Source organism: Chitinophaga sp. W2I13, assembly GCF_050434005.1.
Taxonomy (GTDB): Bacteria; Bacteroidota; Bacteroidia; order Chitinophagales; family Chitinophagaceae; genus Chitinophaga.
The window spans coordinates 1,267,551-1,325,221 of record NZ_JBNPWD010000001.1; the positions used below are offsets into that span (position 1 = coordinate 1,267,551).

Sequence of the window (57,671 nt, forward strand, 5' to 3'; positions counted from 1 at the left end):
GGGTGTAAGCAAATTCAACTGCCCGATCTTTTCTTCCAGCGTCATTTTTCCCATCAGCGCACTCACGAAAGTATTCATTTTCGCGCTGGTTGTTTGCGCCTGTACCTGGCCGGCAACCAACAGTATCAGCGCCACCAGCGTACTTTTAAAAAGGGTATGTATATCTTTCATACTGTTTGTTTTAATCTTCTTTTATCACCTTTGTTCTGGCAGATACGCCGTTTTCATTAATGGCTTCTATACAAAAATAATAGGGGAGATCTTTGTCCATGCCTTTGAAGTAGTAATCATTGTTGTTATGCACCATGATGCAGCTGTATAATTTATCCGGTGAGGTGCCGGTATAAATATTGTATGCGTATGCATTATCTACCGGCGACCACTTAATCCATGCACTTCGTTTATCCTTCTCCGTGCGAAGCACCAGCAGGTCTTTCACCGTATCGGGCACTGCGCCGTTGCCGTTGCCAAATACCCTTAGCCCACTGAGTGCAAATTTTCCGCCGGGCATATGGATGTTCTCCATTTTGATATAACGCGCCTGCACCGGCTTTGCTAACTCAATATAATCGTGCGGCACATCCTTGCGTTGTTTGCTTTTATCGGCCAGCATCTTCCAGTGTTTTCCATCTTCCGAAAACCAAAGTATATACTGGTGATATATAGCTGTTTGCTTACCCAGAAACGGAGCATCCTGATCGGCATAGTTTACCTGTACTGCATTTACGCGGCTTACTTTCCCAAGGTCTGTTTGTATCCATTCGCCCTTGTTGCCGGTGGCGGCGCTCCAATACGTTTTTATGCTTTCATCTACGGCGTTGTTGGGCACATAGCCACCATATGTGGAAGATACGGCAACTGGTTTGTTATAGTTCAGCAGCATCCAACCGGTAAACCCGGCGTTATCAAAAGCGGTGGTATCAGCGCCCCTTGAAATATAATGCGGGTAGTCGCCGAAAGAGGTATTACAAAACATCACGTCTTCTTTATCGAATCCGGCGGGCCAGTAGCCGATACGGCGCTCGAAGCTGTTTTTTACCGCAATTACCATGGTAGATACATGCCACCAAAATCCTTTATTATCCTGGAACGTAGCGCCATGACCTGCACCACGGGCATAACCTCCGGGCTTATACGAAACGGGGTCTGACTGCGGCGTAAAAGGCCCCAGCGGATGATCACCTACCACTACTCCATCGGCATAGCCGCTGAACTCTGTTCCCGGAGCGCCGTATTGCAGGTAATATTTCCCGTGGTGCTTTGTCATCCACGCGCCTTCAATGAAGGGGTCCAGGAAAGTATTATCCAGGTTTTCGCCAAACCGTTGCCAGCCATAGCGGTCGGGCTCCAGCAGGTACATTTCTTTCCTCGTGCCTTTCGGTTGCAGGGTGCTGCGATTCATTTCCACGCCATACAACGGGTACCGGTTGCTGCTGCCGTTGTACATATACAAACGGCCATCGTCATCTGCAAAAAACGCAGGATCCCAACCGCCTATCTGCAGCGAGTCGATCGCTTCTTTCCATTCATTTCCTTTGGGATTAGTGCTCATCCAGATGGGGAAGTCGCTGGTATAGGTAGATCCGAATACGAGCAACGTATCGCCCATTACCCATGCTGCGGGCGCACACAGTTCATCGTACACATGATGATACGGCTTCAGGAATTTCCTTTCCACAAAATGCCAGTTGAGCAGGTCCGGGCTCCACCAATATCCCCACTGATTGGTGGAAAACAGGTAGTAGTCGCCTTTGTAATTTACAATTACCGGATCGGCGGTAGCACGGTGTTTCCCCCAGGTGGTGAAGTTGGGAATAGGACAATAGCCGTAGTCGATATTCACCGGGTTACAATAGGTAGTTTGCGCAGTTGTATCCATGCATATGAACAGGATCACCAGTGCATATATCCATCTTTTCATCATCACTATTTTTCCGTTGTTTCAAAATCAAGTTTCTTTAGTCCCTGCTTAATCTCCGGGCAACTCATGAACAACTTCCACAACAACCCGGTGCGGTAGTTTTCTATCATTACAACAATGGGTCCCTGGTCAATGGCCAGGTGCGAGGATGCATACCATTGCTTTGTTTCGTTGAAAGCGTCAGTAAAGCCATACTCCGTCCAGATTTTATCGCCCAGGTCGTAGTAAAAATGTTTCAACGCCTGCATAGAATATTCAGGCGTGTATGGGAACGCCGATAATGCCGCCGTGGGTGTGATCGTACCCAGGTCGTTTTCCGGCGAATGTGCATTATATCCGTCGTAGGTGTCGCTGGCGGTGAGTCCCCAGCAATTGGCGCCATAGCCTTTAAATCCTTTTGGATTACGAACACAGTGTTCGCGGTTGATAAGCGTATGATGCAGGTTTTGTTCCCAGTAATCGGCGTAACGGTCTTTTAAGCCGTGTGGGTTTAAGCCCAGGAAAGAATAGTGCGAGAAAAATAACGGTCCGCCGTAATCAAATCCCAGCGGGAGTTTGATCCCATAAAAGGTACGGTCGTTCCTGAAATAAATATTATTCACCCAGCCCTGGTGATATACTTCCGGGTTGATGGCATAGCTGGGAGATGAAGCGGCCAGTACATATGTGATAAGACATTCGTTCCATCCTTTGATTTCGTGGTTCATGCTCCAGCCGTTGTTGGGGCTCCAGTGCCAGTACAGTACATTGCGTCCGCCCTGCGTATACCAGTTCCATTCTGTTTCATTCCAGGTCCAGCTGATCTTATTTCGTAGCTCCGTTTCCGTTGGATTGTCGTTGCTGAAATACTGGCGGGCGCAAAGGAGTCCCTGGAACAGGAAGGATGTTTCCACCAGGTCGCCGCCATCATCTTTACGGCTGAAGGGAATCGTTTTGCCTGTGTTACCATTCAGCCAGTGTGGAAAAACACCATGGTAGCTGTCTGCCTTCCGGAGGAAGTTCACTATTTTCAGCAGCCGTTGTGCGGCAGCTTCGCGGGTGATCCATTTACGTTCAGCAGCTACAATGATCGCCATTACGCCGAAGCCGGTGCCACCGGTGGTAACCACTTCATCGCCATAGTCAAAGGATTTGTTGCTGCGTTCGCGCGCCATACCTGACACCGGGTGACCAAAATCCCAGAAGTAGCGGAACGTTTGTTTTTGTACCAGTTCCAATAATTGTTCGTCCGACATTTTTTGCCGGTTAACTTTGATCTTCTTTTGTGCCATTGCCGGCTGCAGCAGGAAAAACAAACAGCCAATAAACAGTATATACTTCATTCTTTTTCTTTTTTAGAGATGTGGGCTGGTAAAGCCGAGGTTATGCATACCCGTTTTTATTTCCGGGCAGCTCATGAACAGGTTCCACAACAATCCGCTGCGGTAATTTTCTATCATCACTATTACCGGCCCCTGATCGATGGCCAGGAATGAGTTGGCAAACCAAATGTGCTGAAGGGAGAAAGCGTCTGTAAAGCCGTATTCTTTCCAGATCTTATCGCCCAGTTTGTAATAAAAGAATTTCAGCGCCTGCATGGATTCCTGCGGCGTATACGGGAAAGACGACAACGCAGCAGTGGGTGCAATTACACCCACATCATTGGTGGGTGAACTGGCCGTATAGCCGTTGGGGATATCACTGGCGGTAAGCCCCCAGCAACTAGCGCCGTAGCCATAATTCTTTTCCGGGTTGGCAACGCAATAGGCGTAGTTAATGCGGGTATGATTCACCACCTGTTCTTCATAATCCGCATAAGTATCTTTCAATCCTTTGGGATTGATGCCCAGGAACGAGTAATGCGAGAAAAACAGTGGGCCGCCCATAGCAGGACCCAGCGGCAGTTTGATATTATAGTAAAGATTGTTGTTGCGCATGGCGCCGTTATTTGCCCAGCCGCTGTCGTAAGTAGCTTTTGGTACCGGCGTTTGTGCGGAGGCCGCGAGAATATAGGTAATAAGACATTCATTCCATCCTTTTACCGGCAGGTTCATCTCCCATTTATACTCGTTGCTCCAGTGCCAGTACAGCACGTTTGCATTATCTTTCCGGAACCAGTTCCATTCCACTGCATTACAAATGGCATTGATATCGCTTCGTAGCTGCGTTTCCGTTACATCCACATTTTTAAAGTATTGGCGTGCGGTTAGGAGTCCCTGGATGAGATAAGCTGTTTCCACCAGGTCGGCGCCATTATCCTTTGTGCTGAAAGGAATAGCTGCGCCGGTGCTGCCATTGAGCCAATGCGGGAAAGCGCCGTGAAAGCGTGCTGCCTTTGTGCCCAGGAAAGTGGTTATTTTCTGCATGCGTGCCAGTCCTTCGCTGCGGGTAATAAAGCCGCGTTCTATCCCGGTGATGATGGCCATGATACCGAAGCCGGAGCCGCCGGAGGTAACGGTTTCACCGCTGGTGTTTCTTTCGCGTGCGAGGCCGCTAACCGGGTGACCAAAGTCCCAGAAGTATTTAAACGTTTGCTGTTGTACCAGTGTGAGCAGTGCATCATCGGAGATACGCGGGAATTTATCGGTGGTATCTATAGCGGTTACCAGCGACAATGAAACGGCCGATTGAAGTTTGGCGTTCTTCGCTGACAGCAGGCCGGCGCCTGCGGTAATCGTATAGGCGGTAAGGTTAGACAATGGCGCAACGGGTTTCAACACAAGGGTACTGTCGCCGTGCTCCCACGTTACGTTGTATGGCACGTTACCACCAATTTTACCGGTAAAAGAACAGGCAGCAGCAACAGAGCTGCGCGATACGGCGTCGGAGAAGGAAATCCTGATGGCAGGTTGTGTGCCGGTACCATAATAGGAAAATCCCGCAGACACGCTATCCACGCTCAGGGCCTGAAAGCTGAAGGAGGGCGGCGTAACGGGCGGAGGCGACGTATTGTCGCCTCCGCCCTTACTGCAACCTGCTGTTATTATCAATAATAAACAAGCTATCCATTTCATAAAAAACTATTTACCCCGCCCTTCCAGTTTAACGAGGGCGCTGACATCCGCTTCTTCCAATGCTTTATTATAGATCCTTACTTCATCGAGGCCGCCGGTGAGGTAGCTGGCCCAGTCCTGTGCGGTGGCTTCAGAAGTGAGACTGGGAACGGTCTGGAACTGTGAGGTACCAAATACCATTTTGCCCGGGTTCACGAACTGGATCGGACCTGCTCCGTCCATCACGTGTGTGGCGATCCTTAATCCGTTTACATATACCTTAAAAGAATCCACGCCGTTATAAGATAAGGCGAAGTTGGTCCACCTGCCCCATACATTCTGTACATCATAATTACCCAGCCATGCTTCTCCCTGTGCGCTGGCCACATGCATTTTCAGTACGGCTTTCGCATCGGTGCTACCATTTTCAAAGAAGATATCGATGTTACCCCAAAAGCTTTTGGTATTGCTGAGGCTCAGCAGTCCTACTATACCGGTGGTATTCTGCGGGCTATTTACCCACAGCGTGATCGTAAATGCTTTGAGGCCGGTGATAGCAGCTCCTGGTGTGAACAGCGCGTATGCTTTATCCGCGCCTTTGAGCGCGCTTCCTTTGATACCTGTAGCGAAAGAGGTACCATTGTTTTCGCAGTTGGTTTTAGAGATGCTGTCGGCGAGATTCCCATTAAATCCCCAGTAGGCTACCAGGTTGCCGGGAGCAATTTCGGAGGCGCTGGTATAACCACCGATAGACAATGCCGGTTTATAGCTGTCGGCATCAAACTTTTTATAGCAAGACGACCCAAACAGCGTGATAGCTGCCAGCAGTACGTATGATTGATATCTGAAGTTCATAATAATTTTATTAGAGATTAGTAACCCGGATTTTGTGTCAATGTTCCTGCACTGATATCAATTTCATTCTGCGGAACCGGCCATATCTCGTTCTTACCGGCCACGAAGCCTTTAGTGCCAAACAGGGTAGCGGCTCTTCCCTGGCGGATCACATCAAAGTAGCGGTCGTTTTCCATGGCCAGTTCTACTCTTCTTTCATGCCAGATCGCATTACGTAATGCTACTTTATCGGTAGTAGTTACATCCGGGAGAATGGCTGCATTGTTGCCACGTGCGCGGGCCCTTACAGCGTTCAGCGAGGTAAGTGCCAGGGCTGTATTACCTTGTTCGTTGGCGGCTTCTGCGTTCATGAGCAGCACTTCCGAGTAACGGATCACGCGCACATTCTGATCGGCGCCTTCTGTGTAGCCGGTTACGAACAAACGGAAAGGCACATACGATTTCTGGTTGAACATCGGGTTATCGCCGGTGGGCGGTATAAGATCACCTTCCGGCGTGGTTTCTCCCCTGAAAATGATGGTAGCATCTCTCCGCGGATCTCCGGGTTCATACTCACTTACGAGGCTTTGCGTGGGAACATTGAAGCCCCATCCACCGCCTACAACGCCTTTTACTCCTTGTATTTGAGAGTACTGGGAATTGGATGCATCTTTACTGTTCAGGATCAGCTGGCACTGGATTTCAAAAATGGATTCTTTGGAATTTTCATTCGCAATGCGGAACAGTTGCTCATAGTTAGGATACAGGGTATAACCCAGTCCCATTACCTGGTTGGTATAATTGAGCACATCCGGCCATTTTTTGAGGTACATGGCTACCTTTGCATGCAGGGCCAGTGCAGCGCCTTTGGTGGCACGTCCTGCCTCGGAGGCAGGATATGCCGGTGGCAATACCGATGCGGCTTCCGTCAGGTCTTTTTCAATAGCCGCCCATACTTCTGCCTTGGGTGTTCTTGGTAAATTATATTCACTGGCATCAACCGGTATTTTCAGGCGCAGGGGCACATCGCCAAAGGCGCGTACCAGCCGGAAGTACGCATACGCACGTACGAATTTTGCTTCTGCGAGGTAGCGGTTTTTCAGTGCGTCGTCCATGCTGATGGCAGGAATATTATCCAGTACCTGGTTACAGAAATTAATTTCCTGGTATTGTGATTTCCAGAAATCAAGGATTTGTCCTTCTGTAGCGGTCACTGAAAAATCGTCGTATTTATTGAGGAAGCTGGCATCAGAAGCGTTACTTCCTTTTTCGGCGTCATCGGAGCCCAGGCTTTCTATAGCTACGGCGGCAAATCCCACCTGTTTCCATTCGCGGAGGTTTGCATAAATAGCATTTACTGCTTTGGTAGCATCTGCTTCATTTTTCCAGAACTGCTCGCTGGGTTGTTGTCCCTGCGGCGGTACATCGAGAAATGATTTCCCGCAGCCTGCGATGGCCAGTAATGCCGGCAATATAACGCCACCGGCTAAACGTTGTATATTAAGTTGAGTATTTCGTTTCATAACAAGTCTGCTTTATTATCAGAAAGTAACATTTACACCAAAATTGTAGGTTGCGTAGAGTGGGTATACGTTGTTATCGATACCAGCTTCCCTGGGCTTACCACCAATTTCCGGTGTAAATCCCCGGTATTGGAAGAAGTTGAAAGCATTCTGTGCGTTTGCAAATACGCGCAGGTTTTTCATGCCCCATTTTTCTGTCATAGCAGCGGGGAAATTATATCCCAGCTGAATGTTCCTGATCCTGAAGTAGCTGCCGTTTTCCACGAAGAAAGAGTTAGGCAGGTAGTTATCGCGACCGCCGATGAAAGCAGAGGGATAGGTATTGGAAGTACCTTGTCCATGCCAGCGTTTATCATAAAAATCTTTCGTGAAATTTTCATTACCAAAACGCGCACCGAGGTTTACATTGTAAACATCTACACCTGCAACACCCTGGAAATCGAGGGCAAGATCAAATTGTTTCCAGGTGAAAGATGTATTAATGCCATAGCTGAAGCGGGGATTAGGGTTCCCCAGTGGCACGCGGTCGTTCGCATCAATAACGCCGTCGGGCACGCCTTTAGGTCCGCTTACGTCCCTGTACTTAAAGTCGCCTGCTCTTGCTTTTTTTTGTGCAGAGGTTAACACCTCCGCATCTGTCTGGAAAATCCCATCTACTATATAACCAATAAACTCACCTATGGGCCTGCCGAGCATAGTACGGGTACTCAGTGCGCCGCTGGTGAGGCCACCACCGCCGCCATAAATAGGGTTCTTCCCGGATACCACGCTTAATACTTTATTTTCGTTATAACCGAGGTTACCGCCAACGGAGTAGGTAAAGTCTTTCTTTATCTGGCTTTTCCAGCTTATTGCGATTTCAATTCCGCGGTTCTGAAGATCGGCCTGGTTGGCGATGATAGTACCAGAGTTGGTACCCACAGAACCCGGAATATTTACATCAAAAATGGCCTGCATTGTTTTCCGGTTATAGAAACCGGCTTCCAGGTACAAGCGGTTATTAAGCATGCTGGCTTCCAGTCCTACATCCGTACCTACGCCTTTTTCCCAATAGGTAGTAGGCGGTACCACGGAGTTGATGCTTGCGCCGGTGTATACATTACCACCAAAGACGGCAGTGAGATAAGGGTCCTGGGCTACTCTCAATATAGAAATATTGGAAGAAACGGAGGCATTGCCTATCTGGCCCCAGCTACCACGCAGTTTCAGGTTATCGAAGAAATGTTGTTGCTTCATAAAGCTTTCCTCGCTGATGATCCAGCCCACCCCTACAGAAGGGAAATAGCCCCAGCGTTGATTACCGTAGAACCGGGAGGCGCCGTCGGCACGCAGCGAGGCATTGAGGAGGTACCTGTTTTTAAAGGAATAGTTGATCCGTCCGAAGTAGGAGGATACAGTGTAGATATCTCCTTCATCTGTTATTTCCCTGCCGGCGGTGCTGCCCAATTTCAGGTACATATCTCCTTCACTGTTATTCGGCACATTAGGTGCGGTAGCAGTGAGCTTATAAGTTTGATAACGCTGTGCACCCTGGCCCAGCAATACTCTCAGATCGTGGTCTTTGAATTTATTCTGATAGGTCAGTGTATTTTCCACAATCCAGTTACGGGTATCAGTATTTTCGCGGGTGAGTTTACTGTTGGTGGCGCGTTGTGCAATGGTAGCTGTAAATACAGGTACATAGTTGCGCATCAGGTTTTCGCCATATTCGCCGCCGATGCTGGTATGAAAAGAAAAGTGTTTGGCAAACCGCAGGTCGGCGTATACGCTACCTGTAACGGTTTGTTTTTTGGTGAACTGGTTGAAAAAGTCGAGGGTTGCCTGTGGGTTGAAGTTCGCGCCTTCACCGAGGTTATAATCGTTCGGATCGCCATAAGTACCGTCGGCGTAATGCACGGGTACTACAGGGCCTGCACTGTACAACTGGCGCCAGATAAGATCGGGAACGTCATTTGATTTATTGGCAGATGCAGTAACGGTATAACCAACCTTCAGTGGTTCAAATACCTGGAAATCGTTTTGTAACCGGGCGGTGTAGCGGGTAAAGTCGTTTGTATTTACCAAACCTTGCTGGTGCAGATAACCTATAGAGAAATTATAGGTAGATTTTTCTGAGCCACCGCTTAGAGACAGCTGGTGATTGGTTACCAGTGCATTCCGGAGGGTTTGATGGTACCAATCGGTGCCTCTTCCAAACTGGGAAGGATCATCGAACAGCGGAGCTTTATCATTACGTTCCAGCAGTTCATTTACCAGGGTGGCATACTGATTGGCATCGGCCATTTTTACCTCGTTGGTTACTTTCTGATAGCCTACGTAGCCGTTATAGTTTACGACTGGTTTTCCGGATTTTCCTTTTTTTGTGGTGATGAGCACCACGCCATTTGCCGCACGTATCCCATAAATTGCTTCGCTGGAAGCATCTTTCAGGATACTCATGTTTTCGATATCAGCAGGGTTGAGGAAGTTGATATCGTCATACCACACACCGTCTACCACGTACAATGGGTTGGCGCTGCCATATATGGTACCCATACCACGGATCTTGATTTCAGGCGCCGCGCCGGGTTTTCCCATATTGGTAATAGTAACACCGGGCACTTTTCCCTGGAGGGCACTTACCGCGTTATTAATAGGTTGTTTGTTGATCTCTTCTCCTTTAACCTGGCTGATAGCGCCGGTAACATCTACCTTACGTTGCACGCCATAACCCACTACCACCACCTGTTCCACCATACTCACCGATTCTGCCAGGGAAATATTGATCACAGAGCGGCTGTTGACCGGTATTTCCTGGCTGGTGAAGCCGATAAAGGACACCAGCAGGGTAGCGTTTTCCGGCACGGTAAGGGTATAGGTGCCATCTGGCCCGGTAACCGTTCCGCGGGAGGTTCCCTTGATGCTGATAGTAGCGCCGGGCACCGGTGTATTGCCATCTTTACTGGTTACTTTACCGGTAATTTTGATATCCTGCAACTCCCCTGTGTTAGCCATGATGACCACCAGGTTGTTCTCTATCACTTTATATTTCAGGCCGGTATCGTTGAGTATTTCGCTCATGAGATCAGCCAGACGTGTGTTGGTCACATCCACATCCACTTTCTTCCTGATATCCTTCAATGCGTTGTTATAGAGGAACCGGTATTCGCCTTGTTTCTCAATACTACTGAGTACCTTGGCGATCTCCGTTTCTTTGAGCCGGAGGGTTATCGTTCCCTGCCCCTTCGCATTGGCAGATACCTGGAGCACACCTGCCAGCAGCAGTACGGCGGTCCAATTCATAATTAATAAGACTTTTTTGAAGGCATGGGAAGGTCGCTTCGCAGTTGTTAGCGATTTTTTCATACTTTTAGATCTAGAGGTAATAAAATGGAAGCCAGCTGTTTTTCACGATTGGCGAAGCTTCCTGTTATGCTTCAGGGGGAAATGTTGGCGCATTTCCCTTTTTAGTTACCAGCAGCTCAAGACGAATTAAATCTGTTTCCTTTTTTCATAACGGAAATATTACTGGTTAATAATAATTTCAGTACCGTGGATGGTATAATTAAATGCGGCAGTCATTTGTAATGCCTGCAACGCCTGTTGAATATTTTCCTGTGCAAACACGCCCGTGAACCGCAGCTCTTCTTTCTTTTTATCTGCAAACTGAATAGTTACCCCATACCAGCGTTCCATGCGGGCGGCCAGCGATGCAAATGACTCATCACGGAATACGAGTTTATTTTCCATCCAGGAAGTTTCTACAATGGCATCTTCTTTTTCAGCATAGTAAGTAAGATGTTTTACCGCCATCACCGGATCATTGGTTTTTACCGTGTGTAAAGAGTCATCTGATACCAGGATTTTCTCTGTGGGTTTCAGGATGATCCGTTCACCGGGGCGGCTGGCGAGGGAAGCTTCAATGCTGCCCTGCAGCAGTGTGGCTTCTGTCATTTTATCTCCCGGGTAAGCCTTCAGGTTAAACCGGGTACCCAATACTCTCACATCCATGCGGGCAGTATGGATAATAAAAGGATAATCTGCGTTTTTAGCGATATCAAAAAAGGCTTCGCCGCTAAGGTTTACTTCGCGGTTGCTGTTGCCAAAATCTTTGCTGTAGGTAAGTTTACTGCCGGCGTTGAGCCATACATGTGAGCCATCGGGCAATTGTATAGAAGTGCGGGAACCGTTGCGGGTGGATACTTCGCTGATGGCCGGTGCATGTACCGCTTTTCCCGCAGGCCACCACCAGGTGGCTGCTGCAATGAGGATGCCGGCAACTGCAGCGGCAGCCAGGTAACGCAGCCATGGACTTCTTGTCCGGGTTTCCAGCTGGAAAATGGCAGACTGCTGTTCTTCTGCAGATAAACCAATAGCTATCCCCTTCTCCTGCATACGCCCAATAAGACGGGTATGCGCGTCCTCTCCCTCTGCCCTGTCGGCCGGATCAGGCGTGGTTTTCCAGATATCTGTAATGGCTTCCACGGGAAAGTGAAGATCAGGGTTGGCACGCAATAAACCTTCCAGCTCCTGCAGTTCTTCTGCAGATGCTTCTCCGGCCAGTTTCCTGCCAATCAATTCCCATACGCGCTTATTATTCATAACGTTTCGATAGCTACTCTGTATATAGGTACCATTTGAAATCAATATCTACTAAAGGAAACAAAAATATTTTCCGGGCGGGGTATCAGCGGGAGGATTTCTTCAGCTGCACATTCAATACCCTGGCTATTTTAGCGAGGGCAACGGCCAGCTGGTTATCAATGGTTTTAACGGATACATTCAGGATTTCCGCTATTTCTTTATATTTCAGGCCATCTTCACGGATCAGCTTAAAAATGATCTTGCAACGGGGCGGCAGTCCTTCAATGGCGGCCTCAATGCGTGAGAGCATCTCTGCCGTCAGCAGCATTTGCTCCGGGTTCTGGTGCGGGCTTGCCAGCTCTACAGATAATTCATCAATGGTGATAGCAGACTGCTTCTTTTGTTTGAGCAGGTATTTCAGCGAGGTGTTCTTTACGCTTACATAGAGATATACCTGCAGGTTATTCACGTTTTCCAGCTGCTGGCGGCGCTCCCACAGGCTGATAAACACATCGGATACTACTTCTTCGGCTGTTTCGGCAGACTTTACAAAAGAGGTGGCAAACTTCAGCAGCGGCTTATAGAAGCGCAGGAACAGTTCCCTGTACGCCACTTCGTCGTCGTATGAGCTGATACGACGCTGCCATTCCTTTATTTCGTTTGCGTGGAACATAAAGTGAAAAGTGATTAGCTGCTTCTATGGACAAAGTAAAGAAAAAAAACAATGCGGGCGTGGGATGAGGGTGGTTTAATCGTTTTTAGAAGATCCTTTGTCCCAAAAAAATACAAGAGGAAGAAATTATAATATTATATTGGTGAAGGAATTATACCCTACCTTTTATTTGTTAACTGATTTTTTATATGTATCCCTATAAGTTACGTTCTTTCCTGACCTTTTTTGTTTTATTCCTTTGTGTTGGAACTATTGTGAATGCCCAGGATTCCCTGTACCGGGGTGCAAAGGTAATTCCTCCATCGCCTACGTCGGCATCACTGGGGAAATATGGTAATACACCAGTAAGTTTGTACAAAGGCACTCCTAACATTTCCATTCCAATGTACAACATCAGTACTGCCGACCAATCGCTGGACATTGGACTACAGTATGATGCCAGCGGAACAAAGGTAGCCCAGGATGCTTCTCTGGTAGGATTGGGATGGTCTTTAAATGCCGGAGGCGCCATTACCCGGGTGGTACGACAGGGAGATGATTTTTCCGGGCATGGATATTATAATTATGCCGCTTTACCACCAAATACTACCGGCAACGATTATGCGTATGATCCCGCCCGCGAAAACCTCGACAGAGTATATTTTGATGATGTTTATCTGAATCAGGCAGATGCTGAACCTGACGTTTTCAGTTATAATTTTGCCGGTTATTCGGGAAAATTTGTTTTAGGAAAAAGAAATGCCGGTTCCATTGTTTTTTATGATGATAAGAACAATATGGATCTTGTATATATTAGCGGGCATTGGGAGGCAACCGATGCGAAGGGGTATAAATTTTATCTGGGCACTCCTGAGCATACACAAGATTATAGCAGATCTTCTCCGGTTGAGCTGACTTCTTTCAACGGAATAAATGGCCTCAACATGAGCATTAGCTCATTTCCCGTAACAGCGTGGTATATCGATTCCATTGTAGCGCCTACTGGTGGAAAAATTACGTTTGAATATATACTCGGCAAAAGCCTGAGCCTTGTGCAGCAGAGTGAAACTCTACAGAAGCTGGGAGGAATAACCCCTGGTTCAAGCGGTTGTTCTCCTGAAATTTACACACAGTTTCAGAGTGAGCAACATTCTTATGACGCAAGCCGCCAGGAATTGCGAGATGTGTATTTAAAACGGATTAATTATATCAATGGCTCAGTAGAAATGAAATACTCGCAGCGGATGGACATTGAATATCTGGCTGACCGTTATCCTGAACAAATAGTACCATCGAAACTGGATAGCATTATCGTAAAGAATGCTATAGGTACAAAGTTAAAAGCGTGGTCGTTTTACTACAACTATTTTAACGGATCATCGATACAAGGGCGGCTAAAGCTTGATTCTATCGTTGAATCAGGTGGCGCCGGAGAAAAAAAGCCTCCTTATGTATTTAGTTATTATGACCTTGGATTGCTACCAGACAAATACAGTAAAGCCGTAGACCACTGGGGATATTATAACGGAATTAATAATTCCACATTTCTTCCGACCAGTGTGTTTATCAACGCTCCATCTTCTTTTTATGGCGCGGACAGAAGTGCCGACACCTTGCATATGTATCCAATGAACGGGGTATTGTCCAATATAAAATACCCCACAGGAGGCACCACCAAATTTGAATATGAGCTAAACGATTATTCTAATCTCCATGGTGAGCAGGCGTATAGAACTATTTCCAATTCTGCCACTGTCCGTGCCAATCCTGACATAAATCCTCAAGGAGACATTACAGACGTAACTTTTCATATCCCTCCGCCATTAGGCGAACCATATCATCAAATACCTATTACTATTCAATGCAGCTATCAGAAAGTAAATCCTAATGTAAGTGACATTGTCAGCCTTGGATACTCCAACTTCTGGAGAATCAGACCTGATAATAGTTTGGAAATTATAAGCGGATGTACATCCGCCAATTATAACCAACCCAATCCGAGCCCTGTTTTTACGAACAGGAACGTAGACAGCGGCAATTATAAAATACACCTGCTCTCTACTTCCGGGTGGTCATTTTTTATGTCTGTTTCCTGGGAAGAAAAGGAACCCATCCCACTTGATAACCGTAAAGGTGCCGGCATCAGGATCATGAGAATAACAGATGATGATGGCATGGGCACCAAGCGGGTAAAGCGCTACACCTATAAAGGTGACGACGGGAAATCGTCCGGTGTTTTGATGACACCTCCGTTATATGCCTGTCATTACCAAGTGGGCGGCACCGAGTATTATATTGGTATTGGAAATGTATCCAGTTGTAATTTAGTGGCTGATTTTAACGCAGTTCTTGCACAACCCGGGCTTGTTCCCGGACTGTCATCAAAATCCGGCGTATTGGGATATACGAAAGTCACCGAGCTAGATGGCGAAAACGGAGAAAATGGGAAAACTACTTATTACTACCACAACAATGAAGATGCGGTAACCTTGTTCCCAAGCACTCCTACTGTTGGCGATCCATTAAATGGCAAACCCGATTCCGTAATTGTATACAACGCTAACGGGCAACCGGTGAAAAGAAATGATTACACCTATCAGGTAAAGGAAAATGACATTCTAAAGGGCATTAAAATATGGAATGTTATTGCTGCTGAGTCACCAGTTTATTATTATAAGATGAAATATTACGACAATATTTCCAGCTGGACCGTACCAGTTACTGAAAAGGAAACATTGTTTGATGGAACACGCCAGTTGATCACTACTAAAAAATATTATTATGACAATAATACACATAGGTCTCCAACCAGGATAGATATTGATCAAAGTGATGGCCGGCAAATGGTACAAAAGTTCAAACGCCCTGGTGATTATCCGGCAACTACTACTCCATCTTTTGCAAATCAAATGAAAAGTGTACATCTGATCAGTCCCGTACTGGAATCACAAACCTTTATTCAGAATGGAGCAGATACTAAATTACTTGGCGGCACCTATACCAGTTATAAGAAATATAACAGCAGGTTTTTCAAACCTGAAATTGTATATAATATTGAGACCGCAGAACCAGCGACCAATTTGCAGGAATCATCTTTTGCATCCAATGGTACGCCTGTCATGCACCCCGCCTATAAAGCTCAGGCTTACTTCGATGTTTACGACTCGCTCGGCAATGTTCAGGGACTTCATAAAAGCAATGATGCAGCTGAAACGTACTTATGGGGTTACAAGTCAACCTATCCTGTGGCAAAGATCACCGGAGTAGATTATAATACAATTAAACCGTATATCAATCAAAGCCTGTTGAATAATCCTGCGAGTGACCAGCAGCTGCGGGATCATCTGGCAGCTCTGAGGCTTCAGTTCCCTGCAGCGCTCATTACTTATTATACCTATCTTCCACAGATAGGCATAACAAGTGAAACTGATCCTACAGGAAAGGCCACTTTCTATGAGTATGACGGGCTGGGCAGATTAATAAGAATTAAAGACAGCGATGGCAAAATACTCAAAGTGTTCAACTATCAATATCAGCAACCTATATCTCAATAACACCCGGTATATGTGTAATACTTTCTTAGGATTCGCATCCCCAATTTTTGTTGTTTGTTTACTGGGAACCGGATTATTATATGGTCAGGTCCCTACATCCAGCCAGCCTCCGGCAGCGACACCAATAGCTTTACCAGCGGTCTACACAAATACCGCTATTAATTATATACGAACCTGGGAACCTTCCATGCCATCCTCTGATCCGGCCGTAGTAACGGCAACGGCAAGAACAACCGCAGAAGTAAAACAGTCGACCCAATACTTTGATGGACTAGGAAGATTAGTTCAAAGCGTGGCAAAAGGGGCCAGTGGCACAGGAAAGGATCTTGTATCGCCCGTGGTGCATGATGCATTTGACCGTGAGGTCTTAAAATATCTGCCCTACGCCCCTCAATCCGGAAATACGAGTGACGGGAAATTCAAGACCACACCATTTGCAGCGCAACAGACCTTTTATCAGAACAGCACGCTGCTTCCAGGTGTAGCTGGAGAAAAAGTGTTTTATGCCAGAACAGATTATGAAGCATCTCCACTAAACAGGGAGCTTAAACAGTATGCACCTGGTAACAGTTGGGCAAAGATCGATGCCGCCACAGGTGAAGTTGGTGGTAATCTCCCTGTAATAATCTCGCAGCAGATAAATACGCTTGCTGATTCTGTCAGATTATGGAGAATGATTCCTGGATCAGCTATCCCTACCACTACTGCCATATACGATGCAGGACAATTATACAAGAATATAATTACAGACGAAGCAAAAAACCAGGTAGTTGAGTACAAGGACAAAGCCGGCCGGGTCATACTAAAAAGGTTCAACAACTGGCTGCTATCGGTACTGCTCACATGGGATGGTTATGTACCTATTATATATACGATGACCTGAATAATCTGCGTGTCGTGGTCTCCCCCCGGGCAACGGCAGCTATCACAGGCAACTGGAGCCTGACTGCCGCCTTGATGGCAGAACTATGTTTTGTTTATCGATATGATGAAAGACAGCGGATGATCGTAAAGAAAATACCTGGTTCAGACTCCACCGAACTGGTATACGACGTGCGGGACAGAGTTGTATTCTCGCGTAATGGTAATATGAAAGGCGAAAATTGGTTAGTTACTTTTTACGACAATATAAATCGACCTGTTATGACAGCCTTATATAATTCGGCTGCTGAAAGATCTGCATTACAAAGTACCATGAACAACGCCACTTCCAATACGCAAACATTGCCTTATACTTTCCCTGCAGCAACAGACCTTGTTCTGAATAACCACGACGGTACCCCACTTTACCAGGCAACACAGAGCATTACCATGACGGATGGCTTTGATACAGGCACCGGCATGGAAATGACAGCAGAGATCAGTGCCACTGCCAACAATGGAATTATATCCCTTACTATTACCAATCCATTACCGAATATTCCAGCTGCTTCGTTAACACCACTTACCTATCTTTTCTATGGAAATTATACTTTCCCCGGAAAACAAAACTATGTTGCCGGCGATAAGGACAAAGTAGAAGCAGGCGGTAATCCCTACCCGGAAGCATTACCGGCCACACCAGCAACAACAGTAAATGGTATGCTCACCGGTACAAAAACCAGGATACTTGGCACAGATCAATGGCTTACTACTACGAATTACTATAATACTAAAGAAAGATTGATACAGTCAGTATCCAATAATATTACCGGTGGAACCGAGGTTAACACCAACCTCTATGATTTTAACGGAAAGCTACTGAGTAATTATTACCGGCATCGCAACCAAAGAAGCAGCGCCACCCCGCAAACTACTTTACTAACAATCCTCGTCTATGATGCTACCGGCAGGGTTGCCAGTATCAAAAAACGTTTAAACGATGTGGTGTCCCAGGAGAAAACCATTGAAATGAATGCTTATAATGAATTAGGGCAACTGGCAAGTAAACGATTAGGTATTAATGGGTCAGGACAACTCGAAACATTAAATTACGAGTACAATATCCGTGGATGGCTCAAAAGTATTAACAAAGGCTTTGTAAACAGCGACCAAAGCACTGCCAACTGGTTTGGACAGGAATTAAGCTACGATTACGGGTTTGATGGGCCACAATATACGGGCAACATTGCCGGAGCGAAATGGAAAAGCAAATCGGATGGCAAAGCACGCGCTTATGGATATAGTTACGACAAAGTAAACCGATTGACAGGGGCAAATTTTACAGAAAACAACAGCGGAGTCTGGAATCGTACTACCAATGATTTTTCTGTTAGTAACCTCTCCTATGATGCAAATGGAAATATCAATACCATGAACCAATCCGGGAAACGGGGTAGTTCTTCAGGAGTAATCGATCAGCTGACTTATACCTATCAAAGTAACAGCAATAAGCTAATGAAAGTAAAGGATGTAATTCCTGTTTCCACTGATAAACTAGGTGATTTTGAAGATGGCATCAATACCAACGATGATTACGCATATGATGCAAACGGAAATCTGATAAAAGATGAAAACAAGAAAATAAATACCATTAGCTATAATCATCTCAATTTAGCAGAAACAATAGCTATCACAGAGAAAGGGGAAATTTCTTACTTATATGATGCTAATGGTACAAAGCTCAGAAAGATAGTTGCAGACAACACTGGCACGATTAACCGAATGATTACCACCGACTATATAGATAATTTTGTATATCAGAATGACACACTTCAATTTATCGGTCATGAAGACGGCCGTATACGGCCGGTGTACGTTGTCAATCAACCTGTCAGCTATTGGTATGATTACTTTCTGAAAGATCATCTTGGCAATGTAAGAATGGTTCTCACCGAACAATCCGATCTTTCAGTGTATGCCGCCTCTATGGAAACGGCAAATGCTGCTACTGAAACCCAGCTATTCAGCAATATTGACAATACCCGTATTGCCAAACCAGCAGGTTATCCAGCCACAGACAGCAGTAATAAAAGCGTAGCTAAGTTAACACCCACCGGTAATGGAAAAAAAACAGGGCCATCACTCGTACTCCGGGTAATGGCTGGTGACACTATTGCCGTTTCTACCAATGCATTCTATAAATCCACTGGTCCCCAAAAGGATAAAGCGCCTTCTTCTGCCACCAATATGCTGGCAGATCTTATACAGACTTTCGGTGGTAACGCAGCCACTACAGGCACACACGGAAACTCTAATGCAGGATTGTCGGCACCATTTACCAGCAGCTTCTATAACAACGACTATCAGCAATTGAAAGAAAAAGAGCCTGATCAGCAAAACCCCGATAGACCCAAAGCTTATCTTAATTTTGTTTTGTTTGATGATCAGTTTAAATTAGTGGAAGAAAATAGCGGTGTAAAGCGGGTAACTGCATCTCCCGATGAGTTGCAGAAATTGATAAAGGACAAGATGCCCATAAAGAAAAGTGGATTCCTGTATGTATATACCAGCAATGAAAGTAACCAGGATGTATATTTTGACGATGTGGTGGTAACCCAGGCATCGGGTCCATTACTAGAGGAGACGCATTATTATCCGTTTGGGTTAACGATGGCAGGGATTAGCAGCTCCGCTATTAAAGGGCCTAACTATCCGGAGAATAAATATAAATACAACAAGGGGGCTGAACTACAAAATAAGGAGTTTAGTGATGGTAGTGGTTGGGAGATGTATGCTACGCCAATAAGAAGCCTTGACCCACAGTTAGGCAGATGGTGGCAGGTAGACCCCAAGCCAGACTATGCACAGAGTTTATACTCTGCAATGTATAATAATCCAATTAGCTTTAATGATCCATTAGGTGATACCGCGAGAATACAATTTAGGACGGGATTTTTGGGATTAGGTGGTAGAAAGAAAGTAGATTATAATGGAGGGAAATTAACAAATACAGACGGTTCTGCTTATACTGGTAAAGTAAAGGGGTTCTTAAAGAAAGCTGTTGCTGGTTTAAAATAAAATTTCTTCAGGGGGACCTACCGGAAAGGGTTTGATAAATGATATTGTGAACAGTAAAGAAACAGTAAACATTATGAAAGGCAGTAATAGTTTTAACGCAAATGATAACGCAACAGGAATGACAAATGTGGTGCGTTGGACCCCAAGTAGTACCAATGGTGGGCCTGATGCCTCTTTAAATCAAAACAGACCTGCTTTTATTGGATTAGGGCATGAATTAGCTCATGCTGACGACCAGATATCGGATGGTAAAGTTGATTATAGTACTTGGTACACCACTTCTGGAGGGATTAATATACCTAAGGCTGAAATTTATTCTACACACATTGAAAGCCTTTTGCGAGCTGAGAACGGAATAAATTTAAGAGCTTTTTATAGTATAGGGCAGAATGCGGCAGGTGCGCCTATTGGAGAGGGTAGCGTATTAATACCTGGAACTAGAACAAATGCAAACTATCCAATTATCAGTAATATGTCTTTTTCACCGTTCGGATTAATCCCGATACCTTATACTTATTGATTATGAGAATCTGTATATTACTATTATTATTTAGTTTGGGCATAAGCCTAATGAGCAAAGCGCAGAATGATATTGATACATCACATAAATTTAGCGTAATCTATCTCCCTTCTTATTATAAAGAGAAAGGAGTGATTTTTAATAAAGATTACGTTGTCGGAGTTGAAATGCAAAATTTTAAATTAAGATATACGCCGACAAAAGACGACATAATAAAAGCAGAACAAATTTTCAATCAAAAGCATAATGAGGCACAAAAAGCAACTGTTGATACCAAAGTATTTTTTTGCCATTGGGTAAGACAATACGTGGGGTTTATAGATACTAATGGTGATAAGAATATTCTTTTACAACTTATTGACAATACAAAAGCAAGAAAAATAAATCGGTTATTGGGAAAAAATTGGGAAACTGTTTTTACCATTATGCTATCAGATAGTTTTTATAGTGTAAGCAAAAGGGTCAGGATTAATATAGATAGAAGCGAAATATCAGATAAACTATAACTATACCGTTAAAGAAAAATTTTTTCTCGCTGATCAATTCAGGGCTCCCCCCATCTATCTACTCACTTCTCAAACTCTTTACAGGATTCACAATAGCTGCTTTTACAGACTCATAACTCACTGTTATCCACGCTATGGTTAATGCCGCTAATGAAGCCATCAGGAAAATAGCCCAGCCAACATTTACACGATAAGCGAAACCGCCGAGCCACTTATTGGTGGCAAACCAGGCAATGGGTATTGCAATTACAATGGCAATCAGGATAAGCTTTGTAAATCCTGTTGATAACAGATATACTACATTGAATACAGATGCTCCCAGCACTTTTCTAACGCCTATTTCCTTAGTGCGTTGCTCCGCCATAAATGCCGATAGGCCATACAAACCCATACAGGAAATAAAAATGGCTATCATCGCAAATACATTAAACAGGCTACCCATTTGTTGCTCGCCTTTGTATAAATTATTAATGTCCTGGTCAACAAAACCGTAAGAGAAGGGGAAAGCGGGATTAAGCTGTTTGCTTATTTTCTCCAATGCCTGGATGGTGGCTGCCGCTTTTCCGGGTTGGGTACGCACCAGCACTATTCCTCCATTCCATTTATTGAACGCAAGGATCATTGGCTCAATGGCCGTTTGCGCCGGTTTATAATTAAAATCCTTTACTACGCCTACAATAGTTCCTTTATCGCCCGAAAACGTAAGTGATTTACCAATGGCCGCCGCCGGGGTCATCCCCATAATTTTTGCCGCTTTTTCATTAATCACATAATTACCTGAGTCAGCAAATTCGGTAGCAGACAAAGCCCGTCCGCTTACCATTTTCATTTGAAGAACGTCGAAGAAACCCTCCGTTACCCATGTTTTTGAAAACCAGATGTTCTTATCCTACAAGGCCATTCCCTCCCACTCTATCCCGGTGGTGCTGCTCGTCAGATTGGATATTGGATCGGTGATAGCAGTAAAATTTGCAGTAAGCGGGTTCGCTTTGAGCTCCGCGTTCAATGCCAGTTGCTTGTCTCCCATTTCGCCGGTCATCGGCATATAAAGCAGGTTCGATTTATTAAAACCGATATCCCTGTTTTTGATATAATTCAATTGTTTGTATACTACAGCCGTGCCGGCGAGTAATGCGATCGAAACAACAAATTGCATTATCACTAACCCATTACGAAAATATAGATTCCCTCCACTCATTTTCATGCTTCCCTTCAGCACCTCCACGGGCTTAAATCCGGATAGAAATAAAGCAGGATAACTGCCGGAAACAAGCCCTGTAAATAATGCGATGCCGAGCAGCAATGCGATTAATTTTCCATCCAATAGTTGTATAGAAAGTTCTTTGCCAGCCAGGTTATTAAAAACAGGTAGCAACAGGCATACAATGCCAACAGCCATTAACATGGCCATAAAAGAAATGAATAATGACTCGCCGAGGAACTGACCGATAAGTTGCCCGCGACCCGCACCTACCGCCTTTCGCAAGCCCACTTCTTTTGCCCTGCGTTCCGACCTTGCGGTAGCCAGGTTCATAAAGTTGATACAGGCTACCGCCAAAATAAACAACGCAACAATAAAAAATATGTTTACATATTGGATATTGCCCTGGCCGGGCAAATTAGTTTGGTAATCAGAACGCAGATGAATATCAGTTAAAGCCTGCAGTTTCATATCAGGTTGATTTTCCTTTACGTGCTCTCCAAAAATTTTATTTACTTGCCTGCTAAGGCCGGCCAGGGCGGCCGGCGTAGCCTTGAAATTTTCATCAAGTTGTACATAGTCATAGAAATCATAACTAGCCCAGATGTTCCGGCGTAAACGCCAATCGGTCTGTGCAATGGCAGACAGCGGCATAATAAAATCAAATTGCAGATGCGAGTTTGCCGGAATATTTTTGAGCACGCCTGTAACTTCCACATTATCTTTGTTATCCCTTTTTAAAATTTTCCCAATTGGATCTTCATTGCCAAAATATTTCTTAGCCATATCTTCCGTAATTAAAACAGCATCAGGCCGTATTAATGCGGTTTCGGCATTTCCGTTTAACAGGGGAAATGAGAATACCTGCAACAGGGAAGAATCGGCATAGAAGACGGCTTTTTCTTCAAACTTTTTTGTACCCGTTTCAAAAACGGTAGGAGTAGGCTGACTAAAGCGTACAAAGTTTTTTATAGCAGGAATTCTTGCTTTAAGTTCGGGAACCATGGGCCCGGAATTTGTTGCACCACCAGCCGTAAGGCGGTAGATAGTACCCGCGTTTTTATGGAATTTGTCGTAGCTCAACTCATGCTGCACCCAAAGCAAAATGAAAATGCTGCAAGCCATGCCAATGGCCAATCCTGCAATATTAATTGTAGCGAAGGCCTTATGCCGGACGATGTTTCTGAAAGCAATCTTGAAATAGTTCTTTAACATGGCTGTTTTATTAGGTTTCCAGACTCCCTGGCAGGAATGCCCAAAGAAATGCCAAATAACAATTCATTATTACTTGATTTTTTATAGATATGGTATTTATTTAAACTGTCCGTTTATGAACTGGGGATGTTCACTTTCAGGAGATGATAATGCAGCTAATACTTCTCCCATACTTCTTGGATACTTCTCGGATACTTAGGAGTCGTGTATGTGTCGTATTCCCCATATATTCCCCATATAGTCCCCTTACATTCATGATACACTCCCCATACATTCATGATACATTCCCCATACACTCATGATACACTCATGATACACTTCCCATACACTCCCTATACACTATGACTCGTCCTGAAATAGGGTCACGTCCTGAAATAGGTTTACACTTTTGTTAGATAATCCTGTTTAAAGTTTACAATATAAGTGTTAAATCTGGAAAAGGTTTATGTTGCGGCGGCATAATCCGGTAAAAATCGGCAAAAACGGCGGATTTGTTTTTACCTGGTTTCACACGTCCATACCTTTATGTTGTATTCCGGGATATAACATTGTACGATCAGATGGGAAACGCTTACTGGCGCGGGTTTTAACAACTGTATTTATACCTCCGTACGGAATACAAGCAGGAAAACAACACTGAAATATCCCCACACCAGTGAAAACAGGATATGCACAGTAGTTTCAAACCGTTTACCCTTCCACAACAACGGCGAGTAAACAAAGAACTGGAAAAGCAGCCGGCATAACCAGAATACAAATAACCCAAACGCCAGCAGATGCCCCAGGCGGGTATGCAGGATGTCGTGGGTTGCATAAATACATCCTATCCCCATCAGCAACACCATCAGCACAATAAAAAAAGTATGCACATACATGATCTGCCTGCTCAAAAGACTGATCGCCGTGAACTCCTTCTTCCAGTTAAAATACCGCGGAAAGAAAATATGTATCAGCGATAATAGCACCAGTATATAACCGGCAATTTTAAGATGCAATTCCATTCTTTTTCAATATAAAGGCCGACAAAAAAGGGGTGATCTTCTTTTCTTTTACGACGATCAGGCCTGCGTTGTTGAATGCCCGATTCCAGGCAGTACGCGAAAAGAAATGCAGGAACCCGATCGTATATGCGATGAAGTTAGGTACATCCCGCAAATGCTCCAGTACCACTATTCTTCCGTCAGCAGACAGGGAGCGACGCAACTCTTTAAAAAAAGTGATCCTTTCCCCTGGATCCCTGATTTCATGCGCCGCCAGCAAAAGAAACACCACATCCGCTGATGCAGGTGCCAGCGGAACAGCGGCCGTGCTGATGATTTTCGTACCAGCATAAGGCACATACCTTTTCCGGGCACGTTCAATAGATACCTCGGTATGCATCTCCGGGTTATAAAAATCAAATACCTGCAAGTCAGCTCCCGGGTATTTATGCGCCAGCAGCTGGCTGGTTTCATCAAACCCTGCGTGGATGTTTACTACACGGCGGCATGGCCGAAGCGCCATATCGTCCAGCCACCGGAAGGTATATAAATCTGAATGGTCGTAAATATACCAGGAGACGACTAACGACGATAAGGTGGCGATGGCAGCTCCACACAACATCAGCCTGGTTAACGTGTATTGCGTGAATAGCAACCCTGCTACCAGTAACAGTAAAAACAACACATAAAAATGCCAGTTAAACCGGATGATATTCACGATGCCCTGAAACGGCGTTCTGTTTACCTTTTCCATAGATCCATTTTTCCTTTTTTCCAGTAGTAGGGAATTTGCCGGATGATAAATGCGTTCGCCAACAGGGCGCCCTGTAACGCAGGCGTGTTCAAAAAACCGGCTTCGCTATGCAACACCGATACCGGTACTGGCATCCAGTTTTCCCGCACACCTTCGATAATCAGCACTTCGCCGGAATGTTCGTTACAGGTAAATGTAAAAGGCAATGGACCTGCAAACCGCCTCGCCTCTTTCCAGTCAGCAAAAGGAGATCCTGCTGGTAATGCTGCTTCAGCACCGGTATCAACCGTGATATTCAACCCAGATGCCACCGATCTAACGGTAACCATATCGTCTTCTCCCGTAATACTGATATCGGTAGTGGTATAACTGTAATGGGTAAACAGGTTACCGAAAAATTCCATCTTCTTACTGTCGGTTTCTGATTTCAAAATATATAAACCGCGTAACCGCTTTCCCACACTATTGGTATAACGCACAAACACCCGGTAACCGGTTAGTACAAAATCATTTCCCATAAATGCCGGGAAGCCTTTAGGCCGCAGGTTCCTCGTTTTCACAATGGCAATGGCTATGAAGGCCCACTGATCCTGGAATATATCCAGCTCCAGTTGCGGAGGTATTAAGGGTTCCAACACCGATACCGGCAACGCATAGGTAAGCACAAGGGAGCTTTCAAAGAACGCTTCCACGGCAAAGGGATGATTTTTAAGAAAGGCTAACATGGGTACTATATTCATTCCGGTAAATGATAAATATAAAAGCGGCAGCGATGATAATATTCATTCTCCCAAACAATAACAGGTCGGGTGCTGCTATAAACTCTATGATGTTCATAGCGGCTACCAGCAGCATTTGCAAAATAACACACCAGCGGGATTTTATCCGGGAAAGTATCCATATCGCCATTCCGGCTTCCAGGACACCGATGATACGGGTCAGTACAGGCGCATGGGATTCGCCAAGTATTCTTGCTACAATTAACTGGTGCCGGGGAACGTAGTTCAGCACTTTACAGTACACGCCATTTATCATCCACACAAGGGCTATTCCGGTGTTAACCACATTTTTTTGCTTACTAAAGGCCATGGGACCAACTTTATCAATACAAGTTAACACAAAAAGCGCCGGTCTCAAAAAAGAGCCGGCGCCTGTCTATAAATAATTCCCCCTTACTTACCCAGGTCCCACGCTTTCAATCCATTCAACTGCACATCGCCGTTTTCTGCAAACACAGCCAGCCCCGTAGCCGCTTTATCCGGGAATATTAAAGTGGTAAGCACTTTCTCCCCGTCGTTTACAAATACCTCTACCGACGATTTATCCAGCAGCACCTGCAACCTGATTTTATTGTTGGCAGATGGAATGCTCATTTGTTGCACGTCTTTTCCATCGCGGATGTAGAGCTCATTCCGTTGTACATTATAGCCTACCACTACATCCTGTGCTATCTTAAAACCAAAATCAGCCGCGCTACCAATGGTAAATTCGGCATCCACCCAATTACTATTGGTATTAAAACCTTTGTCGCTTAATTGCAATTCCTTGCTGTTAAGGGTTTGTGCTTTTAGCTGCAGTTTTTTAGCCGCAGGTAATTTCCGGAGATAGGTACTGATCTCAGCAGATGGCTGTTGAAATAAACGTATACCCGCTGCCGTAGTTTTCAATTGCAGATCACGTGGAATTGACATCTGCCCGCGCCACGGTGAAGTGGGCGTTTCAAATGGCATAAGCCAGCCGATCATCATCTGCCGGTTGTCCGGCAGATGATTGTAAGGAATGGCGGCATAAAAAGTTTTGCCGTAATCTACAAACAACTGGCTTTCCGGCTTGTTGTCATTGGTGAATGTTTTGCCGTCGAAGTCGCCGGTAAAATACTGCATGCCGGTAGCGGCATCAGGGTTACCGGAAGACACCATCAGCAACCATTTCTTTTTCGCCGGGTTGCCGTCTACATACAACGGCGTTAAAGACGGGCACTCCCATATTTTACGGGTATCGCCCTGGTTGCCAAACTCACTCAGCAGCTCCCAGTTCTTCAGGTTTTCAGATGCGTAGAACTGTACTTTATGCTCGGCAGGTACCGCCACCGTCATGAGCCATTTATGCTGATCTTCCAGCCAGATCACGCTGGGATCGCGGAAATCCTTTTTCTGTATGTCTATAACGGGATTGCCGCTGTAGTTGGTGTAGGTTAAACCACCATCATTACTATAGGCAATAAACTGTGATTCCTTTTGCTGCTTCGGCTGATCTGCCGTGTAAATAGCTACAATAGGAGCCTTCCCGTTTTTACCAAAACCGCTGCTGTTATGTTCGTCCAGCACTGCGGAGCCGGAGAAAGCCCAGGTGGTGGTATCTTTCTTTTCTATTTCCGGAATGGCAACAGGCAGGTGTTTCCAGTTAAGCAAATCCCTGCTGGTAGCATGCCCCCAACTCATATGCCCCCACTTGTTTTCAAAGGGATTATGCTGGTAGTACAAATGATACACGCCGTCTATGTAGATCAGTCCATTGGGATCGTTCAGCCAGTTTTTAGGCGCTGTAAAGTGATATACCGGTCTCCATTGCGGAGTAGGCGTGGCATTATCCTGTGCGTGCAGCCATCCGGGTAATAATCCTGCCAGTAATATGGAAAAGAGTTTTTTCTTCATAACAATGATATTTAATTTTTACCAGCCGGTGTTTTGTTTGTATAACCCTTTGCTGTAGTTAATCTGGTTTAATGGTATGGGCAGGTATTCATCCCTGCCTCTTTTGAAGGAAGCATCATTCAGGTGTGACCGGCGTGTTTTTTCCACGGCAAAATAAGCATTGAGATATTCTGCTGCAATACCCCAGCGTACCAGGTCGAAGAAACGGGAACCTTCCATGGCAAATTCCAGCCGCCGTTCCCAGCGTAATGCCTGCCGCGCAAAGTCGGTGGACCAGGTGCAGTTAACGCCCGGCTGATAAGTATTCATCTTATAACTGGAAGTAAAGGTACCATTTGCCTGTTTTAATAAGCCGGTACTGGCAGCCGCTCTTTGCCGCACCTGGTTGATGAGTGGCAGCGCTTCGGCAGCGCGTCCAAGTTCTATCAATGCTTCTGCTTTAAATAACAGCACATCAGCATAACGGATAATCTCCCAGTTTTTGGAGCTCGACATAAAAGGCGGTACCTTCTGAAAAGTAGCATCGCCGGGCAATACCGCTTCTTTGAGGCTCAGGTAGCTACCATATACCTCCGGCGCACGGGCCCAGGCGCGCTGGTACAGAAAAGCAGGATCATATTTGTAAGGATGTCCCGGAATAGCCACGGTATGATCTAAGCGCGGATCAAAGGTGTGCGTATGAAAATCCGCTTCCGTAACGATGTTCACATTATTGAAAGTTTCAAACATCGGCAGCCCGCTGGCGCTTGTTTGAAAAGCATTCACCAGGTTACTGCTGGGCGAATGAAAACCGCAACAACCATAGGCCTGGTTCATCGGGTAATCCAGTGCATGTCCGTAATCGAGGCGGCCTTTAGGCGTGCCGTCATCCTTTGAATACTGGATAGCGAAAAGGGATTCCGGGCCGTTTTCACTTTTCGACAAAAAGTTGTTCGCATAATCAACGGCCAGCTGGTATTTACCGGAAGCGATTACTTCATCGCATAAGGTATTTACCTGTTGCAGCAAAGCCGCATCAATACCGGTTACATGGTTATTCTCATCCTGCTTATAGGCTTCATACAATAATGTTTTGGCCAGGTAAGCTTTTGCGGCGAATTTATTGGCCCTTCCTATTTGCGGTTGTATATCGGGGAGATGGGAAGCGGCAAAAGTAAAATCATCTGCGATCTTCGTCCATAGCTCCACGTTGGAATAAGTGCGGTTGGAAATGGTATCATAGGTTTCCTTTGGCGCATTTTCATCGATGTAGGGCACATACTTGAATAATGTTTTCAGCAGGAAATAATAATGTCCTCTCAGGAACTTCATCTCTGCCTGCCGCACTGTTTTTTCCGGAAATTCGCTTTCATTCACTTTATTTAACCGTGCCAGTGCATCGTTTGCGCGGCCAATGCATACATACAGACGAAACCATACCAGGTCGGAGGAACCGTTATCCACCCTGTTCAGGGAAAAGGTTTCATAGAAGTGATAATCGCTGATATCGCCGGCGCCATCACCGCCTTTATATGCATCGCCACTGCGGATATTGCCATAGGGCCACATGCTGGAATAAGGAGCGGTATAGTGATCGTTGCCCAGTGATGCATAGGCGGCGGTCACCATTTTTTCCAGGTTGGCCGGCGAGTTCAGGTCGTCGCCTGAAATAACACCCTGCGGCGTTTGATCCAGGAATTTGCTGCATGCGCCGAGCAACAGGCAGCTGAGTAAAAGGATATATTTTGTGTACTTCATGGTGGCTGTGTTGTGTGTTTAAAAAGACAGGTTTAAACCGATCGTGCCAATCACCGGAATGGGATAGGCATTGTTAGGATTCTCAGGATCGGTGGCAGTAAAACCTTTGTTTTTTAACGTGAGCAAATTGCTGCCCTGCAGATATACCCGTGCTGTTTGTAAACGCTTGCTGAACATATGCTGGAAACTATACCCCAGTTGCAGGTTCCTGAGTTTGAGATAAGAACCTGATTCCAGAAAATAGGTAGATGTCCGGTTTTCATTGTTACGGTCTACCAGCGTGAGCGCAGGTATGGAAGCATTTGGATGTTGCGGCGTCCATGCATCCAGCGTACGTGCGCCCCAGTTAGTTCCCGGCCAGATGGAGGAGAAGTCGGTGTATGTTTTGTAAGTATTATATACCTGGATGCCCTGTATTCCCTGCAGGAAGAAGGTCAGATCAAAGTGTTTATACTCCAGTGTTACATTCAGTCCGTAAGTAAAATCAGGATCTCCTTTGCCGATATAGTCGCGGTCCTTGTCATCGATCACCCCGTCGCTGTTCAGGTCTTTATAACGGATGCGGCCCACGCCCTTCCCGATTTGCGTTGCATAGTCATCTACTTCCTTTTGTGAGCGGAACAATCCATCGGCTACGTACCCGAAGGTGGAATTAATAGAGTGGCCGAGAATGGTTTTATCCTGTCCGTTGCCGGGATAGGAAGTCAATACTTCCGGTGGCAGCCTGGTGATCTTATTGCGATAGGTGGCTACGTTACCTGTAACGGTGAGCGCCAGTTCGGGTGCAATGTTACCGTTATACGACAGCAATACTTCCAGTCCTTTATTTTGCATGGAGGCGCCATTAACGAACTTGGTACCACCTTCGCCGATCACTGCGAGGTAAGCCGGGCTGATAAGGATATCGGATGTCTTCTTAATAAAATAATCCACCGAACCGCTAAGGTGATTATCAAACAAACCAAAATCTATCCCGGCATTAGACTCCATGGTGCTTTCCCATTTCAATGCGGGATTCCCCTGCTGGATCAGTGTATACCCCGATGGTAACTGGCCGGAGCCTGCACCGCCCAGATCATACGCGCTGCCGCTGTCGAAATCCCAGGTGGGATCTATACCATAAATCGCAGAGTACAAAGTGTAGGTAGCGTTGTTGGCAATTTCCTGGTTGCCCGATCTGCCCCAGCCATAGCGGAGTTTCAGGTCCGACAGGAAAGGCAGGTTTTGTTTGATGAAATTTTCTTCACTCACGCGCCATCCGAGAGATACCGCAGGAAACATCCCGAAACGGTTTTCTTTACCAAAGCGGGAAGAGCCATCGCGGCGCAATGTCACCGAAGCGAGGTATTTATTATCGTAAGAATAGTTTGCTTTACCAAAATAAGACAACAACGTATAGCCGCTGCCGGTACCGCCGTTATCTTTATTGGAAGATCCTGCATTCAGGTAAGCATAGTCAATATTTTCGAGCGCGTATCCCTGCCTGCTGGCGTAGAAATTCTGCGCAATATATTTAATCTGTTCCCCTCCCAGCAGGAAATCGAACCGGTGCTTCTGCAGGGCCACATTGTAAGTGAGCGTGTTTTGCCATACCCAGTTACCATTATAATCCTGTGAGGTTTGGGAGAAGTTGGACGGATCAGAAAGGAACCCGGAAGTATACGACTTACGCAGGGTACGCTGATAGGTACCGTTATAATCTATACCATAGCTGCTTTTGAAATGGAGGTTTGGAATAATTTCCAGGTCGGCATATACATTACCAAATAAGCGGAGGAAATTACTTTTGTTCTGCCGGTTATCTTCAATGAGGCGCACAGGATTCTGCCGGTCGGTCATGCCGGGTGCGGGGCCACCCCAGCCACCGTCGACGGTGTGTACCGGCACTACCGGTTGTTGCACCAGCGCGGCGAAGAGAATATCCGTGGCAGGCACCAGCGCATCCCTGATATAGGTAGCCGACAGGTTTTCACCGATCTTCAGCCTGCCTTTAAAAAAGGAATAATCCGTATTAAAGCGGGCGGTTATTTTCCGTTGCTGTGTTTCTTTTACAATGCCTTTGTTGTTATACATGCCTACTGAAAAATAAGAGTTACCTCTTTCGTTACCATTGGCAATAGACACGTTATAGGTTTGCAACAGGGACGTTTGTGCGATCTGGTCGTACCAGTAAGTATCCGCCGGCTTCATGGTTTTGGCGGCATCAATAAATTCTGGCAGATTAATTTTGTTGAGCACCGGGTTGTTGAAATCGCCATTCCAGTCGTATTGGTAAATCTGGTTGTTGTTGGGATCGGTGCGGTCATTTACCGCAGCCTGCCAATAGGCGCGGCCGCGGCCTTCCGTGTTCAGCGTTTTTAACTTGGTACTGTAATCCTGCAAAGAAGCAGATACATCTGCCGTGATGCGGCTGTAGCCTTTCTTCGCTCTTTTGGTGGTAACAATGATCACGCCGTTTGCAGCGCGGGAGCCATAAATGGTGGCAGCAGAAGCATCTTTTAATACCTGGATGGATTCAATATCATTCTGGTTCAGTTCCTGCAATCCTCTTTTGGTAGGAATACCATCTACTACATACAGCGGATCGTTGTTGCCCAGCGTGCCGATACCGCGGATACGTACCGTGGCATTGCTGTTAGGATCGCCGTTGGAAGTAATGAATACGCCGGGAACGCGACCCTGCAGGGCTTTCACCGGGTTACCGAGCGGAATGTCTTTTATTTCGCTCACATTCACTACTGATACGGCGCCGGTAAGATCGGCTTTTTTCTGTGTCTGGTAACCGGTTACGATCACCTGGTTTAAATCGGTGGCATTATCTTCCATTTCTACGGACATACTGCCTTCCGAAGCTTTCAGCGACATTGGCTTCATGCCGATATAGGAGAAGTTGAGCACTTCCCCCACGGCAGCCGGTAATGTAAATTGCCCGCTGCCGTTGGTAATGGTGTTCCTGTTGCCCGACTGTACGGTTACGCCGGGCAAAGGCGTTCTGTTTTGTTTACTGATAACGGTACCGGTGATGTTTCGTTGCTGTGCAATGGCGAAGAGGCCGAACAGCAACATCGGTAATAAGTAAAACAACTTTTTCATAATGGAATTTGTGAAATGGTGGTGTGGAAATGTAATAACTGGCTAAGTGTGCTGTGGTATTTTCATCAGGCTGTATATCTCGGATGGATCGTATGGTGGACAGCCACCGGGGCGGGATGCCACCAGTGCGCCCAATGCATTGGCATAGGCCAGGCTCCAGGCAGGGGAACGTTGTTGCAGCCGGCATGCGAGAAAGCCGGCAAGGAAAGCGTCGCCACTGCCAATAGTATCTGCTACTTTCACGGTTTGTCCTTCCTGGTAGTAAAAAGCTTCATCTATATATCCCATGCAACCTTTGCTGCCCAGGGTGACAACTATTACCGGGATGTTAAACCGGGAAGACAATGCCTTTACCTGTTCTTCGTGCGTAGACCATGCACCATACCAGGCGCTGATCAGCTCCAGTTCAGCAATATTCAGCTTTAGCAGCTGGCAGCTGTCCATGAGCCATTCCAGCGTTTCACGGGAGTACCAGGGAGTGCGCAGGTTAATGTCCAATACTTTTGTGGCGGTTGATTCCAATGCTTTACGGAGCGTATTCCTGGATACCTCATGCCGGGCCATCAAACTGCCAAAAACAATATACTGCAGGTCATCACCCGTTAATAAAGCCTCCAGGGAAGCATTCCAGCCAATATGATCCCAGGCCACAGGGTACAGGATATCATATTGCATATCGTTATGCGCATCCATCCAGGCATTTACTTTACCCGTGGCGTAAATAGTATTCGTTTGTACGTAAGCGGCAGAGAGCTGCATGTTGTTCATCAGTTGCAGCAGTCTTTTGCCATGATCATCTGTGCCTGTAGCCGATACCATGGCAACGGACTGCGACAGTTTCTGTAAATGATACGCTACGTTCATGGGAGCGCCGCCGGGCAGTTCCTGGTCTGGTAATATGTCCCACAATATTTCCCCGAGGCAGGCGATGTTATACTTTGTTGTCATAAAATGTTTGTTTAATGCACGACCATTGTCATTTCAATTTCTTCCAGGGTTTGTCCTTTTGTTTCCGGCATCCAGCGCCATACAAAGAGTAGTTGCAATGCCATCATCACACAGAAGAAGGCGAAAATGTGACCACCGCCAATATGGCTGGCGAGCCAGGGGAAAGTAAAAGCAATGACGGCGGCCATGATCCAGTGGGTAAAGCTGCCCAGCGTTTGACCTTTGGCGCGTACCGCGTTTGGAAATATTTCAGAGATAAATACCCAGATCACGGCGCCCTGCGAGAAGGCAAAGAATGCCATATACACCAGCAGGTAGGAAATCACGGCAATACCGCCGGTATGCATATAAAAGGAAATAGCGGTGAGGCCCAGGGTGGCAATAAGCCCAACGGTACCTATCAGCATCAGTTGCCGGCGGCCTATGCGGTCGATAAACCGTATAGCCGTTAACGTAAAAATGAAGTTCACGATGCCCAGTCCGACCGTAGAAAGCAAAGAAGACGCCGTGCCTAAACCGGACATTTCAAAAATGCGGGGAGCATAATAAATGATAGCATTAATACCCGACACCTGGTTGAAGATGGCAAACAATACTGCCAGCATTACCGGCGTGCGGTACTTGCCGGAGAACAGCCGTTCCTTTGGCGCGCCAATGCTCTGGTGCCTCGACTGCCGGATGGTGGTGATATCGTCCTCGTAACCGGCGGGGTTGATGATTTGCAGGGTTTTGATGGCGGCAGCTTCTTTTTTACCGTGCAACAGCAGCCAGCGGGGACTTTCCGGTACCCAGCGGAGCAGTAGCAGGAACATAGCCGCGGGGAATGCCTGGATGCCCAGCATCAGGCGCCAGGAGTTTTCACCTCCATATCCGCCAATGAAATAGTTTGATAAATAAGACACGAGGATACCGAAAACCACGTTAAACTGGAATAAAGCGACCATTCGTCCGCGGTAGGAAGCAGGTGATACCTCTGAAATATATACCGGGGCCGTTACAGAAGAAGCGCCTACACCGAGACCGCCGATAAAACGGCATACCAGGAAAAAGTACCAGTTGGTAGCCATTGCTGTACCCACTGCCGACACCAGGTATACCAACGCTACCAGCAGCAGGGTGGCACGGCGTCCTAGTTTATCCGAAGGCGTGCTGCCTCCCAATGCGCCAAACACCGTTCCTATTAATGCAATGGATACCGTAAATCCATGTTGTACTTCCGTTAAATGCCAGTATTGCTGAATATGTTGCTCCGCACCGGAGATGACAGCGGTATCAAAACCAAAAAGAAAACCGCCAAGTGCTACCACAAAAGCCCAGAAGAAAACAATCTTGTTGTTCATAACGTAGAAATAAGTTTTGATCGATAAGTCAAACCTACTTCTTTGCTAAAGGCTGCCGTTATTGTATAGCACCGCTTTCTTTCGAAATTATAACAGCGGGCATAAAATCAGTTAATATATTGACATATATATTTTTATACATTAAGATAGATATATTTCAGGCTAACGTCTTTCAATTTTGTATCATTGTTTTTCGAAATAAAACCAAAATTATTCCACTTGCCAGCAGTATTAAAACGATATCTCTGTTTAATAAGTCTTTTCCTGTTGATGTATGTCGCAGGATGCCGCCCGGAAACCGGACCGAAATACCGGATCGGTTTTTCCCAGTGTACCGGCAACGACGACTGGCGCCGGAACATGCTCACGGAAATGAAGCGGGAGCTTTTCTATCATCCGGAGATGCAGTTATTGTACAGAGATGCGGAAAGTGACAGCAAGCGGCAGGTACAGCAGATCGAGGAACTGCTGGCGGGGAAAATAGACATCCTGGTGGTATCCCCTAATGAGGCCGCGCCCCTGGCGCCAGTAATAGCCGCTGCCTATGGAAAGGGCATCCCGGTGATCATCCTGGATCGTAAGGCCGCCACGGACTCTTTCACCGCTTACATCGGGGGCGATAACTACAATATCGGTAAGCTGGCAGCAGAATATATTGCCGCCCGGCTGAATGGCCACGGGCGTATTATAGAGGTGACCGGGCTTCGTGGATCTTCTCCCACCGTGGAAAGGCACCAGGGGTTCCGTGATGCCCTCGCACACTACCCCGGCCTGAAAGTGATAGCCACCCTGGAAGGCAGCTGGGTGGCAGATAAAACGCGGGAAGCCGCCGCACGCAACGATTCCGCCGTGCAGCAGGCGGATGTAATCTTCGCACAAAATGATGTGATGGCGTATAGCATGTACCGTTATTGCCGGGAAAAGGGCCTCAAACAAACCCGGTTTATTGGTGTAGATGCTTCACCTTACCCCGATGCCGGGATAGACCTGGTATCGCGCGACATCCTCAGCGCGTCGCTGCTGTACCCCAGTGGCGGCAAAGAAGCCATCAGCATGGCTGCGGATATACTCGCCGGGAAAAAGGTACCCCGCAATACGCTGCTTCAAACCGTACTGATCGACAGCAGCAATGTAAAGCTGATGCGCCTGCAGATAGATAAGATACAGGCCCAGCACCAGGAAATAGAAAAGCAGCAATCATTGCTGCAGGAGCAGCTTTCGCTGTACCAGGACCAGCAGCACCTGCTGCGGATAGTAGTCACCACGCTGGGCATCGCTTTCCTGCTCGGTATTGTGCTGATCTTCATTTTACGCACCAACCGCCGGATCAATCAGCAACTGAAACAACAGCGCGATGAAATTCTCCAGCAACGGGACCAGCTGGTGGAAATGACCGCCCGCGCGCAGGAGGCCACAGAGGCCAAGTTCACCTTCTTCACAAACCTCTCGCATGAATTCCGTACCCCTTTAACCCTCATACAGGCGCCACTGGAAAACCTGATGGGCAGCAGGCAGCTCTCTTCCCCGCAGAAACAGCAGCTGGAACTGATGCGCAGGAATGTGACCCACCTGATGCGGCTGGTAAACCAACTACTGGAATTCCGCCGGATTGAAAGCGGCAAACTGCAACTGAAAGTATCAGAAAATGAGCTGCCCGCCTTTATGCTGGATATTATGGAAGCATATAAAGGTATCGCGGTTAAAAAACATATCGATTTCCGGCTTATCAGCCGGCAGCCCGGCATCAAAGCCTGGTTCGATCAACACCTGTTTGACCGGGTATTATATAACCTGTTGTCCAACGCTTTCAAATTTACCAGCGACTACGGCAAAGTGCATATTTACCTGGAACAGCCTGCAGCCGGGCAGGAAGCGGTAATACGTATTGAAGATGATGGCAGCGGCATGGATGAAAACACCCTGGCACATGCCTTTGAACTGTTTTACCAGAGCCGCAACAATGAACATAAAGGAACCGGTATCGGGCTAGCACTCACCCGCGAAATCATTTCCCTGCATCATGGCAGCATCACCGTAAAAAGCAGTAAAGGCGCCGGCACCACCTTCAGTATTACCCTGCCGGGTACTTCCGCCCCTTTTGCACCAGAGGAAATTCAGCAGGAAGATGAACATATGAATGTGATCAATCACTCGCTGCATAGCTATACGGATGACCTGGACGACACGCCGGCAGAAGAAATACCGCTCACCCTGCAGGCACATCCTCATTCGGTGCTGCTGATTGAAGACCACCCGGACCTGAATCATTTCCTGGCCGATTTTCTCAGCGGTCAATATGAAGTGTTCCACGCCGGCAACGGCGCAGATGGGTTAAAGCTGGCCTTTGAGCATGTACCGGACCTGATCCTTTGCGATATTATGATGCCGGGCATGGATGGGATCCAGGTGCTGGAGACTTTAAAAAAAGATATCCGTACCTCGCACATCCCGGTAATCCTGCTCAGCGCCAACAGCAGCGAGGAACAACGTATAAAAGGCATGCAGCACAATGCAGACGCCTATATCAGTAAACCCTTCCACCTGAAATACCTGGCGGAAAGCATCAGCAGCATGCTCAATAACCGGGCTTTGCTGAAAGATCACTATATCGCCGAACCTGACACCCGGGTACACAGTACCCAATCCAGCAAACCAGACCGTAAGTTTGTGAATGACTTTACGGCCATCGTGGAGGCAAACCTGGGAAACGATCAGTTTGGGGTGGAAGATATCTGTCAGCAGCTGGCTATTTCAAAAATGCAGCTGTACCGTAAAGTAAAGTTGTTATTAAATTGTAATGTGAACGACTATATCCTGGATGCGCGGGTTAAAAAAGGCAGGTACCTGCTGGCGAATTCAAAGTTATCGGTAGCGGAAATAGCCTATGAGTGCGGATTTTCCTCTCCAGCCTACTTTTCCACAGTGTTTAAGGCGCGTACACAGCAAACGCCCAAAGCATTCCGTGACAAGAAAAGCGAGGGATAGTTAAGGGCATAAAAAAAGGGCTGATCTTGCTGATCAGCCCCCCAGAAAATAAGATATGTAAACTTAGATAACTTTTACGTTAACTGCATTCAGACCTTTTTTACCATTTTCAACTTCATACGTTACGGTGTCATTCTCACGAAGTTCGCCAGTAGTACCGGAAATATGAACGAAAATATCCTGTCCACCATTAGATGGAGTGATGAAACCAAATCCTTTGGATTCATTGAAAAATTTAACTGTACCTTGTTGCATTATATTGTATTTGCTCACAAGATAGTCTAATATATCCGTATCACCTAAGAGTTTTTTTCTGATAGTGGTCCGGCTTGCTCTAAAACAAGAGCTGACCGGGTTTTACGCGGTCAGCTTTTTTTAATAAATATAAGTGAACAGCAAATTATTGCTTAATTGCCCACCATAATGGTGTTAATACTTCATCTCCGCCAGCTCCAAGAAAGCTGACAGCCTGGTCGTATCCGGCAGCATTGGTATTCTTCAGGGAAGAAGGATACTTCAGGCGCTGCGGGAAGAACTTCACATTGCTGGTCATATAATTGGAAGCATTGAGTGTAGGCAATGTACCCAGTGGCTCTTCCACGTTGGGATTTTCGAAGAAAGGCAAACCAAGTCTGCGTTTATCATTCCATCCTTCCAGCGGTAGCCAGGGAACCTGTGCTATATATTTCTGGGTGATGATCTTTGTTAAGAGATCGTTTTTAACGGTACCATTCTTATACAGGTTATTCACCGGATACTTGATTGCCACGGTGCCCGCCGTATTGGTATAACCATTTTTGAAATCCATGGTATGGGTAGCAGGGGGCTCTATGGTATGATCCCAGCTAACAGAAGTACCAGTCATGTTATAGCTGGTAGAGGCCAGGTAAGTACCCAGGAACCCGTCCACCTGCCAGTATTCGAAACTCTGGGCGATGCCTTTTTCGTAGGCGGCTTTACCACCCAGTGGCACCGTCCATCCTCTTACCGCAGCTTCTGCCAGCAGGAAATGTGTTTCCCATGGAGCAAAGAAGATGCGTTTGTTAGCGCTGTTCCTGAACTGCTGACCCAGACGGGGAGCTGCACCAGGGAAAGCCCTCCACTGGTTCCTGGTTCCCTTTACGCCCCATGCGCCTGCATTGGAACCGTTCCAGGCAAATTTACCGTCCAGTGTTTTCACCACGGCGCCGGTACCATCCAGCAGGTTCCGGGCGGTTGTTTCCCAGGTAGGCCTGTCGTAAGAAGGATATTTACTAAAGTTGGGATTTGTAAAATCCCCGGCCGGGATAAATGCTTTATAAGCACGGGGGTCAACCGTTTGCGGTAATCCATCGAACCAGAAACCTGCAAACGGATCATTCGTCATGGTAGAGAAATGGTCTGTCAGCTGCAAACCGGCCCAGTTGGCTGGTCTTATGTATGATTGCAGGGAAGCATCTACCTGGTCAGCAGTTTTTACACTTCCTAAACCGGTATAAATGTTTTCCAGGGTGGTAGACAGGATCTGGGAATTCCATTCGCGGCTCATTACGCCGCTAAGTGCATCCCATCCTGGCTTTTCCTGTACCTGGAAAATATCGGTCATGTTAGTCATCAAGTCGCCCGCTGCTGCTGCCTCAAATTCTGCTTTAGCCTTACCGGGATCTACTTCAGACAAACGCATGGCCAGGCGTAAGCGCATGGAGTTGGCATAACGTTTCCACTTCATGAAATCATATCCAAAAGCGGGATCGGTTTTCTTCAGTTCATCAGATGCGACAATAGTGGTGTTCAGCTTGGAGCTGGCATCCTTCAGTTCATCCAGTGCAAAGTAGTATACATCTTTCACGCTTACGAATTCGGGGTTGGTACCCTGGAATGCGTTGATGGGAATAGGACCGAAGTTATCGGACAATTCACTCAGCAAATAAGCGCGCCAGATACGGGCCACCTGTTTCAGGTTATCCGTATATGGTTTGGTATCGCCGGCTTGTGTTTTTTCATCAGCAATCTGGATGGCTGTATTAATGCTGTTTAACCAACCGGAGCTATAGCGATAGTATTCGGAAGACCATCCGTCATCTACTGCGCCGGAAGACAAGCCTCCGCTGAGGTGCTGCCGGCTGGCAGTTTTCCAGTATAATACAAAAGAACGTTCCGCAATATTGGGATCCATCTGTGCGCCGATAATGGAATTATTGATAAAGTATTCCACCTGTACCTGGTTAAGGCTGGCGTCTTTCGGATTTTGATTGATCTCTTCAAATTTATTACAGGCAGACATCACCATCGCGAAAGCAGCCAATGCCCAGCCTGATTTTATGAGTATCTTCTTCATTTCAGTTACAATTAAAAGTTAAAAACTAAGGCTCAGGTTCACCAGGAAAGTACGGGTGGTTGGAGGAGCACCGTTTTCAAAACCAGTGGCATTTGTACCTACCGCAAATACGGATTCCGGATCCAGGCCGCGCATATGGCTGGAAATCATCCATACGTTGTTACAGGATACACCTACTTTAGCAGACTGGATAGGTGTTCTGCCCAGTAATTTTTTTGATAGGTTATAGCTCAGCTGAACATTTCTGAGACGGATATTGGAAGCGTCGTAGATGTTCAGTTCAGACACGCCGAGATTACCTACGTTGGTATTCACTGATTCCCAATATTGCTGTGTAGTGATTGATTTGGTATTGGCAGTATAACCGCCGGCGCCATTTGATACTACCCCTGCAAGTGTCATGTCATCTCTTTTTCCACCGGGTGCAGTGATATCCGCTGTTCCGGCTCTCTGCATCATTGCCTGGGTTACAGAGAACATGTCTCCGCCAAAACGGGCATCAATCAGGAAAGCAAAGGTGAAGTTTTTGTAACCGAAGCTGTTGGTAATACCGAGTAATGCTTTGGATTGCTGGTTACCTAAACGAACATTCTGTTCACCACGTTGTGGTCTGCCTTCTGCAGTGAGCAGCAGCTGGCCATAGTGTTCACTCTTTTCGTCTGTTACACGCAGGAATTTGCTACCGTAAATTTCACCGTACAATTGACCGGCAACCGCTACGATGGATACATCATCGAAGCCACCCAGCTGGTATCTGTTCACTTTATCAGCAGCAGATATTTCGATAACTTTATTCCTGTTCATAGACAGGTTACCGGAGATGTTCCAGATGAAGCCTTTATCAAGGATCTTTGCATCTGCCATAATTTCAAATCCGCTGTTCTGGATATTACCGGCATTGATCTTTCTTTTTTCGTAACCGCTGGCAGGATCCATTGGCAGATCGATCAGCTGGCGGGTAGCATTTGATTTATAGTAGCTGAAATCCACACCAAACCTGTTATCCGCAAAGCGCAGCTCAGTACCTACTTCATAGGATTTAATCAACTCACTGCGAACATTTGGATCAAAGAGAGTAGTTTTCCTGGAGGCAGTCGGGTTACCATTAGGATCCCTGTCGATCGTATATGTATTCAGCAACTGATAGGGCGAAAGACTGTTACCAACTTCTGCATAGGAAGCACGGAGTTTACCGTAGCTGATCCATTTAGGCAAGCTCTTAAACTGTTCTGTAAATACATAAGAGAAACTCACAGAAGGATAAAAGAAAGAGCGGTTAGCAGGACTGAGGGTAGAGGACCAGTCGTTACGCATAGTTCCATCCAGGAACAGGTAACCATCCCAGTTTACACCCACAGTACCATACAGGGAATTAATACGTTGTTCCGTTACTTCGTCCGTGATCCCCGGATTACCCTGTGAGTTTTTGATGCTGAACAGATCCGGTACCAACAGCGAAGCGGCGTTGTTGCTTAGCCTGGAGGAGTGTTGCTGCATCAGGTTACCGCCTACGCTTGCAGACGCACCAAACCTGCTGAACAGGTTATCCTTCTTTGCCGTGATCAGGGTACTGTAGTTCAGTTCAGAGAAGGTAAATTTGCCCACGCTGTAACTACCATTGGTAGAAAGCGGGCTACCTGCATAGGTTTTAGCTTCTGTATTGGTGGTATAAATATCAGCACCTGCTTTTACTTCTGCATTTAACCAGTCGGTGAACTGGTATTTAATGCTTCCGTTCATGATAAAGCGGTTACGGATATCTTCGTTCTGACTGTAACGGCTTGCCCAGTATGGATTCACCTGGTTGCCGGTACCATACCAGCGCATAGTGCCCAGCTCATTCAAAGGATCTTTAAACTGGGTGATATCCATTGTACCAGGCAGGGTATATAACAGGGAAGAATAGTTCCTGCTGTTTACACCGGTTGTGGGCCTGTTCCTGGCGTTGGTATTAGAGTATTGAACTTTAAAATCGGTAGACAAACGTTCAGCTGTTCCATACTTAGTAGTGGCTCTGGCCATGAGATTTACCCTGGAGAGTTTGGTACCTGGAATCATACTGTTATCGTTCATGTAATTGAGGGAGGTGTACACAGACGTTTTATCCAGCTGTTGCTGAAATGAAATGTTTTCGTTGTGGTTTACCCCGGTCTTGTAAAAATTGTTGATGTTGTTGAAGTAACGGAGTTTTTCCGTTTTGCCGTTCCAGTTAGTAACATCCTGACCTGCAATTTTTGGTCCCCAGCTGGTAGTACTATTGGATCATAATCATTCACAGAACCCTGTCCGAAACTTTTCTGCATGTCAGGATTTGTGAATATGCTTTCAAAACCTACTGTAGAAGATACGGCAATGCCCATACCATTTGACTTCTTACCGGTTTTGGTGGTAACAAGAATAACACCATTACCTGCGCGGCTACCATACAAGGCGGCAGCGGAAGGTCCTTTCAGCACAGAGATGCTGGCGATGTCGTTCGCGTTCAGATCAGCGAGACCATTACCCATATCCAGTGATGGATTCCAGAAATCGTTGTTGCCATCTGTTACGCCCACGAAATTATCTACCGGAATACCGTCCACTACGATCAACGGTTGATTGTTCCCGGTGAGGGAGTTATTTCCGCGCAGATTAATTTTAGAAGAACCTGCAGGACCGGTGCTGGAGCGGATCACCTGTAAGCCCGCCACCACGCCGGTAAGCGCGTTGGTAAGATTGGGTTCATGCGCATCTATCAGCGTAGCACTTTTTACTTCCTGCATGGCATATCCCACGGATTTTTTCTGGCGGGTAATGCCTAGAGCAGTTACTACCACTTCGTTTAACCCTTTGGAAGTTTCTTCCATTACCAGGTCAAAATTAATGGAAGTACCTACCGGCACTTCTTTGGTAGTAAACCCTACGCTGGAAACAACCAGCGTTGCTCCGGGGCCTACCTGGAGCTTAAACGCTCCTTTTTCATTGGTTGTTGCGCCATTGGTAGTACCTTTTTCAATGACTGTTGCATAGATTACGGGAGCGCCGGAAGCGTCTTTCAGGGTACCGGATACCCATTTTTTTTCCTGTGCGGAAACGCTTTGATAGCACGTTGCCACTAAACACGTTAGCAGCAGGAAGCCTAGCCACCTTTTCATTAGTGTGAATTTAGATGAAGATGAATAATCAAGGCATAGTTTCTCTGATGGCATGGGAAGCCCGCATGCTGCAGGTAGTTACTGCCTCATTTTTGATTGATACAAGTGAACGTTATTGCTTTGTTTTACTACAGTTGGCCTTTATCGAGGTGTTCCATAACAAGTGCTGCAGCGCCAAGTCTTTCCGCCGCATACCCCAGAGGCGAGATTATTATTTCAATATTTTCAGCGATTTTTGGTATACAATGTTCATTTAACGCATGCTGTACAGGCGCCAGCCATAACTTTCCGGCTAATGTTCCTCTCCCGCTTAAAATGATCAGGTTAGGATTCAACAAGTGAATAAGGATGGCAATGCCGCGTCCGATATGATAACCCGCCTGTGATAATAATTCCACCGCGTAATTATCGCCCTTTACCGCTGCATCCATAATTTTTCTAAACGTGTCGTCGCGGTTGTCCATCGACAAGTCTTTCATAACGGTAGTTCTTCCTTCCCTGATACCAGCTACCGCTTTTTCTGCAATCACCGACAATGAGGTTTCCGTTTCCAGGCATCCCATTTTCCCACAGCTGCAGATCTTATTATTGGTAAAAAGCGGGATGTGTGAGAACTCCCCTGCAAACCCGTTTTCTCCCCTGAAAAGATCACCATTCAGCACCATTCCCAAACCTATACCCCAGCCTATATTAATAACCAGTGCATTTTGCCTGTTCCGGGCTGCTCCCAGTTTCCATTCCGCGAGCGCAATTAAACTGGAGTCGTTGTCAATGATCACCGGTAAACCGGTAAGCGCTTCGAGGTATCCATTGATACTGCCGTAGTGCTTGTCGAAGAAAGAATAATTGATGCCCTTTGTTACATCTACAAAACCCGGCATCCCGATACCAATGCCTGCAAACTTTTCCAACGGGATTCCTGAATGATCGATAAATGCTTTCAGTTCCTGCCCCAGTTGTGCGATGGCGTCCGGATGTGCCGACAGGTCCAGCGACACCATGCGTTCTTTTCCCACTGTTCTGTTCTGCATATCCAGTATACTGATACTGGTTACAAACTGGTCCATCGCTACCGATAAAATGTACATGTAGTCCGGCTTCACAGAGTACATCTGCGGGCGCCTTCCTCCAGTGGAAATGGCATACCCCGATTCCAATACCAAACCGCTTTTCACGAGTTCATTCAAAGCTTTGGTGGTATGCGGGAGACTCTTGCCGGTGAGCAGCGTGAGATCGGCACAGGATAATTCCTTGCTAAAGTACAGGTGTTTTAATAACGTTTTTTTAAATATTTCCTGGCGATCAGACACCATTTAGATGATTGTTTGCTTACAGTTTAAATCTACATCAATTTGGTACAAGTGAACAACATTATCAGTAAAATGCTGATTCAAGATAGGCAAACTTCTGTAAATTTTACAAGAACTTTTATGAAAATTTTAATTAGTTGGCAATAATTATCAAAATTATACGATAAGTTATCTTGTAAATGTTAATTCTGCATCAGAAAAAAGCAAAATAGTTCCAGCTGGTGACCGGGTTGGCATGTCGCACCGGTATGATAATTGATCCGGCACCGGTATGCCTTCATCTGTGGTAGCCCGTATGATATATGACGCAGAAACGCGTACGCTCCGGATTATATTCGTGTCGGGGATGATATATGATTACAAGGACGTGCCTGAAGCGGTATACCTGGCAATGAAGTCGTCCGGTTCAAAGGGCATCTATCTCAACAAACACATCAAAGGGCATTATGATTTTGAAAAGGTAAAATAACCATTATGCGGCGCCATGCATGGCCTGCCGCCGGATATCGCTCATCCCCTTCTGGTAAAACCGTTTCATCATTTTATTCAGGTGGCTGCTGTCCGTGAAACCAAGGTCCCAGGCAATTTCCTTAAAGGGCAGGTCGGTGTACAGCGCCTTCGCCTCGGCCAGTTTTAATTTGGAACGGAGCACAAATTCCTGGTAGGTTTCACCGGCGTTACGTTTGAAATATTCGCTGAAATAAGTAGCCGAGATATTGAACCGCTGGCATAAATAAGACAACGTAATTTTTTCTTCGTCGAGCAAATGATATTGAATGTGCAACAGTACTTCCGCAAAACGCCTGCCTTCCACGCCCTGTCCGCCGGGAAGCTCCATTGCCACATTGCGGGCTATCAGCTCCAGCACGGCCACCATCAATCCCTGCATAATGCGCCGTGAATGATTATCGGAACGCTGCTGCTCATACATCAGCAACTCCAGTAAACGAACCAGGTGCTGTTTGTCGCTGTCCACGGTGATCAGCTCCCCTGCCCTGCGGTTATAATTACCAATGATGAAATTGAGGCGGCAGAACCATTTCCCGAAATCTATCACACAATCCTGTTCTCCCGAAAAAAAACTGGCGTTGAACTGGATAAACAGGAAAGTAGTGGGCTGATCTATCCGGTAGGTATGGCAGTCGGACGACGGCAACAGGAAAATACTTCCTTTGCTGTAACCGGAACGGGTATGCTCTACCTGCTGTTCCCCGCTGCCTTCGAGGATATACACCAGTTCAAAAAAGTTGTTCCTGCGGTTGCGTTTTTCCCAGCGCTCCAGGGTGGTGATGCTGATGCTAAACGGGTCGTGTACCTTTTCCATACTGTAAATGTAAGTAATAAACTGCCGCTGCATAAGGGGCATCCCATCCTGTTACTGCTGTTTCCTTTTACGGTACGGGCGTACCGGCGGGCGGCTGGTTAGCTTTGTTGTCATAAAAAATGAAGATCACATGAAAGCAATTATTTTAAAAAGACTGGATAAAAACGCCCCTCTCACCCTGTCACACACCGCCATACCGGCTATTGCTGAGGACGAAGTACTCATTGAAAACAAAGCGATAGGCATTAACCCGGTCGACTATAAAACACTGGAGGACTATACCACGCCCGACGGACTACGGGCCAGCTGGGCGCCTGCCCTGGATGGTATTTCGCCGCTGATCCTGGGATCGGATATTGCCGGCGTGGTAACGGCAGTGGGTAGCGCTGTCACCAAATTCAAAACAGGCGACGAAGTATTCGGGATGATCAGGATGCCGGGGCATGGCCGCGTATTCGCGGAGTATGTTGCGGCGCCGGCTATCCATCTTGCTAAAAAACCGGGGAATATATCCTTTACAGAAGCGGCTGCAGCAACACTGGCAGCGGTTACGGCATGGCAAAACCTGCATACGCATTACACGGTAAAAAAAGGCGACCGGGTGCTCATCACTGCACCGGCAGGCGGCGTTGGTCATTATGCCGTGCAAATGGCTAAAGCAGCAGGCGCCTATGTAATAGCCGTAACTACCGCCGCCAATGCCGGTTGGGTACTTCAATTGGGCGCCGATGAGATCATCGACTACCATCACTTTGATTTTGAACAGGCTGATAGCCTGCAACTGAACCTGGTACTGGATTCCGGCGGAAGATACCCGGCCTCCCTGTATGAAAAACACTTCGCGCCGGGCGCCGCCCTGTTCTACCTGCCGCATGGCCTGCCGGCAGCTACCACCCAATACTACCAGTCGAAAGGATTTGATGTACGCTTCACCGGCGTTACCTCCGACGAAAAAGCGATTGACGCCATCGCCGTATTGCTGCAGTCAGGAAAAATAAAATCTTACATCGATAAAGTGTTTCCGTTCGACCAGATGCGGGCGGCCATAGATGAAATGAAAAAGGGCACTACGAAAGGAAAGATCGTAGTAACCCTTTAACAAACATGGATAACAGCCAGGGTATTTCCGGCTGTTATTAATGCGGCAGTAGCTCCGCCAGTTTTTTATCCAGGTCTTCCCCACGCAGGTTTTTGGCCACAATTTTCCCTGCTGGATCCAGCAGGAAATTTTGCGGCACTGCACGAACACCGTATAATTTCGCTACTTCATTTTCCCAGTACTTCAGATCAGATACGTGCGTCCAGGTGAGTTGATCGGTATGAATGGCTTTCAGCCAGGCATCGTGCCCGTTAGCCTGATCCAAAGATACCCCCAGGATGGTGAAGGACTGGTCTTTGTATTTATTATAGGCTGCTACCACGTGCGGATTTTCTGCACGGCAGGGGCCACACCAGCTGGCCCAGAAATCCACCAGCACATATTTGCCGCGGAAATCGGTAAGGTTTACCGGCTTGCCCAATGTATCATTTTGTGTAAACACGGGCGCAGTAGCGCCAATAGCGGTTTGTTTCCAGCCATTGATCAGCGCAGCCACTTCTTTTCCCTTTTTGCTTTCCTTCACCCCGGCAGATAAAGTGTTGAAAACCGTTTCCAGCTCCGCAGGGTTTTCGGGAATGGAGCCGGCACTGCTTTGCAGGGCATCCAGGCTTACCAGGGATGCAGGATTTTCTTTTATAAACGCCTGGTAGATCTTTTTTTCTTCTTCACGGATAGCCTTACTTTTTCCATCGTAAGTTTTCCGGAATTCCGGTGATTTACGGGCTTCTTCTGTAGCGGCAATATAATCTTCCGTGAGCTGATCTCTTTGCGCAGCCGTTGCTTTCAGCTTTGCCTGCAGGCGCTGCTGATCGTTGTTAAGACGGGAACCTTTTATGGTAGCATTATACACAGAATCTTTACCACTGAGAACAATGGTACCTTTTTCAAGGTATACCGCCAACATATCAGACTTATAAGACATCATATTGGTAGGCGGGGTATGACGCAGTACCAGCGTAGCTTTCACAGGGTCGCCCACTTTGCCTTTAAATTCAAATACGCCCTGCTGCAAGGCGGCTGAATCCCTTACGACAGTGCCATTGGCCCGGTAAGTGAGAAACAGTTTGGCGGGAGCATCCAGTGTCCCTATTTTCCCTTTCAGCACATATGTTCCGTCCTGCGCCAGGAGCGCTGCCGGCAATAACGCCAGCATTGATACTAAGATGTGTTTCATTTGGTTTTTAATTTTATGATTTAAAATGGTCTTCCATCCAGCGGTATATTCCATTGCGGGTTAAACTTCAATATCACGTTGGAGATGGTTAAAATAAAGTCTTTTGAATCCACGGTTCCTTCATGCGTTTCCGTGCCTATCTTATGTTGTATTTTAGGTTTGCACCAGGGCTTGCCGGTTTCGAGGCAAAGTCTTTTCAGGTCCAGGAAACGTTTGAATGAACCTAGCGGCAATTCTCTTCTTCTTTCATCCAGCACCTGCTGAATCACTTCATCCTGGGACCCTACCGGAAGCGTAGGCGTTCCGGTTTTGTAACGATAGCGGCGCAGGGTATTGAGGTCGCCGATGGCGGCGGCCAGCTGGTTGGTGCGGGCATATCCTTCTGCACGCATCAGCAACAGTTCGGGATATGAGAACCCGGCGGTCATGTTGGTTTTGGAACCGCGATAATACTGGATGCGGTTACCATCATCATACACCACATTATTGTAAGTGGTTTTATACCCCGGCGCTGTTAAAAAGAAATATTTAAACCGGAGGTCATTGGCCTGGTCGTACAACGCAATCACTTCATCGGAAGGATAGCTGGAGGAAGACCTGCCGGCGCCGGCATCGAGATTGCGGTACAGCAGGTTTTCACGGCTGTTGGCGGCGCTCAGGAAATTATCCGGTCCTTTAATGGTACTGTTGATAAGGTTGGTGGGATCCGTCCACGAAAAGCTGTTGTAGTCATAAATCAGTTTATCGGTGCCCCCTTTGCTGGCCGCCGTCCACGCGAGATTGGCATAATACACCACGCTGTCGTACTTCTGGGTAAACAGGTGATAGTATGCCAGCAATGCCTGCGCTGCCACTTTATTCGGGCGGGAAGGCCAGTTGGTTACTTCCGGCACATCCGGTAAAGCGGTGAGCACATCATTCTTCACCTGTGCAAAGGCCTGTTCCTGTGTGGATAAATCTGGTAATGCTGCGCCTATATCAGCACTGGTCACATAAGGAATGGTTTTAGTATCGTTGGGTGAACCAGGCTTATACACCGGACCATATACAAGCGTGGTAATAAAGTACGACCAGGCTCTATCTACCAGCGCCTGTGCCACTACTGTTTTTGCATACTGCTGATTTTCTGCACTGAGGTTGGGAATAGCGCGTATGCCATCTATCACGTTGTTGAAATAAGCCATAGAGCGGTAAGTGCCCCAATCCCAGAAATAATCCGACGTAGACGGATTTTTGTAAGGCTGTCTGAAAACATACGCCCAGTAACGGTCGATGTTAGGATGGTTGTTGGCTTTGTAACTAATATTCCCGATACCATCGGAAAGCGACAGGTTATCTGTCAGGTAGCCGAGGTTACACCCGGTGTTGTTATCAATGAACACCCACTGGGCAATATTGCTGTTATCCAGCAGGTGATCAAAGTCTGCCACCTCTGAAGGGATCAGTTTTCCTTTTGGTTTTACATCCAGGAATTTTTTGCAGGAGCTGATACTTCCCGCCATGATAATAACCAGTATGAGTATACGCTGTTTCATGATCGCCGTAGTTAATTGTTAAAGACTGAATGATAACCCTACATAAAATTCCGGCCGCAGCGACAGGGAAGAAAATCCTTGTTCTGTAAATGCGCCGGTACCACCGGACAGGTTCAGTTCTGATGTTTCAGGATCACGGTGATCGCTGTTAGCGGTGATCATGAACAGGTTCCTTGTCTGGAAATAAATCCGGGTACTGGTGAAGCCGATGCGTTTCAGCAGGCGAGGGTTAATATCGTAGGTTAATGTTACATCCCGGAGTTTCATGTAGCTGGCGCTTTCTATGAGAATGTCTGAATAAGGGAAATAGAACATATCCATATTCCAGCTGCTGAGTTTAGGATAAATGGTGTTGGCTTCATCGCCCGGTTGTTTCCATCTTTCCGATACATGCTTGTTCAGGATATTAGATCCGCTGAAGGCATCTCTCCTTAATACATTTCCGAGCTTTGCAATAAACATAAAAGACAAATCGAAATTTTGCACACGGAAAGAGTTGGTTAAGCTGATCGCATATTTCGGGCGCAGGGTACCGCTGTAAATCAGGTCGCCCACGGCCACGTTGCCACCGCCGCTTTTTTCTCCTTTGGCAGTATAGAATTGTGATACGCCATTATTATCGAGGCCGGCATACTGGTAGCTGTACAGGGCATCCAGCGGATCGCCTGCTTTTTTGATAGCGCCATTGGTGATGCTGGAGGCATACTGGTAATTTACATTATAGGTAACAACCGTATTATTGTTGTAGCTGAAATTGAGGAAGGTGTTCCAAACGAAATTACGTTTCCGTAATACATCTGCATTTATTGAAATTTCATATCCTTTGTTTCTTACTTCCCCTATATTTTTCACCAGGGAACTGAAGCCACGGGTAGGATCAATAGCATCGGATGCCAGCAGGTCACTGCTGTTACGCAGGTAATAATCGGCGGTTAAATTAATCCGTCTGTTCAGCAGGGAGATATCCACACCAAAGTTGGTGCTTTTTGTTTTTTCCCAACGGAGCGAGTTATTAGGCGGTGAAGAGATACTGTAAGATACATCTCCGGTATAATTGGAATAACTGCCAGGGGTAATGATCAGGAAAGGACCTGAGTTCAGGGAAATATTTCCGTTGATACCATAGGATGCGCGCAGATCCAGGCGATCAATCAATGGTACATGAAAGAATTTTTCCTCCGCCAGTTTGTAGGTGCCCCCGGCAGACCACAACGGTTTGTAGCGGTAGCGCGGATCGGTACCAAAGAAATTGGTTTGATCCAGCCGGATACTTCCACTGAGAATAAAGCGGTTATTATATTCATAGGAACCGTTGGCATACCAGGAAACAAAACGGTTATCCTGGTAGGCGTAACTGCCTATGCTGGCTGTAGGTCTGCTGGTGCCCAGCATATCTGCATTATAGGACCCTGCATTATAATCGGCATAGTTAAAAGTAGAAAACGTACCTGCCTGATCGTTGTATCCAAAGCGGGTTGGCAGGGCATTGTTATCTGCCGTGTTCCGGCTTATTTCATTACCGGCGATGGCGCTTACGCGGTGTTTGGTTGCAATTACCCGGTTAAAGTTCAGCTGTGTGCGGAACATATAGCTCTGGTTAAAATTGCGCGCTTCATTTACCACTGCGCCATCCGGGATATAATGTTTGGAACCGTTGGAGATGGAAGTATTATCATCGTACCATTGCCGCACCCGGTAAGACGTTTTATCGTACAGCGACCTGGTTTGTGCATCGCCGCGGCTCCAGGCACCTCCTGCTTCTATGTTCAGCCCGTCGAAGATCTTTACATTCACGCTGCCGCCCAACCGGATCTGCAATGCTTTTGTGTTGTAGGTTTCCAGCCCAAGATCATCCAGCGGATTATAGTACAGTGGTTTCAACCCTGTTAACGCAGTATACCGGTCTTCTTTCTTCTGGTTTTTAGATGGCACATTCAGTGTTTCTCCTGTAGCCGGGTCTACCAGCAGGTTGTACGGTTGTATCAGCGAGGTGTTGGTGAATGCCAGCATATCTTGCCAGCCGCGCACCGGTGAAGCGGAAGTGGCATAGTTCACATTGGAGAACAGGCGGATGTTCACACCTTTGCGGGGCTGCCAGTCGTTTTTCACATCGAAGATGAGGCGGTTGTCTGAATTCCGGACGGTGTTATTCTGATTGGATACATATCTTACTGCGGCGTTGAGCATACTTTTTTCACTGCCGCCGGATAAGGAGATATTGTGTTGCTGTGTAAACTGGTTTCTGAAATAATATTTCTCCATCTGTGCCAGTCCGTCGTTTTTCTTCAGGGCATCCAGCTCCGCGGTCACATCTTTTTCGTTCATCCATCCCTGTGACTTTGCGATCAGCAGGTAGTTAACACGGGAAGTGCTGCCGTAGTTATTATAGGTAGTGAGATAGTCGTTGGGATCCTGGTTATAGAGCTCTATTTCCGCATCCACGTAATCGGCGGACGATGCCCTGTTAAGATTCGACAGATCGGGTTTCAGCGTGATGCCGGTAGATCCTTTGTATTCTACCTGCAACGCACCTTTTCTGCCGGTGCGGGTAGCGATTACGATTACGCCGTTGGAGGAGCGGGCGCCGTAAATAGAGGCGGCTACTGCATCCTTGAGCACAGTGATCGATTCTATGTTATCGATATTGAGAGATTCCAGTCCTGCGCTGGAAGGGTACCCGTCGATTACCAGCAGGGGCGCGCTGGCAGCAGTGCCCAGCAAGGTAGACACGCCACGGATTTCCAGGTTACCTTCCTTGGTGAGTACCACCCCGGTGGCTTGACCTTCAAGGGCTGATTTCACATCCGGTTTCAGTTTAGCGCGGAGGCGATAGGGATCAATGACGGAAAAAGAGCCGGTGGCCCTTTCCCGGGAAATGGTCTGGTAGCCGGTGTTCACCACATCGATGCCGGTGAGCTTATTATTGGATGGTTTCAGCGTGATGCTGATAACGCCGTTTTTGCCCACTACAAGTTCCTGTTTTTCGTAGCCCACATAAGAGAACGACAGCACGGCATTTTCGTCTCTCACCGCAACGGTATACTCCCCGTTGTTATTGGTTTGTGTGCCTTTGCCGGTGCCTTTCACTACTACCGAAACGCCGGGCAGCGGAATACCATTTTCATCGGTAATGCGCCCGGTAATTACGATCTGTGCCGGGGCGGCGGGCAATGCCGGCGTACGGGGCACGATGCGTGTAACCGTAATGGTTTTGTCTTCGATGGCATACTCCAGGTTCTGCCCCATGAGCGAAACGTGTAGTAGTTCCTGGATAGTGGCATTTTTCATGTCCAGCGTAACGGGGCGGGTACTTTGCAGTGCATCGTAATTATAAAAAACGATGTAGCCCGTTTGCCGGTTGATAGTGGTAAAGACCGTTGATAACGGTGTGTTTCTGACAGACAGTGTTACGCGTTGTGCAGCGCTTTTGGCGCTAACCTGCAGCATGCCTGCCATTAGTAATAAAGCAGATAACCTCATGATCCTCCAAATTTTGGTTGGCAGATTATTTTTTTTCATTGTACCGGCAAATACCGGGTTGTAAGATCTGCATTGGTGGTGATGCTTTCCGGAAGTGTTGATGTGGTGATGATCAGGCCTGCGGACAAGGGAATACGATCCCTCTTCTCTGTTTTGGAACAAAGCAGTTAAAATCATACATTTGATTTCGGTGATAAAAATGAGTTTACACGAATAATTTATTGCCTGTAACCAGTGATGTTTGCCCATCACTGGTTTTTTAATGGCGCTGGTTTTAGTTGATTTTGATTACTTCTGGTACAATAGCTGGTCAGATTTAAGTGTTAAAAAATATGGCATGCTTACGATCGTAATACGGTTATTTTTCTTCCTTCTATTTTAAACAGTACTCCATTTTTTTCTAATATTTTGAGGATGCCCGATAGGGACAGGCTGCGCTGCATACCGCCGCCAAAGCGCATTTCGGGCGGTGTACCTTCGTATACAACTTCTATATCGTACCAGCGTTCCAGCTGCCGCATCACGGTGGTAATGTCTGCCCGGTCGAAGATAAAAAAGCCATTCTTCCAGGCTACGGCTTCCTGCACATCGGTACCTGTTACTGTGATGTTGTTACTGTTGCTGATGCGTGCCTGCTGGCCGGGCAGCAGTTTTTTTATGACGCCATTGCGGCCTACGTTCACAGCGCCTTCCAGCAGGGTTACTGCCAGCGCATTTTCATTCGTATATGCCATCACATTAAAATGGGTGCCCAGTACGGTGATATCGGCGCCGTTGGCCTTTACCAGGAATGGTTTTCCGGGCGCCTTAGCTACTTCAAAATATCCTTCGCCGGTGAGTTCCACGGTTCTGTTGTTACCTGTGAAAGCTGTAGGAAAACGCAGGGAGCTGGCTGCATTGAGCCATACCTGGGTGCCGTCTGGCAGGGTAAGCTGGTATTGTCCGCCACGGGGAGTAGTTAATGTATTATAAGTAACCGGGGCGGTAGCGCCGGTGGCATGGTACAATACCTGCCCGTTTTGTAATTTGATGATGCTGGTGCTGCCTTGTTTGCCGAGCGTATCATTTTTGGCTTCATCCAGCACAATCTGGGAGCCGTCTGCCAGGGTGAGCATGGCTTTATTGCCGCCGGGGGCGATGTCATTTTTATAACGCTGTGCGAGTGCAGGAACGGGTTTCATGGTGGCTACCGGCCGGAGCAGGAAATATAAACCGGTGGCTAACAGCAGGCCGGTAACTATGGCGGCAGCCCACCAGAGGCGGTGTATAAACTTCACAGGTTGCACGGTTTCCACAAAAGGAGTGGTAAGGTCTGCGCCGGTAATACTTTGCAGCAAAGCGGTGCGGGCGGCAGTATCGACGGGGGCGGTATCCGCAGGCGCCTGCCACATCAGGTCCGTCAGCGCGGCCATGAGTATTTCCATGTTGCCGTCGTCTTCCAGCAATGTGTACAACTCTTCCTGCTCTTCGACCGTTTCGTTACCGGAAAGTCGCTGTTGCAATAAATATATGACCCTTTGCTCCTGCATGCGTAAAAAGAAAACCGGGATTTAAACGGCTCCCCGGTATTAAGAATAGGCTAACGACCTAAAGGACCTATCTGTTTAAAAATATTTTTTACCTGCAAATAAAAATCAGGTAAACAAGCGGGATGGCATGCCCGTTGCGACGCAGGTGCTCCCGTATGGCTTTCAGGGAAAACACCAGGGCATTTTTAACAGAGTTGGGCGACAAATCCAGCTCTGTGGCTATTTCCGGGATCTTCATACCACGATTGCGGCTCATCTGGTAAATGCGCCGGCGTTGCGGCGACAGCAACATCACGGCTTCTTCTATAACAGTATGCAATTCTTTCAGTGTGAGCCGCCGGGTAGCGGTATCGGTGTCATCGGCGGTAACCACTGCCGTTCCGCGCAGGCGGTATTCGTTGGCTTCTTTTTTCAGGTAAGTATAACACTCGTTGGCGGCCACTTTAAATAGCCAGGCTTTCGGATGATCGATGTCCGCGAGCTTGTCGCGGCTCAGCCATACCCGCAGGAAAGTAGCCTGGATCACCTCTTTGGCGTTCTCGGGCGACTTCACCATTTTCCGGATAAATGGTTCCAGCGTTGTCAGGGAAGTATTGAAGAGGATACCAAACGCCGCTTCATCGCCCTCAGAAATGCGCTGAAACAGTGATTTGTCAATATAGATATTGTCGTGCATTATCGTTGCAGAATACGCTGATGGTTGATAAGGTTGGTGGTATCGCCACTAAAGTAATGAAAATTGAGCGGATCCTCACTGCCTCCTCATTTGAATAAATCAGATCTCATTCAGGAAGTCTGTCATCGACTGCTCCGTCAGCAGGTTCAGTTTCTTCCGGAGGCGGTACCGCTTTATTTCCACGCCCCGCACCGAAATGGCCATCAGCTGCGCAATTTCTTTGGTAGATAATTTCAGCTGCAGGTAAGCACAAACCTTCAGATCGGTATTCGTCAAGGCAGGGAATTTGCTTTTCAGCTTCTTCAGGAAGTTATTGTTGATCTCATCAAAATGAGCGGCGAACTGATCCCAGTTATCATTATTCTTTTCTACATCATTTAACAATAACAGCGCGTTCTTGATTTCCGGGTTGTTACCATTCTTTTTATATACCGATGCCAGGATATCTTTTACTTTCACCAGCGCATCGCCTCTCTCCACCAGGTGCATGGACGCATCTGCCAGCGCGTTGTTTTTAAAATGTATTTCATTCGCCAGCTTTTCATTCTGCAGCTTGATGATTTCCTTTTCGTTTTTTTCCAGCTCCAGCTGGTGAATATATTTAAGACGCTGCTGCTCCTCGTCAAAGCGGCGCTGCTGGATGCGCAGGTTCCTTTCCTGCCAGCGGTTCAGGAGATATAGCACAGCGAGGAACAACAACACATAGCCAATATACGCCCAGGTAGTTTTATACCATGCGGGCAGCACTTCAAAACTGTAGGTCACCACTTCTGATTCATGTCCGAGGTTATCGTGTGCTTTTATTTTAAAAAGATATTTACCGTCCGGAAGGTTGGTGTAATCCTTTTCTGTTTTGGGCGACCAGGCGGACCAGCGCTGATCGTATCCTTCCAGCTGGTAGCTGTATTCTATATTACTTTGCAGTCCGTATGCCGGCGAGCTGTATTCAAAATGGAAGGAGTTATATCCTTTTGGTAAAGCCACCATTTCGGTGTCATCCTGTAAATAACCGGCCGCTCCGCGGTGATGGAAATAGCCGCCGAAAATAACACTGTCGGATTTACCAAAAGCCTTTACCTGCCCCAGTAAAACCTTCACCGCCTGTTTGTTGGTGGCATACTTTTCATAGTTCAGGTGAATAGTGCCTTTTTCGGAGCCAATGAAAATATTCTCTTTATTATAGGGATAAATGTTTTCAAATCCCAGTAATATCTTGCCGTTCAGCTCTGGTATCCAGGTAATGGTAAATGGTTTATCGCCGGAAGACTGGTTGAAATTCACCACCCCAATATCCTTGCCGCTGCAAAACCAGATATTACCATCGGCATCTTCATTCATATACCGTATTTCCATGTTGCCCAGTATGGGCGTCAGGAAGGCGGAAGGAACAAACCGGTTGGTGGCCGGATCAAATTCATATACCCCTTTACCCGTGCAGAACACCACGCGGTTCTTTATCTTAAAAACATAATTACTCAGCGCTGAAGGCAGCCCCGCACTATCCGTGAGCAATTGGGAAGAAACGGTTTTGTTATCGGCCGACAGCTGCAGCTTATAAACGCCCCGGTACGGGTGCGACGCCCAGATGATGTTGTTATTATCTATTTCCAGGAAACGCAGCGACTCTCCTACCCCTTCCAGTTTTCCTTTATCGGTAAACTGGCCGGCACTGTATTCCAGCAGCTGCACGCCGGTATAACTGCCTACCAGGACGTTTTTTGCAGGATACACTGCCGATACCGGTTTATACAGCCAGGCGCCGGGTTCAGCAAATAGCGGCACGGCGCTGTGATCTTTCAGGACAGCGCTGCCGGTGTGTTGTGCCAGCAGGATGTGATTGTTCACCTCATCGAGGCGCCACACTTCTGCCTTGCTGTTCCTTACGCGGGTAAAATCACCTTTGGAGAAACTGAGATCGCCCGAGGCAGCCGCCAGCGGCACGTACCAGGCGCCGTCCGATGTGGCAATGTACAGTTCATTATTAAAGATACGGGTGGAGTATCCCGACAGCTCATTGCTTTTACTGGGTGTAATATATTTTATGGCGGCATTGTAGGCGATAAAGCTGATACCATTATTGAGCCCGGCCCAGAGGTTATTATGTTTATCAAGGAAGACGCTGATCACGTCATTATTCTGAAGTCCTTCCGTGCGGGAAATCTTTTGCACCACTTCGCCGTTGAAGTTGAGCACCACGCAACC

At 46.8% G+C, this 57,671-nt stretch carries 40 protein-coding genes (2 of these 40 cut by a window edge); 8 read left to right on the forward strand and 32 right to left on the reverse strand.

Features of this window, described 5'->3' with window-relative positions:
- The 9 genes from QFZ48_RS05120 to QFZ48_RS05160 all read right to left on the reverse strand — a co-directional run.
- Positions 1 to 171, reverse strand: partial view of a glycoside hydrolase family 3 N-terminal domain-containing protein gene (locus QFZ48_RS05120; protein WP_429061388.1) — the beginning only. The gene continues 546 nt to the left of window position 1, outside the view; 171 of the gene's 717 nt are visible here — the first part of the coding sequence; its start codon is at positions 169 to 171; its stop codon lies off the left edge, out of view.
- A 10-nt stretch (positions 172 to 181) separates the two neighbouring features.
- Positions 182 to 1,921 (reverse strand): family 43 glycosylhydrolase, encoded by a 1,740-nt coding sequence (locus QFZ48_RS05125; protein ID WP_429061389.1) that lies wholly within the window; start codon positions 1,919 to 1,921, stop codon positions 182 to 184.
- A 5-nt stretch (positions 1,922 to 1,926) separates the two neighbouring features.
- Positions 1,927 to 3,243 carry a glucoamylase family protein gene (locus tag QFZ48_RS05130; protein WP_429061391.1) on the reverse strand — a complete coding sequence of 439 codons (1,317 nt, stop codon included), beginning with the start codon at positions 3,241 to 3,243 and terminating at the stop codon, positions 1,927 to 1,929.
- 12 nt (positions 3,244 to 3,255) lie between these two features.
- Positions 3,256 to 4,914, reverse strand: coding sequence for a glucoamylase family protein (locus tag QFZ48_RS05135; RefSeq protein WP_429061393.1), 1,659 nt, complete (start codon positions 4,912 to 4,914; stop codon positions 3,256 to 3,258).
- A gap of 6 nt (positions 4,915 to 4,920) precedes the next feature.
- Positions 4,921 to 5,748, reverse strand: a complete 828-nt coding sequence (locus QFZ48_RS05140) for a LamG-like jellyroll fold domain-containing protein (RefSeq protein WP_429061395.1) — start codon at positions 5,746 to 5,748, stop codon at positions 4,921 to 4,923.
- A gap of 17 nt (positions 5,749 to 5,765) precedes the next feature.
- Complete coding sequence (locus QFZ48_RS05145) at positions 5,766 to 7,250, reverse strand: RagB/SusD family nutrient uptake outer membrane protein (protein ID WP_429061397.1); 1,485 nt, start codon at positions 7,248 to 7,250, stop codon at positions 5,766 to 5,768.
- An 18-nt stretch (positions 7,251 to 7,268) separates the two neighbouring features.
- Complete coding sequence (locus QFZ48_RS05150) at positions 7,269 to 10,532, reverse strand: TonB-dependent receptor (protein ID WP_429061399.1); 3,264 nt, start codon at positions 10,530 to 10,532, stop codon at positions 7,269 to 7,271.
- 222 nt (positions 10,533 to 10,754) lie between these two features.
- A complete protein-coding gene (locus QFZ48_RS05155; protein ID WP_429061401.1) occupies positions 10,755 to 11,831 on the reverse strand; it encodes a FecR family protein in 1,077 nt (358 codons plus the stop codon).
- Between the two features lie 85 nt (positions 11,832 to 11,916).
- A complete protein-coding gene (locus QFZ48_RS05160) occupies positions 11,917 to 12,486 on the reverse strand; it encodes an RNA polymerase sigma-70 factor (RefSeq protein WP_370909602.1) in 570 nt (189 codons plus the stop codon).
- 188 nt (positions 12,487 to 12,674) lie between these two features.
- On the opposite strand from QFZ48_RS05160, the gene QFZ48_RS05165 reads away from it, so the two are divergent.
- The 5 genes from QFZ48_RS05165 to QFZ48_RS05185 all read left to right on the forward strand — a co-directional run bounded on the left by QFZ48_RS05165 (position 12,675) and on the right by QFZ48_RS05185 (position 20,984).
- Positions 12,675 to 16,019 (forward strand): RHS repeat domain-containing protein, encoded by a 3,345-nt coding sequence (locus tag QFZ48_RS05165; RefSeq protein ID WP_429061403.1) that lies wholly within the window; start codon positions 12,675 to 12,677, stop codon positions 16,017 to 16,019.
- Between the two features lie 187 nt (positions 16,020 to 16,206).
- The gene (locus tag QFZ48_RS05170) at positions 16,207 to 16,902 is read left to right on the forward strand and encodes a DUF6443 domain-containing protein (RefSeq protein WP_429061405.1); all 696 of its coding nucleotides are present in this window, start codon (positions 16,207 to 16,209) and stop codon (positions 16,900 to 16,902) included.
- Positions 16,863 to 19,958 carry a hypothetical protein gene (locus tag QFZ48_RS05175; RefSeq protein ID WP_429061406.1) on the forward strand — a complete coding sequence of 1,032 codons (3,096 nt, stop codon included), beginning with the start codon at positions 16,863 to 16,865 and terminating at the stop codon, positions 19,956 to 19,958. The genes QFZ48_RS05170 and QFZ48_RS05175 overlap by 40 nt, the downstream gene beginning before the upstream one ends.
- 1 nt (position 19,959) lies before the next feature.
- Entirely contained in the window at positions 19,960 to 20,478 is a 519-nt protein-coding gene (locus QFZ48_RS05180) for a M91 family zinc metallopeptidase (RefSeq protein WP_429065462.1), read from the forward strand.
- A 2-nt stretch (positions 20,479 to 20,480) separates the two neighbouring features.
- Positions 20,481 to 20,984, forward strand: a complete 504-nt coding sequence (locus QFZ48_RS05185; RefSeq protein WP_429045231.1) for a hypothetical protein — start codon at positions 20,481 to 20,483, stop codon at positions 20,982 to 20,984.
- A 58-nt stretch (positions 20,985 to 21,042) separates the two neighbouring features.
- Here QFZ48_RS05185 and QFZ48_RS05190 read toward each other — a convergent pair whose 3' ends face one another.
- The 11 genes from QFZ48_RS05190 to QFZ48_RS05240 form a co-directional block, all read right to left on the reverse strand.
- Positions 21,043 to 21,864 (reverse strand): ABC transporter permease, encoded by an 822-nt coding sequence (locus QFZ48_RS05190; protein WP_429065465.1) that lies wholly within the window; start codon positions 21,862 to 21,864, stop codon positions 21,043 to 21,045.
- 9 nt (positions 21,865 to 21,873) lie between these two features.
- Positions 21,874 to 23,400 carry an ABC transporter permease gene (locus QFZ48_RS05195; RefSeq protein ID WP_429061408.1) on the reverse strand — a complete coding sequence of 509 codons (1,527 nt, stop codon included), beginning with the start codon at positions 23,398 to 23,400 and terminating at the stop codon, positions 21,874 to 21,876.
- 599 nt (positions 23,401 to 23,999) lie between these two features.
- The gene (locus QFZ48_RS05200) at positions 24,000 to 24,401 is read right to left on the reverse strand and encodes a hypothetical protein (protein ID WP_429061409.1); all 402 of its coding nucleotides are present in this window, start codon (positions 24,399 to 24,401) and stop codon (positions 24,000 to 24,002) included.
- Positions 24,385 to 25,134, reverse strand: a complete 750-nt coding sequence (locus QFZ48_RS05205) for a class I SAM-dependent methyltransferase (protein ID WP_429061411.1) — start codon at positions 25,132 to 25,134, stop codon at positions 24,385 to 24,387. Before QFZ48_RS05205 ends, QFZ48_RS05200 begins: the two co-directional genes overlap by 17 nt.
- Positions 25,122 to 25,859, reverse strand: coding sequence for a DUF2071 domain-containing protein (locus QFZ48_RS05210; protein ID WP_429061413.1), 738 nt, complete (start codon positions 25,857 to 25,859; stop codon positions 25,122 to 25,124). The genes QFZ48_RS05205 and QFZ48_RS05210 overlap by 13 nt, the downstream gene beginning before the upstream one ends.
- The gene (locus tag QFZ48_RS05215; RefSeq protein WP_429045224.1) at positions 25,843 to 26,223 is read right to left on the reverse strand and encodes a DoxX-like family protein; all 381 of its coding nucleotides are present in this window, start codon (positions 26,221 to 26,223) and stop codon (positions 25,843 to 25,845) included. Before QFZ48_RS05215 ends, QFZ48_RS05210 begins: the two co-directional genes overlap by 17 nt.
- 83 nt (positions 26,224 to 26,306) lie before the next feature.
- Positions 26,307 to 27,788: a glycoside hydrolase family 32 protein gene (locus QFZ48_RS05220; protein WP_429061414.1), complete on the reverse strand. Its 1,482-nt coding sequence runs from the start codon at positions 27,786 to 27,788 to the stop codon at positions 26,307 to 26,309.
- 18 nt (positions 27,789 to 27,806) lie between these two features.
- Positions 27,807 to 29,525: a RagB/SusD family nutrient uptake outer membrane protein gene (locus QFZ48_RS05225; protein ID WP_429045221.1), complete on the reverse strand. Its 1,719-nt coding sequence runs from the start codon at positions 29,523 to 29,525 to the stop codon at positions 27,807 to 27,809.
- Positions 29,526 to 29,543: 18 nt separating this feature from the next.
- Positions 29,544 to 32,618, reverse strand: a complete 3,075-nt coding sequence (locus tag QFZ48_RS05230) for a SusC/RagA family TonB-linked outer membrane protein (protein WP_429061415.1) — start codon at positions 32,616 to 32,618, stop codon at positions 29,544 to 29,546.
- Between the two features lie 42 nt (positions 32,619 to 32,660).
- Positions 32,661 to 33,566 (reverse strand): carbohydrate kinase family protein, encoded by a 906-nt coding sequence (locus QFZ48_RS05235; RefSeq protein ID WP_429045218.1) that lies wholly within the window; start codon positions 33,564 to 33,566, stop codon positions 32,661 to 32,663.
- Positions 33,567 to 33,577: 11 nt separating this feature from the next.
- Positions 33,578 to 34,906: a sugar porter family MFS transporter gene (locus QFZ48_RS05240; RefSeq protein WP_429061416.1), complete on the reverse strand. Its 1,329-nt coding sequence runs from the start codon at positions 34,904 to 34,906 to the stop codon at positions 33,578 to 33,580.
- A 219-nt stretch (positions 34,907 to 35,125) separates the two neighbouring features.
- Between QFZ48_RS05240 and QFZ48_RS05245 the strand changes: the two genes are divergently transcribed.
- Positions 35,126 to 37,891, forward strand: a complete 2,766-nt coding sequence (locus QFZ48_RS05245; RefSeq protein WP_429045215.1) for a hybrid sensor histidine kinase/response regulator transcription factor — start codon at positions 35,126 to 35,128, stop codon at positions 37,889 to 37,891.
- Between the two features lie 63 nt (positions 37,892 to 37,954).
- On the opposite strand, the gene QFZ48_RS05250 is transcribed toward QFZ48_RS05245, so the two are convergent.
- The 5 genes from QFZ48_RS05250 to QFZ48_RS05270 all read right to left on the reverse strand — a co-directional run bounded on the left by QFZ48_RS05250 (position 37,955) and on the right by QFZ48_RS05270 (position 44,655).
- The gene (locus QFZ48_RS05250; protein ID WP_079469125.1) at positions 37,955 to 38,146 is read right to left on the reverse strand and encodes a cold-shock protein; all 192 of its coding nucleotides are present in this window, start codon (positions 38,144 to 38,146) and stop codon (positions 37,955 to 37,957) included.
- A 145-nt stretch (positions 38,147 to 38,291) separates the two neighbouring features.
- Positions 38,292 to 40,208 carry a SusD/RagB family nutrient-binding outer membrane lipoprotein gene (locus QFZ48_RS05255; protein ID WP_370909588.1) on the reverse strand — a complete coding sequence of 639 codons (1,917 nt, stop codon included), beginning with the start codon at positions 40,206 to 40,208 and terminating at the stop codon, positions 38,292 to 38,294.
- Between the two features lie 18 nt (positions 40,209 to 40,226).
- On the reverse strand, positions 40,227 to 42,281 hold the full coding sequence (locus QFZ48_RS05260; RefSeq protein WP_429061418.1) for a hypothetical protein: 2,055 nt from the start codon (positions 42,279 to 42,281) through the stop codon (positions 40,227 to 40,229).
- 68 nt (positions 42,282 to 42,349) lie between these two features.
- A complete protein-coding gene (locus tag QFZ48_RS05265) occupies positions 42,350 to 43,342 on the reverse strand; it encodes a TonB-dependent receptor plug domain-containing protein (protein WP_429061419.1) in 993 nt (330 codons plus the stop codon).
- A gap of 128 nt (positions 43,343 to 43,470) precedes the next feature.
- Positions 43,471 to 44,655, reverse strand: a complete 1,185-nt coding sequence (locus QFZ48_RS05270) for an ROK family protein (protein ID WP_429061421.1) — start codon at positions 44,653 to 44,655, stop codon at positions 43,471 to 43,473.
- 268 nt (positions 44,656 to 44,923) lie between these two features.
- On the opposite strand from QFZ48_RS05270, the gene QFZ48_RS05275 reads away from it, so the two are divergent.
- Positions 44,924 to 45,121 (forward strand): KTSC domain-containing protein, encoded by a 198-nt coding sequence (locus QFZ48_RS05275; RefSeq protein WP_429045209.1) that lies wholly within the window; start codon positions 44,924 to 44,926, stop codon positions 45,119 to 45,121.
- Between the two features lie 3 nt (positions 45,122 to 45,124).
- On the opposite strand, the gene QFZ48_RS05280 is transcribed toward QFZ48_RS05275, so the two are convergent.
- Entirely contained in the window at positions 45,125 to 45,976 is an 852-nt protein-coding gene (locus QFZ48_RS05280) for an AraC family transcriptional regulator (protein WP_429045208.1), read from the reverse strand.
- A 130-nt stretch (positions 45,977 to 46,106) separates the two neighbouring features.
- Here QFZ48_RS05280 and QFZ48_RS05285 point away from each other — a divergent pair, with 130 nt between their 5' ends.
- On the forward strand, positions 46,107 to 47,075 hold the full coding sequence (locus tag QFZ48_RS05285) for an NADP-dependent oxidoreductase (protein WP_429061423.1): 969 nt from the start codon (positions 46,107 to 46,109) through the stop codon (positions 47,073 to 47,075).
- 37 nt (positions 47,076 to 47,112) lie between these two features.
- Here the strand turns inward: QFZ48_RS05285 and QFZ48_RS05290 are convergent, their stop codons facing one another.
- The 6 genes from QFZ48_RS05290 to QFZ48_RS05315 all read right to left on the reverse strand — a co-directional run.
- Entirely contained in the window at positions 47,113 to 48,249 is a 1,137-nt protein-coding gene (locus tag QFZ48_RS05290; protein ID WP_429061425.1) for a redoxin domain-containing protein, read from the reverse strand.
- 20 nt (positions 48,250 to 48,269) lie between these two features.
- On the reverse strand, positions 48,270 to 49,784 hold the full coding sequence (locus QFZ48_RS05295; RefSeq protein ID WP_429045202.1) for a RagB/SusD family nutrient uptake outer membrane protein: 1,515 nt from the start codon (positions 49,782 to 49,784) through the stop codon (positions 48,270 to 48,272).
- Positions 49,785 to 49,802: 18 nt separating this feature from the next.
- Positions 49,803 to 53,264 (reverse strand): SusC/RagA family TonB-linked outer membrane protein, encoded by a 3,462-nt coding sequence (locus tag QFZ48_RS05300; protein ID WP_429061427.1) that lies wholly within the window; start codon positions 53,262 to 53,264, stop codon positions 49,803 to 49,805.
- Between the two features lie 341 nt (positions 53,265 to 53,605).
- Positions 53,606 to 54,793 (reverse strand): FecR family protein, encoded by a 1,188-nt coding sequence (locus tag QFZ48_RS05305; protein ID WP_429061429.1) that lies wholly within the window; start codon positions 54,791 to 54,793, stop codon positions 53,606 to 53,608.
- An 88-nt stretch (positions 54,794 to 54,881) separates the two neighbouring features.
- Complete coding sequence (locus tag QFZ48_RS05310) at positions 54,882 to 55,469, reverse strand: RNA polymerase sigma factor (RefSeq protein WP_429045196.1); 588 nt, start codon at positions 55,467 to 55,469, stop codon at positions 54,882 to 54,884.
- Between the two features lie 99 nt (positions 55,470 to 55,568).
- A protein-coding gene (locus QFZ48_RS05315; protein WP_429061431.1) for a ligand-binding sensor domain-containing protein crosses the window boundary here: on the reverse strand, positions 55,569 to 57,671 show its 3' portion. The gene runs 783 nt beyond the window's last position; only the last 2,103 of its 2,886 coding nucleotides appear in the window; the start codon falls outside the window, past its right edge; it ends in the stop codon at positions 55,569 to 55,571.

What these genes read in the sequence shown, in the direction of transcription:
- QFZ48_RS05210 (WP_429061413.1), bottom strand. Translation starts at nt 25,859, where the DNA reads ATGTTAGCCTTTCTTAAAAATCATCCCTTTGCCGTGGAAGCGTTCTTT.
- QFZ48_RS05160 (WP_370909602.1), bottom strand. Translation starts at nt 12,486, where the DNA reads ATGTTCCACGCAAACGAAATAAAGGAATGGCAGCGTCGTATCAGCTCA.
- QFZ48_RS05230 (WP_429061415.1), bottom strand. Translation starts at nt 32,618, where the DNA reads ATGAAAAAGTTGTTTTACTTATTACCGATGTTGCTGTTCGGCCTCTTC.
- QFZ48_RS05305 (WP_429061429.1), bottom strand. Translation starts at nt 54,793, where the DNA reads ATGCAGGAGCAAAGGGTCATATATTTATTGCAACAGCGACTTTCCGGT.
- QFZ48_RS05130 (WP_429061391.1), bottom strand. Translation starts at nt 3,243, where the DNA reads ATGAAGTATATACTGTTTATTGGCTGTTTGTTTTTCCTGCTGCAGCCG.
- QFZ48_RS05275 (WP_429045209.1), top strand. Translation starts at nt 44,924, where the DNA reads ATGCCTTCATCTGTGGTAGCCCGTATGATATATGACGCAGAAACGCGT.
- QFZ48_RS05220 (WP_429061414.1), bottom strand. Translation starts at nt 27,788, where the DNA reads ATGAAGAAAAAACTCTTTTCCATATTACTGGCAGGATTATTACCCGGA.
- QFZ48_RS05240 (WP_429061416.1), bottom strand. Translation starts at nt 34,906, where the DNA reads ATGAACAACAAGATTGTTTTCTTCTGGGCTTTTGTGGTAGCACTTGGC.
- QFZ48_RS05255 (WP_370909588.1), bottom strand. Translation starts at nt 40,208, where the DNA reads ATGAAGAAGATACTCATAAAATCAGGCTGGGCATTGGCTGCTTTCGCG.
- QFZ48_RS05185 (WP_429045231.1), top strand. Translation starts at nt 20,481, where the DNA reads ATGAGAATCTGTATATTACTATTATTATTTAGTTTGGGCATAAGCCTA.
- QFZ48_RS05290 (WP_429061425.1), bottom strand. Translation starts at nt 48,249, where the DNA reads ATGAAACACATCTTAGTATCAATGCTGGCGTTATTGCCGGCAGCGCTC.
- QFZ48_RS05170 (WP_429061405.1), top strand. Translation starts at nt 16,207, where the DNA reads ATGCCATCCTCTGATCCGGCCGTAGTAACGGCAACGGCAAGAACAACC.
- QFZ48_RS05205 (WP_429061411.1), bottom strand. Translation starts at nt 25,134, where the DNA reads ATGGAAAAGGTAAACAGAACGCCGTTTCAGGGCATCGTGAATATCATC.
- QFZ48_RS05215 (WP_429045224.1), bottom strand. Translation starts at nt 26,223, where the DNA reads ATGGCCTTTAGTAAGCAAAAAAATGTGGTTAACACCGGAATAGCCCTT.
- QFZ48_RS05155 (WP_429061401.1), bottom strand. Translation starts at nt 11,831, where the DNA reads ATGAATAATAAGCGCGTATGGGAATTGATTGGCAGGAAACTGGCCGGA.
- QFZ48_RS05295 (WP_429045202.1), bottom strand. Translation starts at nt 49,784, where the DNA reads ATGAAACAGCGTATACTCATACTGGTTATTATCATGGCGGGAAGTATC.
- QFZ48_RS05310 (WP_429045196.1), bottom strand. Translation starts at nt 55,469, where the DNA reads ATGCACGACAATATCTATATTGACAAATCACTGTTTCAGCGCATTTCT.
- QFZ48_RS05280 (WP_429045208.1), bottom strand. Translation starts at nt 45,976, where the DNA reads ATGGAAAAGGTACACGACCCGTTTAGCATCAGCATCACCACCCTGGAG.
- QFZ48_RS05195 (WP_429061408.1), bottom strand. Translation starts at nt 23,400, where the DNA reads ATGTTAAAGAACTATTTCAAGATTGCTTTCAGAAACATCGTCCGGCAT.
- QFZ48_RS05145 (WP_429061397.1), bottom strand. Translation starts at nt 7,250, where the DNA reads ATGAAACGAAATACTCAACTTAATATACAACGTTTAGCCGGTGGCGTT.
- QFZ48_RS05165 (WP_429061403.1), top strand. Translation starts at nt 12,675, where the DNA reads ATGTATCCCTATAAGTTACGTTCTTTCCTGACCTTTTTTGTTTTATTC.
- QFZ48_RS05270 (WP_429061421.1), bottom strand. Translation starts at nt 44,655, where the DNA reads ATGGTGTCTGATCGCCAGGAAATATTTAAAAAAACGTTATTAAAACAC.
- QFZ48_RS05300 (WP_429061427.1), bottom strand. Translation starts at nt 53,264, where the DNA reads ATGAGGTTATCTGCTTTATTACTAATGGCAGGCATGCTGCAGGTTAGC.
- QFZ48_RS05285 (WP_429061423.1), top strand. Translation starts at nt 46,107, where the DNA reads ATGAAAGCAATTATTTTAAAAAGACTGGATAAAAACGCCCCTCTCACC.
- QFZ48_RS05140 (WP_429061395.1), bottom strand. Translation starts at nt 5,748, where the DNA reads ATGAACTTCAGATATCAATCATACGTACTGCTGGCAGCTATCACGCTG.
- QFZ48_RS05135 (WP_429061393.1), bottom strand. Translation starts at nt 4,914, where the DNA reads ATGAAATGGATAGCTTGTTTATTATTGATAATAACAGCAGGTTGCAGT.
- QFZ48_RS05235 (WP_429045218.1), bottom strand. Translation starts at nt 33,566, where the DNA reads ATGACAACAAAGTATAACATCGCCTGCCTCGGGGAAATATTGTGGGAC.
- QFZ48_RS05225 (WP_429045221.1), bottom strand. Translation starts at nt 29,525, where the DNA reads ATGAAGTACACAAAATATATCCTTTTACTCAGCTGCCTGTTGCTCGGC.
- QFZ48_RS05265 (WP_429061419.1), bottom strand. Translation starts at nt 43,342, where the DNA reads ATGAAAAGGTGGCTAGGCTTCCTGCTGCTAACGTGTTTAGTGGCAACG.
- QFZ48_RS05175 (WP_429061406.1), top strand. Translation starts at nt 16,863, where the DNA reads ATGGGATGGTTATGTACCTATTATATATACGATGACCTGAATAATCTG.
- QFZ48_RS05125 (WP_429061389.1), bottom strand. Translation starts at nt 1,921, where the DNA reads ATGAAAAGATGGATATATGCACTGGTGATCCTGTTCATATGCATGGAT.
- QFZ48_RS05200 (WP_429061409.1), bottom strand. Translation starts at nt 24,401, where the DNA reads ATGGAATTGCATCTTAAAATTGCCGGTTATATACTGGTGCTATTATCG.
- QFZ48_RS05250 (WP_079469125.1), bottom strand. Translation starts at nt 38,146, where the DNA reads ATGCAACAAGGTACAGTTAAATTTTTCAATGAATCCAAAGGATTTGGT.
- QFZ48_RS05260 (WP_429061418.1), bottom strand. Translation starts at nt 42,281, where the DNA reads ATGAACGATAACAGTATGATTCCAGGTACCAAACTCTCCAGGGTAAAT.
- QFZ48_RS05150 (WP_429061399.1), bottom strand. Translation starts at nt 10,532, where the DNA reads ATGAATTGGACCGCCGTACTGCTGCTGGCAGGTGTGCTCCAGGTATCT.